This window comes from Lysinibacillus sp. NPDC096382 (genome assembly GCF_044762845.1).
GTDB lineage: Bacteria > Bacillota > Bacilli > Bacillales_A > Planococcaceae > Lysinibacillus.
Window position 1 is genome coordinate 131,736 of sequence record NZ_JBIWFC010000002.1, and the last position, 57,671, is coordinate 189,406.

The 57,671-nt window shown below is 34.6% G+C and carries 50 protein-coding genes and 2 pseudogenes (1 of these 52 only partly in view); 29 read left to right on the forward strand and 23 right to left on the reverse strand.

Going from position 1 to position 57,671, the window contains the following annotated elements; translation table 11 throughout:
• Positions 1 to 261 precede the first annotated feature (261 nt).
• The 4 genes from ACIQZA_RS04425 to ACIQZA_RS04440 all read right to left on the reverse strand — a co-directional run bounded on the left by ACIQZA_RS04425 (position 262) and on the right by ACIQZA_RS04440 (position 4,531).
• Positions 262 to 1,806: a solute symporter family protein gene (locus tag ACIQZA_RS04425; protein WP_400938668.1), complete on the reverse strand. Its 1,545-nt coding sequence runs from the start codon at positions 1,804 to 1,806 to the stop codon at positions 262 to 264.
• A gap of 8 nt (positions 1,807 to 1,814) precedes the next feature.
• Positions 1,815 to 2,153, reverse strand: a complete 339-nt coding sequence (locus tag ACIQZA_RS04430; RefSeq protein WP_400938437.1) for a DUF485 domain-containing protein — start codon at positions 2,151 to 2,153, stop codon at positions 1,815 to 1,817.
• 488 nt (positions 2,154 to 2,641) lie between these two features.
• Complete coding sequence (locus tag ACIQZA_RS04435; RefSeq protein WP_400938434.1) at positions 2,642 to 4,195, reverse strand: solute symporter family protein; 1,554 nt, start codon at positions 4,193 to 4,195, stop codon at positions 2,642 to 2,644.
• Positions 4,196 to 4,531, reverse strand: coding sequence for a DUF485 domain-containing protein (locus ACIQZA_RS04440; protein WP_400938431.1), 336 nt, complete (start codon positions 4,529 to 4,531; stop codon positions 4,196 to 4,198).
• 587 nt (positions 4,532 to 5,118) lie between these two features.
• On the opposite strand from ACIQZA_RS04440, the gene ACIQZA_RS04445 reads away from it, so the two are divergent.
• The 8 genes from ACIQZA_RS04445 (at position 5,119) to ACIQZA_RS04480 (ending at position 13,872) form a co-directional block, all read left to right on the forward strand.
• Entirely contained in the window at positions 5,119 to 5,706 is a 588-nt protein-coding gene (locus tag ACIQZA_RS04445) for an SCO family protein (RefSeq protein ID WP_400938429.1), read from the forward strand.
• Between the two features lie 325 nt (positions 5,707 to 6,031).
• Positions 6,032 to 6,490 (forward strand): 2-thiouracil desulfurase family protein, encoded by a 459-nt coding sequence (locus ACIQZA_RS04450; RefSeq protein WP_400938427.1) that lies wholly within the window; start codon positions 6,032 to 6,034, stop codon positions 6,488 to 6,490.
• Between the two features lie 274 nt (positions 6,491 to 6,764).
• A complete protein-coding gene (locus ACIQZA_RS04455) occupies positions 6,765 to 6,899 on the forward strand; it encodes a CcdC protein domain-containing protein (RefSeq protein WP_483869530.1) in 135 nt (44 codons plus the stop codon).
• A 443-nt stretch (positions 6,900 to 7,342) separates the two neighbouring features.
• Positions 7,343 to 8,047 carry an ABC transporter ATP-binding protein gene (locus tag ACIQZA_RS04460; RefSeq protein ID WP_400938424.1) on the forward strand — a complete coding sequence of 235 codons (705 nt, stop codon included), beginning with the start codon at positions 7,343 to 7,345 and terminating at the stop codon, positions 8,045 to 8,047.
• Between the two features lie 2 nt (positions 8,048 to 8,049).
• A complete protein-coding gene (locus tag ACIQZA_RS04465) occupies positions 8,050 to 10,374 on the forward strand; it encodes an ABC transporter permease (protein WP_400938422.1) in 2,325 nt (774 codons plus the stop codon).
• 404 nt (positions 10,375 to 10,778) lie between these two features.
• Entirely contained in the window at positions 10,779 to 11,738 is a 960-nt protein-coding gene (locus ACIQZA_RS04470; RefSeq protein WP_400938420.1) for a 2-hydroxyacid dehydrogenase, read from the forward strand.
• A gap of 43 nt (positions 11,739 to 11,781) precedes the next feature.
• Entirely contained in the window at positions 11,782 to 12,165 is a 384-nt protein-coding gene (locus ACIQZA_RS04475; RefSeq protein WP_402880594.1) for a cupin domain-containing protein, read from the forward strand.
• A 453-nt stretch (positions 12,166 to 12,618) separates the two neighbouring features.
• Positions 12,619 to 13,872: an MFS transporter gene (locus ACIQZA_RS04480; RefSeq protein WP_402880592.1), complete on the forward strand. Its 1,254-nt coding sequence runs from the start codon at positions 12,619 to 12,621 to the stop codon at positions 13,870 to 13,872.
• A 181-nt stretch (positions 13,873 to 14,053) separates the two neighbouring features.
• Here ACIQZA_RS04480 and ACIQZA_RS04485 read toward each other — a convergent pair whose 3' ends face one another.
• Positions 14,054 to 15,667: a PucR family transcriptional regulator gene (locus ACIQZA_RS04485; protein ID WP_402880591.1), complete on the reverse strand. Its 1,614-nt coding sequence runs from the start codon at positions 15,665 to 15,667 to the stop codon at positions 14,054 to 14,056.
• Positions 15,668 to 15,816: 149 nt separating this feature from the next.
• On the opposite strand from ACIQZA_RS04485, the gene allW reads away from it, so the two are divergent.
• From allW to ACIQZA_RS04555, 14 genes and pseudogenes are all read left to right on the forward strand, one after another.
• Positions 15,817 to 17,262 carry an allantoin permease gene (gene allW, locus ACIQZA_RS04490; RefSeq protein WP_402880589.1) on the forward strand — a complete coding sequence of 482 codons (1,446 nt, stop codon included), beginning with the start codon at positions 15,817 to 15,819 and terminating at the stop codon, positions 17,260 to 17,262.
• A gap of 15 nt (positions 17,263 to 17,277) precedes the next feature.
• Complete coding sequence (gene allB / locus ACIQZA_RS04495) at positions 17,278 to 18,657, forward strand: allantoinase AllB (RefSeq protein ID WP_402880588.1); 1,380 nt, start codon at positions 17,278 to 17,280, stop codon at positions 18,655 to 18,657.
• Positions 18,658 to 19,106: 449 nt separating this feature from the next.
• Entirely contained in the window at positions 19,107 to 20,729 is a 1,623-nt protein-coding gene (locus ACIQZA_RS04500) for a lactate permease LctP family transporter (protein WP_402880586.1), read from the forward strand.
• A gap of 367 nt (positions 20,730 to 21,096) precedes the next feature.
• Entirely contained in the window at positions 21,097 to 22,326 is a 1,230-nt protein-coding gene (gene allC, locus ACIQZA_RS04505) for an allantoate deiminase (protein WP_402880585.1), read from the forward strand.
• A 27-nt stretch (positions 22,327 to 22,353) separates the two neighbouring features.
• Positions 22,354 to 23,157 carry a (S)-ureidoglycine aminohydrolase gene (gene allE / locus ACIQZA_RS04510; protein WP_400938404.1) on the forward strand — a complete coding sequence of 268 codons (804 nt, stop codon included), beginning with the start codon at positions 22,354 to 22,356 and terminating at the stop codon, positions 23,155 to 23,157.
• Between the two features lie 131 nt (positions 23,158 to 23,288).
• On the forward strand, positions 23,289 to 24,338 hold the full coding sequence (gene allD / locus ACIQZA_RS04515; protein WP_400938402.1) for an ureidoglycolate dehydrogenase: 1,050 nt from the start codon (positions 23,289 to 23,291) through the stop codon (positions 24,336 to 24,338).
• A gap of 17 nt (positions 24,339 to 24,355) precedes the next feature.
• On the forward strand, positions 24,356 to 26,110 hold the full coding sequence (locus ACIQZA_RS04520) for an acyl-CoA synthetase FdrA (RefSeq protein ID WP_402880583.1): 1,755 nt from the start codon (positions 24,356 to 24,358) through the stop codon (positions 26,108 to 26,110).
• Positions 26,110 to 27,375, forward strand: coding sequence for a YlbE family protein (locus ACIQZA_RS04525; RefSeq protein ID WP_402880581.1), 1,266 nt, complete (start codon positions 26,110 to 26,112; stop codon positions 27,373 to 27,375). Before ACIQZA_RS04520 ends, ACIQZA_RS04525 begins: the two co-directional genes overlap by 1 nt.
• Positions 27,372 to 28,142 (forward strand): oxamate carbamoyltransferase subunit AllH family protein, encoded by a 771-nt coding sequence (locus ACIQZA_RS04530; protein WP_400938394.1) that lies wholly within the window; start codon positions 27,372 to 27,374, stop codon positions 28,140 to 28,142. The genes ACIQZA_RS04525 and ACIQZA_RS04530 overlap by 4 nt, the downstream gene beginning before the upstream one ends.
• A gap of 5 nt (positions 28,143 to 28,147) precedes the next feature.
• Positions 28,148 to 29,080 (forward strand): carbamate kinase, encoded by a 933-nt coding sequence (gene arcC, locus ACIQZA_RS04535; protein ID WP_402880579.1) that lies wholly within the window; start codon positions 28,148 to 28,150, stop codon positions 29,078 to 29,080.
• A 385-nt stretch (positions 29,081 to 29,465) separates the two neighbouring features.
• A complete protein-coding gene (locus ACIQZA_RS04540) occupies positions 29,466 to 30,164 on the forward strand; it encodes a polysaccharide deacetylase family protein (protein WP_400938389.1) in 699 nt (232 codons plus the stop codon).
• Positions 30,165 to 30,995: 831 nt separating this feature from the next.
• The gene (locus ACIQZA_RS04545) at positions 30,996 to 31,430 is read left to right on the forward strand and encodes a GNAT family N-acetyltransferase (RefSeq protein WP_402880737.1); all 435 of its coding nucleotides are present in this window, start codon (positions 30,996 to 30,998) and stop codon (positions 31,428 to 31,430) included.
• 401 nt (positions 31,431 to 31,831) lie between these two features.
• Positions 31,832 to 32,756: pseudogene (locus ACIQZA_RS04550) on the forward strand (alpha/beta hydrolase fold domain-containing protein).
• Positions 32,757 to 34,235: 1,479 nt separating this feature from the next.
• Entirely contained in the window at positions 34,236 to 34,961 is a 726-nt protein-coding gene (locus tag ACIQZA_RS04555; RefSeq protein WP_402880578.1) for a hypothetical protein, read from the forward strand.
• A 357-nt stretch (positions 34,962 to 35,318) separates the two neighbouring features.
• Here ACIQZA_RS04555 and ACIQZA_RS04560 read toward each other — a convergent pair whose 3' ends face one another.
• On the reverse strand, positions 35,319 to 36,230 hold the full coding sequence (locus ACIQZA_RS04560; protein ID WP_402880576.1) for a glycine betaine ABC transporter substrate-binding protein: 912 nt from the start codon (positions 36,228 to 36,230) through the stop codon (positions 35,319 to 35,321).
• Between the two features lie 830 nt (positions 36,231 to 37,060).
• On the opposite strand from ACIQZA_RS04560, the gene ACIQZA_RS04565 reads away from it, so the two are divergent.
• Both ACIQZA_RS04565 and ACIQZA_RS04570 read left to right on the forward strand, forming a co-directional pair.
• Positions 37,061 to 37,462 carry a hypothetical protein gene (locus tag ACIQZA_RS04565; protein ID WP_402880574.1) on the forward strand — a complete coding sequence of 134 codons (402 nt, stop codon included), beginning with the start codon at positions 37,061 to 37,063 and terminating at the stop codon, positions 37,460 to 37,462.
• Positions 37,440 to 37,916, forward strand: a complete 477-nt coding sequence (locus ACIQZA_RS04570) for a hypothetical protein (protein WP_402880572.1) — start codon at positions 37,440 to 37,442, stop codon at positions 37,914 to 37,916. The genes ACIQZA_RS04565 and ACIQZA_RS04570 overlap by 23 nt, the downstream gene beginning before the upstream one ends.
• 921 nt (positions 37,917 to 38,837) lie before the next feature.
• On the opposite strand, the gene ACIQZA_RS04575 is transcribed toward ACIQZA_RS04570, so the two are convergent.
• Positions 38,838 to 39,353 carry a hypothetical protein gene (locus ACIQZA_RS04575; RefSeq protein WP_400938369.1) on the reverse strand — a complete coding sequence of 172 codons (516 nt, stop codon included), beginning with the start codon at positions 39,351 to 39,353 and terminating at the stop codon, positions 38,838 to 38,840.
• A 332-nt stretch (positions 39,354 to 39,685) separates the two neighbouring features.
• Positions 39,686 to 40,306: a hypothetical protein gene (locus ACIQZA_RS04580; RefSeq protein ID WP_402880570.1), complete on the reverse strand. Its 621-nt coding sequence runs from the start codon at positions 40,304 to 40,306 to the stop codon at positions 39,686 to 39,688.
• A 553-nt stretch (positions 40,307 to 40,859) separates the two neighbouring features.
• Between ACIQZA_RS04580 and ACIQZA_RS04585 the strand changes: the two genes are divergently transcribed.
• The gene (locus ACIQZA_RS04585; RefSeq protein WP_400938364.1) at positions 40,860 to 41,057 is read left to right on the forward strand and encodes a hypothetical protein; all 198 of its coding nucleotides are present in this window, start codon (positions 40,860 to 40,862) and stop codon (positions 41,055 to 41,057) included.
• A gap of 112 nt (positions 41,058 to 41,169) precedes the next feature.
• On the opposite strand, the pseudogene ACIQZA_RS04590 reads toward ACIQZA_RS04585, so the two are convergent.
• The 10 genes and pseudogenes from ACIQZA_RS04590 to ACIQZA_RS04635 form a co-directional block, all read right to left on the reverse strand.
• Positions 41,170 to 41,751 (reverse strand): annotated as a pseudogene (locus ACIQZA_RS04590) (IS1595 family transposase); the annotation flags it as partial.
• Between the two features lie 413 nt (positions 41,752 to 42,164).
• Positions 42,165 to 43,520 (reverse strand): NAD(P)-binding domain-containing protein, encoded by a 1,356-nt coding sequence (locus tag ACIQZA_RS04595; RefSeq protein WP_400938361.1) that lies wholly within the window; start codon positions 43,518 to 43,520, stop codon positions 42,165 to 42,167.
• A 97-nt stretch (positions 43,521 to 43,617) separates the two neighbouring features.
• Positions 43,618 to 43,815 carry a hypothetical protein gene (locus ACIQZA_RS04600; RefSeq protein ID WP_400938359.1) on the reverse strand — a complete coding sequence of 66 codons (198 nt, stop codon included), beginning with the start codon at positions 43,813 to 43,815 and terminating at the stop codon, positions 43,618 to 43,620.
• A gap of 16 nt (positions 43,816 to 43,831) precedes the next feature.
• Entirely contained in the window at positions 43,832 to 44,635 is an 804-nt protein-coding gene (locus ACIQZA_RS04605; RefSeq protein ID WP_402880568.1) for an arsenite methyltransferase, read from the reverse strand.
• A gap of 12 nt (positions 44,636 to 44,647) precedes the next feature.
• Entirely contained in the window at positions 44,648 to 44,929 is a 282-nt protein-coding gene (locus ACIQZA_RS04610; RefSeq protein ID WP_376070251.1) for a Fe-S cluster assembly protein HesB, read from the reverse strand.
• On the reverse strand, positions 44,926 to 46,695 hold the full coding sequence (gene arsA / locus ACIQZA_RS04615) for an arsenical pump-driving ATPase (RefSeq protein WP_402880566.1): 1,770 nt from the start codon (positions 46,693 to 46,695) through the stop codon (positions 44,926 to 44,928). Before arsA ends, ACIQZA_RS04610 begins: the two co-directional genes overlap by 4 nt.
• A gap of 2 nt (positions 46,696 to 46,697) precedes the next feature.
• Positions 46,698 to 47,057: an arsenite efflux transporter metallochaperone ArsD gene (gene arsD / locus ACIQZA_RS04620; RefSeq protein WP_402880564.1), complete on the reverse strand. Its 360-nt coding sequence runs from the start codon at positions 47,055 to 47,057 to the stop codon at positions 46,698 to 46,700.
• Between the two features lies 1 nt (position 47,058).
• Positions 47,059 to 47,478 (reverse strand): arsenate reductase (thioredoxin), encoded by a 420-nt coding sequence (gene arsC, locus ACIQZA_RS04625; protein WP_402880562.1) that lies wholly within the window; start codon positions 47,476 to 47,478, stop codon positions 47,059 to 47,061.
• Positions 47,479 to 47,490: 12 nt separating this feature from the next.
• Complete coding sequence (arsB, locus tag ACIQZA_RS04630; protein WP_400938346.1) at positions 47,491 to 48,549, reverse strand: ACR3 family arsenite efflux transporter; 1,059 nt, start codon at positions 48,547 to 48,549, stop codon at positions 47,491 to 47,493.
• Positions 48,539 to 48,868, reverse strand: coding sequence for an ArsR/SmtB family transcription factor (locus ACIQZA_RS04635; RefSeq protein ID WP_402880561.1), 330 nt, complete (start codon positions 48,866 to 48,868; stop codon positions 48,539 to 48,541). Before ACIQZA_RS04635 ends, arsB begins: the two co-directional genes overlap by 11 nt.
• 603 nt (positions 48,869 to 49,471) lie before the next feature.
• Between ACIQZA_RS04635 and ACIQZA_RS04640 the strand changes: the two genes are divergently transcribed.
• Positions 49,472 to 49,720 carry a hypothetical protein gene (locus ACIQZA_RS04640; protein WP_402880559.1) on the forward strand — a complete coding sequence of 83 codons (249 nt, stop codon included), beginning with the start codon at positions 49,472 to 49,474 and terminating at the stop codon, positions 49,718 to 49,720.
• An 87-nt stretch (positions 49,721 to 49,807) separates the two neighbouring features.
• Positions 49,808 to 49,915 (forward strand): YjcZ family sporulation protein, encoded by a 108-nt coding sequence (locus tag ACIQZA_RS04645; RefSeq protein WP_400938318.1) that lies wholly within the window; start codon positions 49,808 to 49,810, stop codon positions 49,913 to 49,915.
• A 332-nt stretch (positions 49,916 to 50,247) separates the two neighbouring features.
• On the opposite strand, the gene ACIQZA_RS04650 is transcribed toward ACIQZA_RS04645, so the two are convergent.
• The 3 genes from ACIQZA_RS04650 to ACIQZA_RS04660 all read right to left on the reverse strand — a co-directional run bounded on the left by ACIQZA_RS04650 (position 50,248) and on the right by ACIQZA_RS04660 (position 53,482).
• Positions 50,248 to 51,699 carry a multicopper oxidase family protein gene (locus ACIQZA_RS04650; RefSeq protein ID WP_402880735.1) on the reverse strand — a complete coding sequence of 484 codons (1,452 nt, stop codon included), beginning with the start codon at positions 51,697 to 51,699 and terminating at the stop codon, positions 50,248 to 50,250.
• Positions 51,700 to 51,779: 80 nt separating this feature from the next.
• On the reverse strand, positions 51,780 to 52,823 hold the full coding sequence (locus ACIQZA_RS04655) for a sensor histidine kinase (protein ID WP_402880558.1): 1,044 nt from the start codon (positions 52,821 to 52,823) through the stop codon (positions 51,780 to 51,782).
• On the reverse strand, positions 52,820 to 53,482 hold the full coding sequence (locus ACIQZA_RS04660; protein ID WP_402880556.1) for a response regulator transcription factor: 663 nt from the start codon (positions 53,480 to 53,482) through the stop codon (positions 52,820 to 52,822). Before ACIQZA_RS04660 ends, ACIQZA_RS04655 begins: the two co-directional genes overlap by 4 nt.
• A gap of 1,123 nt (positions 53,483 to 54,605) precedes the next feature.
• Between ACIQZA_RS04660 and ACIQZA_RS04665 the strand changes: the two genes are divergently transcribed.
• Positions 54,606 to 54,980, forward strand: coding sequence for a tyrosine-type recombinase/integrase (locus ACIQZA_RS04665; protein WP_402880555.1), 375 nt, complete (start codon positions 54,606 to 54,608; stop codon positions 54,978 to 54,980).
• A 12-nt stretch (positions 54,981 to 54,992) separates the two neighbouring features.
• Here ACIQZA_RS04665 and bluB read toward each other — a convergent pair whose 3' ends face one another.
• On the reverse strand, positions 54,993 to 55,634 hold the full coding sequence (bluB, locus tag ACIQZA_RS04670) for a 5,6-dimethylbenzimidazole synthase (protein WP_400938306.1): 642 nt from the start codon (positions 55,632 to 55,634) through the stop codon (positions 54,993 to 54,995).
• Between the two features lie 1,370 nt (positions 55,635 to 57,004).
• Entirely contained in the window at positions 57,005 to 57,250 is a 246-nt protein-coding gene (locus tag ACIQZA_RS04675) for a cation transporter dimerization domain-containing protein (RefSeq protein ID WP_403009854.1), read from the reverse strand.
• Positions 57,251 to 57,446: 196 nt separating this feature from the next.
• Between ACIQZA_RS04675 and ACIQZA_RS04680 the strand changes: the two genes are divergently transcribed.
• A protein-coding gene (locus ACIQZA_RS04680; protein ID WP_402880552.1) for a tyrosine-type recombinase/integrase crosses the window boundary here: on the forward strand, positions 57,447 to 57,671 show its 5' portion. It continues 168 nt past the right edge of the window; only the first 225 of its 393 coding nucleotides appear in the window; it begins with the start codon at positions 57,447 to 57,449; its stop codon lies off the right edge, out of view.

The following is a 57,671-nucleotide window of genomic DNA, read 5'->3' on the forward strand; positions in this document are numbered from 1 at the left end:
TGCTGACGCTACGCTTTCGCACAGAAAACAATTGCTGCTGACGCTACGCTTTCGCACAGAAAACAATTGCTGCTGACGCTACGCTTTCGCACAGAAAACAATTGTTGCTGACGCTACGCTTTCGCACATAAAAAATTGTTGCTGACGTTTCTTTTTCGCGCAGAGCAAAGCTTCGTGGATGCGTTAGATGAACGCTTGGGCAACAAGTTAAGAAAAAGAAAGACCTCGTAAGTATTATTAACTTACAAGGTCATTGTTATATTAGTGAGATACGTCCTGTACAGAAATACCTGTGTTAGCTTTAACATCCACTTCACGATATTTCTTAGCATCTGATTCCTTAGAAAGGAATGTTCCGATGAAACCTCCAAGGAAGCCAAGTGGTACAGAAATTATTGCAGGGTTCGTTAACGAAATTAATGGATTTCCAACGAAAATTGCTTTTCCTTCAACTGGATTCCAAAGGTTTGGTGAAACTGCAACAAGAATTAAAGCAGAGATTAAACCTGTTAACATTGCTGTAATAGCACCTGCTGTATTAAAGCGTTTCCAGTAGATTGTATAGATGATTACAGGTAAATTAGCTGAACCTGCAATACAGAATGCAAGTGATACTAAGAACGCTACGTTTAATGTTTGTGCACCAAGTGCTAAAAGGATTGAAATAACAGCGATTGTGATAGAACCGATACGAGCTGCAAGTACTTGCTCTTTCTCTGTGATTTTGCCTTTTTTAATGATTTGACCATAAATATCATGCGAAAGGGCAGATGCACCAGAAAGGACAAGACCAGCTACTACCGCTAAGATTGTTGCGAAAGCTACCGCACATACGAATGAGAATAATATGTCTCCACCAAGTGCTTCCGCAAGAAGTGGAGCAGCCATGTTACCAGCAGCGTTTGCAGAAATAATTTCTTCTTTACCAACGAATTTAGCTGCACCGAAGCCTAAGAAGATTGTAAGAATGTAGAAAATACCTACAATCCAAGTAGCCCAGATTACTGAGGAACGAGCAGTTTTTGCATCTTTTACTGTAAAGAAGCGCATTAGGATATGTGGAAGTCCTGCTGTACCTAATACTAAAGCGATTAACATTGAAATAGTATCTATACCATTTTGATATTTAAGACCTGGGTTCAAATAAGCTGCACCGCTATCAGTTGCAGTTTCCATTTCTTTAAACATCGTTGCAATACTAAAGCCGAATTCTTTTAATACTAAGAATGAAATAATAACTGTTCCTAACATTAAAAGACAAGCTTTAATAATTTGTACCCAAGATGTTGCAGTCATACCACCAAATAGTACGTATGTCGTCATCATAAAGCCTACGATTAATACGGCAAGCCAATAGTCGATCCCTAAAAGTAATTGAATAAGTGCTCCTGCACCAACTAGTTGTGCAATCATGTAGAATAATACAATTGTAATAGTGCTTAAAGCTGCTGTACCACGAACTTTAGAGCTATCAAAACGCGCTGTGATCATGTCAGCTAATGTAAATTTACCAAGATTACGTAATGGCTCAGCAACGATGTATAGAACCACTAAGTAAGCTACTAAATATCCGATAGAGAAGAAGAATCCATCAAATCCAAATAATGCAACTGCTCCGGCGATCCCTAAGAAAGATGCTGCTGATAAGTAGTCACCTGCGATGGCTAGTCCATTTTGCCAGCCTGTTAACCCGCCGCCTGCAGTATAGAAATCACTTGCAGAAGATGTTCGTTTTGATGCCCACCATGTAATAACTAATGTTAAACCAACAATGGCTACGAAGAAGAATATGGCTGTAAAACTCATCCCGTTATTCATCGGCGGCCACCTCCGTTCTCGTATTCAGCGATAATCGCCTGTGCTTCTTTATCAAAACTATTCGCTTTTGCTACATATACGTGACATAAGCTCCAAGTCATGATGAATAATCCTGCTGAATATAGCCACACCCAAGTAATTTCCCCAATTGCCTTTTGGTGTAGTACTGTCGTGAACGAAGTAAGAATTGGTAGCAACATATAAGCTGCTAAGAAGATCACAGTTATTGACCAAAGAAATGATTTCTTTCTTCGAACAAGCGCTTTAAATGATTCTTGACTTGCAATTGCATCATAGTCAATCACGACGCCCTTGCTTGCTTGATTGTTCCCCATTAACATTCCCCATTTTGTGTTTATTTTTTCTGCTTAAAGACTCGAATTTGCTAGGTTAGTGAATTCACCTCTTCATTTTATGAGACAGTTCACAAAATTGCAATACTTTTCAGAAAAATTATGAAAAAATAATTTTTAGAAAAATAGTCTTAAAAGAGAATATACATAACAAGCCCTAGAAATAAAAGGATTTTGGAAAATTCTGATAAACAAGCGAAGTTAGGTCAATTCTAGATTTTCGAGTGGGAAATTAGGATAAAATTTTAAAAAAAGAATGGTTTTTTATAAAAAATAAACACTATTTACTCAGTGAAAATCAAACTTTTTTGAAAGAGAATAGTATTGTTCAATAAGTAAAATGGTAAATTTTTTATAATAAAAAGTTAAAAAACCCGACAAAAAATCGAGTTTTTTAACTTGATATTTTTATTATGAAGGATAGGACGATTGATATAGCCTTTTGCAATTATTTGGATTGCGGAAAGCAATCAATGAGAGATATCAGAGACGGATACACCTGTGTTTGCTTTCACGCGAATTTCCTTGTAAATGCGATCTGCTTCTTCCTGTGGTACTTTGCTAGAAGATAGAACAGTGCCTAAATAACCTGTGATAAAGCCAAGTGGAATTGTAATAACCGCTGGAACTGCTAACGGTACGATAGGATTACCAACAAATATTGCCGCACCTTCAACAGGACTCCATACATTTGGTCCCATAGCACCTAAAACTAAACATGATACTAAACCAGTTACCATCGCTGTTATAGCACCTGTTGAATTGAATTTTTTCCAGTAGATTGTGTACAGAATAACAGGTAAGTTTGCTGAAGCACCGATACAAAATGCGAAGGATACTAAGAACGATACATTCAAGTTTTGTGCAAATAGTGCAAGGATAATGGAAACAAAGGCAATAGAAATTGAACCAGTACGAGCTGCTACAACTTGTTGCTTTTCTGTTAATTTACCACCTTTAATGATTTCTCCATAAATATCATGGGAAATCGCAGAAGCTCCTGTTAAAACTAAACCCGAAACAACAGCTAAAATAGTTGCAAATGCTACGGCACCGATAAATGCCATTAACACATCACCGCCCAAATAATTAGCAAGAAGTGGGGCAGCCGTGTTACCAGCTTTACTTTCAGCAAGAATTTTATCGATCCCTACAAAATTTAATGCTCCGAAGCCTAAAAAAATAGTTAATGAGAAGAAAATAGCTGTAATCCAAGTCGTCCATGAAATAGAAGAGCGAGCAGTTTTGGCATCTTTAACGGTGAAGAAGCGCATTAAAATATGAGGTAACCCAGATGTTCCTAAGACAAGCGCCATCATCATCGAAATCGAATCAATTGAACTTGTATATTTCATCCCTGGTACAAGGAATTTCTCGCCATGATCCACAGCGATCGTATCAAACATTTTCATTAGAGAGAAGTCGAATTTAATTAATACTAATGTAGCTAATAAGCCTGTCCCAAATAAAAGAAGGCTAGCCTTAATAATTTGCACCCAAGAAGTAGCTGTCATGCCACCGAATAATACATAAGTCGTCATCATAACACCTACGATTAAAACCGCAATCCAATACTCTATACCAAATAATAGTTTAATAAGAGCACCAGCACCTACTAATTGTGCAATCATATAAAGGATTACGATGATAATTGTTCCTGACGCAGCTACCCCGCGAATGCGTTTTTCATTAAAACGGGCAGTAAGCATATCTGCCAAAGTATAACGACCTAAATTACGCATCGGCTCCGCAATTACATAAAGAAGAACTAAGTTAGCTACTACATAGCCTACAGAGAAGAAGAAGCCATCAAAACCAGTTAAGGCAATCGCGCCGGATACGCCAAGAAATGCAGCGGCAGATAAGTAGTCACCAGCGATTGCAAAACCATTTTGCCAACCTTTAAGACCACCGCCAGCTGTATAAAAATCTGCCGCAGAAGACGTACGTTTCGCTGCGATATATGTTACTACAAGAGTTAAACTAACGATTGCTAAAAAGAAACCAACGGATACTAAGTTCATTTATTTTCCACCTTTCGCCTGATACTCAGCTAGTACTGCTGCCGCAGCTTTATCGAATGAAGCAGCTTTTTTCACATACACTGTACAAAGAACGATTGTCATCATGAATAATCCTGCTGAATAAACCCAAACACCTGTAATATTTCCGACAATTTTTTGTTGTAGTACAGGTTGAAAAGCGAGGATTGGTAGCAAAATATAAAGTGTTAAAAATACTGCTGTAATCGAGAAAAGGAAGGTATTCTTCTTTTTCACGAACTTATTGAACGTTTCCATAGCTTCAATTGCGCTATAGTCAACTGAATCTTTATTTTTGCCTCCAGAAATGTTTACCATTATTATTCCCCCTCAAGTGATATATTTCTGTCTTAAACGACATATTTCTTTTTCTCTCGTCGTTATATTCACTTATTTTATGGGGAAGATTCTTATAATGCAATACTAAATTTCGAGTTTTTGTAATTTTTGATCATTTTCAGATTGTGGAAATAACATAGAAATAATAAGGATTTAATAGAAATAAACTGTATAAAAGAGAATGGTATTTTTTATAGAATAATATTCTTATAATAGTTTAATGATGATAATTGTGAATGTGGGAGAAAATTCGAGTGTGAAAGAGAAATTTTAAGAATTTATTATTGTGGCTCCATATGTAGGATATGCTTGAAAACTAAAAAAACTCTGTTACATAACAATTGTATGATGTCTTGGGAAATAACCAAAATAGTAAAAAACAGTTTTAAAAAATTTTAAAAGAATTGTGAATTGTCTAGAAATTATAGGATATTAATATACCAAAATCATACAATATACATTGAATGGACATAAAAAAATGAAAGGGTAAGCTCATATCTTGTATTCAGTAACTATAATTTATACAATAAAAAACGATGGTAAATTGAAGGGAAGTGAGCAAATATATGAAAAAGAACAGTGTCTTGCTCGTGTTGATACTAACATTAAGTAGCATTCTAACTGGTTGTGGAAGTTATAAATTTGAACCTGAGATGAACATAGAAGTACAGGATTTTTCGGTAACTAATCAAAGAAATGAAAAGGTTAGCCTTAATGATATTAAAGGCAAGCCTTCGTTAGCGATGTTCATCTTTACTAATTGTAATTCCATTTGTCCGCCAATGACGTATAACATGACGGAGGTGCAAAAGGCACTTCAGGATAAAGGCATGGAAGATTATCAGATTTTAGCTTTTAGCGTTGATCCTCAGGTTGATAAGCCAGAAGTTTTAAAAAATTATTTAAAAACATATTCAGTACCCGATGAAAGCAAATGGCAACTATTAACTGGCTATGATCAAAAGTTTATTGAACAGTTTGCTATGAAATCGTTTAAATCACACGTGAAAAACGATCCAAATTCTGACCAAGTTATACATACGGGAAGGTATTACTTAGTTAATGCTGATGGGATTGTTGTGAAAGATTATAATGGTACAACAGATGTACCAGTTGAGACGATTGTGGCAGATATGCAGGCGTTAACTAAATAATAAAAAATAACTCAGAGGTGGGAATGTTTTATTAATTCAGTTAATACATCAGTTTCCTATATACAATGTGTAACATGATAATAAGCTATAAAGCTGAGCTATTTTTTATTAGTTCAGCTTTTATTTATGATTAAAGATATATAATTTGGAATGCTTATAAAATAAAAGTATTGTATATGTAATTTTTTTATCTGTTATTCAACGAACGAAGCAGGTTAGTTGGAGAGTGTTGTTTAACTTGTGTTCAACAATCGGACCAGATAATGAAGTAAGAAATGATATTAATTGAAAAACATAAGGTGAAATTTAATTTGAGGTGATAGCAATGATATTAGTAAGTTCTTGCTTAGCAGGATTAAAAGTAAGATATAACGGTACGCATAGTTTAGATAATAAGATTCGTAAACTAATAGAAGACAATAAGGCGATTGCCGTATGCCCTGAATTGCTTGGTGGGTTTTCAACTCCCAGAAAACCTGCTGAAATAATAGGTGGTGATGGGGAAGATGTATTGAATGGTAAAGCCAAAGTGATTGAGATATCAGGTAAAGATGTTACGAAATTGTACATAAAAGGAGCTTACGAAACATTAAAACAGGTTATAGAGGTTGGAGCGACAATAGTCGTTCTTAAAGAATATAGTCCATCTTGTGGAAGTTCAATGATTTATAATGGCGAATTTAAAGGTAAGAAAATTATTGGAAACGGAGTTACAACTGCTTTACTTAAAAGAAATGGAATACAAGTAATATCTGAAGAGCAGTTTTCCGATAATATCCGTTGAAATTATTAAAAAGATTTTCGATTATAGAGCGCAATCCTGGAAAAGGATAAGCGCTCATTTTTGATTTTATGGTCATTTAATTGAATAACTTACTTTAAAGAAAACTGGATATTTATATTAAATACAGATGAGATTGTGAAGAGTCAAATTTAAACTAACGGAGCAGGTTAATTTATAGGGAAAATTTGGTTATAGTTGAAATTTATGCAATAATGCATTTATTAAACATAATTCGGGGGGGTTTTTTGTGCAAACTGCAATACCAACTACTTCTATGTTTCTACTTATAGGATTGTTTATTTTAGTTCGTAGAATCCGTTCTATGTACAAATCAACCAAAGGGGGAGGAAAGCGAATAATTCATCCTCTTCTATTCTTAACATCAGGATTTTCATTTCTTTGTGAATAAATATACTTATTCTAAGCCTCTAACATCTTGTCACTCATCATTTAAATCTTAGGTAACCAATAATTATATTATGTCTACTAAAAATGTATTTTTTACCAAACGTGTATATATTTAATTTTATCAGCTTATATATTATTAGAATGATTTAACTGTTTTTGGCCGAATCCGGACGAAATAATGCCGAGGCATTACTGCCGTCAATATTATGGAATCTTCTTGAAGCCGTGGATGCGTGATGTGGTTGTAATCTCCACAGAGATCGGTAGATTGAAATCCTTTTTAAGTCGATTTAAATTTCTAACATTTTGCCGTGATTAACGGCTTCTTAATAAAGCCAAGCAACAAAAAGAGACAACTAAAAGTAACTCTAAAATATACGACAAATGTTGTTTATTTTAGAGTTACTTGCCGTTGATAAAAAATTATTTGAGGAGATGAAATAAATGAAAAAGCTAATCGAATTTAAAAACGTAACGAAAGAATACAAAATAGGAGAAGTCCCAATTAAGGCCCTTAATGGTGTTGATTTTTCCATAAATGAGGGGGAATTCGTCGTTATTTTAGGGGCTAGTGGTGCGGGTAAAAGTACGATTCTGAATCTTCTTGGCGGTATGGATACGGCTACCTCAGGTCAAGTCTTTGTTGGGAATCAAGAAATAACAAGATTGAACGAAAAAAAGTTAACGGAATATCGTGGTGAGAAAGTGGGTTTCGTCTTTCAATTCTATAACTTAATTCCGAATTTAAACGCTCTTGAAAATGTTGAGTTCGCTACTGAGGTATGTAAAAACAATCTGGATGCTAAAGATATTTTACATAAAGTCGGATTAGCGGATCGTATTAAAAATTTCCCTTCCCAGCTTTCTGGAGGAGAGCAACAAAGAGTAGCTATAGCTAGAGCTGTTGCGAAAAACCCCTTACTTTTACTCTGTGATGAACCAACCGGCGCTTTGGATTATGTAACTGGCAAGTCTGTATTAAAGCTTCTGCAAGATTTAAATAGAGAAACGAAGAAATGTGTTGTTTTAGTCACACATAATTCTGCCATTGCCCCTATGGCTGACAAAATAATTAAAGTAAAAAGCGGACTGATCGAAAGTGTTACGATAAATGAGGAAAAACAAAGTGTTGAAGGGATTGAGTGGTAATCATGAAATTGCTTTTAAAATTATTGCGGGACATCAAACAGTCTATGGGGCAATTTATCGCCGTCGTGATTGTTATTGCAGTAGGTGCTTTTTTCTATGCGGGACTAGTAACCTACAGCAATAATCTTAATACGTATACGAAGGATTACTTTCAAAAACATAATTTAAGCGATTTACATGTATATTACAGTCAGCTTTCTAAAAATGATGTCACTCGGTTAAGTAAAATTGAAGGTATCAATAAAATCGAAGGACGTTATACCTTTGATGGTACGCAAACGTTTGAAGATTACAAAACGTCATTAAAAATTCATTCGATCCCAGACAACAATGAAATAAATACACCTACTATAACTGAAGGTAGTATCCCATTAAAAAAGGATGAGATTTTATTAGATTCTCACTATGCAAAAGAACATCAATATCGTGTCGGCGATCAAATCACGATAAATGCGAATGAAAGCAGCTTTAACTTTACAATTAGTGGCTTAGGTGAGAATGTTGAACACGCAAAAAAGAATGAAATTCAAGACCATAAAGCATATGGAGTCGCTTATATTGCTGAAGAAACATTACCCGAAATCTTAAATGGCTTTTACTTTAATGAAATCATCGTGGATGCTGCAGAAGGTTACGATATTGAAAAGTTAGGCAAATCAATTGAAGAACAGTCCAAGCAACTTAGCTATTTAGATCAAGTAAATAAGGAACGGACTTTGAACTATTCTAAAATCAATCAAACGATTAAAAATAATAACTTAATGAGTAAAGTTATACCTTTAGTACTTTTTTTGATTGAAGCGATTATCCTATTTCTCGCCATGTCGAGGATTATCGATTCGCAAAGGAATCAAGTTGGTATTATGAAGGCTTTAGGTGTAAAAAACAGCAACATTATGCTTCACTATATGGGATACCCTATGCTGGCAGGAATACTAGGCTCAATTATAGGTTGTGTAATTGCCGCTTTTGTATTTATTCCTTTAGTAACTACGTCTTGTGCAAGGGCCTACTCTTTGCCTGACATAAAATTCTCGCTCTCTTTATTTTCAATCATCCCACCGATTATTTTCTCTAGTGCCTTTGGTGTTCTGTCATGTTACTTAAGTGGTAGAGCTATATTAAAGGAACATGCAGCTCAGGCTATGCGTCCTAAACCGCCAAAGAAGATGAAAAAGCTCTTGATAGAAAGAATTCCAGGTCTATGGAGCCGTATTTCCTACAGTTATAAACTCATTTTGAGAAATATATTTTTAAATAAACAAAAAGCTTTAGCAAGTTCAATTGGTGTTGTTGTAAGCACCGTTTTATTGATTACTGCTTTCGGTACTCAAGCATCCTTGCTAAAAGTAGCAGATCAAATTGAAGATGTTTATGCTTATGATCTAAGAGTCGATTATACGATGGGTACAAATTTTAAGACGGTAAAACTACCTTCTGAAATTAAAACTAGTTATTTGTTAGCCACTCTTCCTATTGAAATCATAAAAGATAATGAAAAAGAAAGCGCCAATTTAGTTGTTACTGAACAAGAAAACAATCTCGTTCATTTCTTCGACGAAAATGACAATAGAATAGCTTTAGAAAATAACGGTGTACTTGTCCCCAAATCTTACGCTGACAAATATCATATTTCTAAAGGGGATCGTATCAACATAAAGTTTACAGCGCCAGAGCTAAAAGATACTTCTGTAGAAATGAAGGTTTTAAATATCTCTACACAGTATTCGAATCCATCGTTTTATAGTACACCAGAGTACTTAAAGAGCTTTAACATAGACTACAATCCAACTTCGCTTTTAGTTCAAACAAATAACGCTACAGATGCTATGAGCGCTCGTAATTTTTTTGAAAAAGATCGGAGTGTAGATACAATTGCCGATAAGAATGAATTAAAAAAATCGGCACAATATATTGTGAAGCAAAACAGTTTTGTATTTATCATGTTTATCATAAGCGCCATCATACTGTCCTTTGGCGCCATCTATACGATATCTTCCATCAACATATATGAAAGGAATCGTGAGCTGGCAACACTGAAAGTATTAGGCTATCAAAAAAATAAAATAAACAGATTAATATTTTTGGAAAACATTATCCTAACAACATTTGCGGTCATTGTAGCTTTACCAATCAGTGGCTATGTCTATAAAATTATCGTAAAGGCTCTATCAAGCACCCATCAACAAATCCCAGATAAATTAAGTATGTTAATCATCTTAGTCTCTATAATTGTCGCGTTCTTACTGACTATAGTGTCTAACTTACTTCTTAGAAGAAAAGTGACGAAAATAAATATGATTGAATCGCTAAAAAGTGTGGAATAGAGTTTTTATGGTAAAGGTGTAAAAAGTGACCTTAATTAAGGAGCATCGATTGCTTAAAAAGGTAGACAAAAAACAATGTGTGGGTAAATATACGATGATAATGTAACGAATCAGTCCGATAATTTTTGGGCTGATTTTTTAATTTGCACGAAAGCTTTTGTTAAAAATATGTAATGTCGTTTGTATTTTTGTTAAAAGTGAACAATGTTATTTAATTACTCATATCCTACAATCAGATTAAGCGTATAGCAAGAAAAATAAGAAAAAACAGGAGTGTAAATCAATGTAAATACTAGATTTTTTGTGCGAAGTATACAAAAACAAATGAAGTGTGATTCTCTCTTTCTAACTATGGACACTAGTTAATCAACAGGCGTATCGACATAATAGGAGGAATGGATTGTATGTTAGTAAAATTATTAGAACCATTAAATGTTCCAGATTCAATCATTGAAAAGTTAGCGGAACCAATCAAACAGGGCGGTCATGAATTTGTTTATTACAATGAGAAAACGTCTGATTGGGCAGAATTAGCAAGTCGTAGTGAAGGTGCAGATATTATTATGATTGCGAATAATCCTTATCCTACAGAAGTAATTGATCAAAATGACAAGTTAAAATTAATCAATGTGGCCTTTACAGGTGTTGATCATGTAGGTATCACCCAAGCTAAAAACCAAGATATTATGGTATGTAATGCAGCTGGATATGCGAATCAAGCGGTTGCGGAATTAACGATTGGCTTAGTATTAGACGTGTATCGTCGCATTACTAAGGGTGATAGGGAAATTCGTGCCGATAATTTCCCAGGGACATTCCAAGGTAGTGAAATTAAAGGTAAAACAGTTGGATTGATTGGTACAGGTAAAATTGGTTTAATGACTGCTCGATTGTTTAAAGCATTTGGTGCAAACTTAATCGCTTCAGATCAATCTAGTTTTAATCCAGAAGCTAAAGATATAGGTATCGAGTATATGGAATTAGATGAGTTATTAGCACAATCAGATATTGTGTCATTACATATTCCATTACTACCTAGCACGAAAGGCTTAATTTCTAAAGAAAAATTACATTTAATGAAGGAATCAGCCATTTTAATCAACTGTGCACGAGGCCCAATTGTTGATAATGATGCATTGGCGGATGCATTAAATGAAGGGCGAATTGCTGGAGCTGGTATCGACGTATTTGATATGGAACCGCCTATTCCTGGATACTATAAACTATTACACGCCAAAAATATAATTTTAACACCACATGTAGGTTTCTTTACGGATGAAGCGATGGAACTGCGTGCTAAAATTGCATTCGATAACACTACAGCATTTTTAGAAGGTAAACGCCAAAATATTGTTAAACGCTAAATAATGTAGGTTTTTTGGAAATTTGAAACAAGGAGAAAATACAATGACATTAAAAAAAATAGCAAGAAAAGATTTAAAAAATCGTATTTTCCATTGGCCAGATATTCAAGAGTTTAGAGAAGAAGAAGCGACAAAACATATTTTCTATGAAACACCTAATACTGTAGGAGCTGTTTGGTGTATGCATCCAGGACAAGATTTGCCAATTCACTCGCACGAGAAAGCTGATGATATTTGGATTGTTGTAGAAGGAACAGCAGATTTTTATCCAGAGTGTGGTGAAATGGTTCAAATTAAAGCTGGAGATGTTGTTGTTGCACGTGCTGGTGAAAAGCACGGAATGACTAATAATTCTGATAAAGATTTTGTGATGTTAGGGATTGCGGGTCCAACACCAATCGGCTTTATTCCGCATAATCATCATTAATTGAAATAGTACGTCTGTTGATTAGCTAGTTTTCATAGTAAAAAGAAAGATTCCTCCTTGTAAATGCAATATCTACAAGGAGGAATCTTTCGTGCCATCACTAAGTATTGTCACACCTCAGCAAAATTTTATTTTACAAAGCAGAGCTGTTGCACAGTAGATTGCGGTCGGTCTGATTACCTACAGGGTAGTCGGGCTTTTTTTTGGTTTGCTTGAGCCTTCCTTACTGTTCGAAGAGTTTCCGAAGGTACAAAAGAACTACGCAAAAATCGGCAAGTGAGAATACCATAAGTCATACTTTCATAAAAATTTCAAGCATAAGTTTTTTGTCTAAAATGTGCAATGTTGGTTCTGTTTTTGTTAAAAATGAACAATGTTATTTACGTACTCATAACCTAAAATTAAATTAAGCACTACATAAGTAAAAAAAACGAAAAATGGGAGTGTCGTATTATGGGACAAACAGTTAAAAATGACCCGAATTATTACAAAAAAATAATTGTTGCACTGTGTTTAGGTTGGGTAGTTATTTGGATTTATCGTACAATACTTACGCCAATATATCCACAAATTCAAGAATCGCTAGGGAATATAAGCGATACTCAAGTAGGACTTATTGCTTCAATTTATTTCTTTGCCTATACAGGTATGCAAATTCCATCAGGAATACTCGTTGATAAATTTGGTCAAAAACGAGTATTAATCCCTGCATTCATCATTTTCTCATTAGCAGCATTCGTCATTGGAACAAGCTCGTCAATCACGCAAGTGTACATCGGCGCCTTATTGGCAGGTCTTTCGACTGGCTCATACTATGGTGCAGCTTTCTCCTTATCAGCTAAATATATGCCAAAAGATAAGAAAAGTTTTTCTAATGCGATCATAAACAGTGGTTCAGCGTTAGGGATGGTCATTGGTCTAATAGGCTCATCTGTATTAGTAGGTGGTCTTGAAATTAAATGGAATTTCTTACTATATATTATAGCAATCCTCATTTTAGCTGTAACATTTGTGTTTGCTTTATTTGTTAAACAAGACAAAAAATTAGCTACAGAAGAAATAACAGAAGATAAGAAAACAACACAAGGTACAGATTCTAAAATCAATTTATTCTCACCAAAACAATTAGTTGTCTATTTTGTCTATTTTGCAACATGTTATGGTTATTACATGATTGTAACATGGTTACCGTCATTCCTTGTCACAGAAAAAGGATTCGAACAAGGTTCAGTAGGCTATGTAGCTGCTTTAGTCGCAATCTCAGCAGTACCGGGTGCATTAATATTTTCTAAATATATTGATAAAAATGCACATATGCGTCTGAAATTAATTTTCTTCTTGTTAATTGGTGCAGCGCTAACAATTAGTCTAACAGTATTTTCACCTAACCCAACAGTACTTTATGTTGCACTAATCTTATATGGTTTACTAGGCAAACTTGCAATTGATCCAGTATTAATCACCTATGTAACTGATTCAGTATCATCAAATACAATTGCTAAAGCATTAGGTTTCTTTAACTTCTTTGGTATGACTTCATCGGTTGTTGCGCCAACGCTTACTGGTTATATTGGTGACATTACTGGCTCGAAGGTATTAGCATTCTATATTGCAGCAATACTTCTTGCAGCAGCAGCGATATTATTTTTCATTGTAGTTATGTTAAGCGAAAAAAAACAGCCCCTAACTCCTGTAACTCAAGAATAAAGCAACGCTTCCATCAGTGGAGATTTTCTACATCTTCCACTGATGGTCTGCTTTTTTTATATATTTAAATCAAGAATATTTTCCTATTTTTAACTGTGATAGGTAATAGAATACATTTCCATTTTCTTCACTAAAAAAATCCCGCTAAAAAGCATTCAAAATAGCTTTTTAGCGGGATTTTTTAAAATGTAATTTTTTCTGATGCAAATAAAGCTAATCTAATATCCAAGGATGCTTCAGAAGCTTCGACAGACTGACCTAAAATTTCTTCGCATTTTTTAATACGATATTTTACTGTATTACGATGAATAAAGATATCTTCTGAAGTCTTTGTGAGGTCGCAATGGTTCGCCAAATATACTTTTAAAGTATGTTTTAGTTCTTTTTCCTTCGTTGTTTTCGGATAGGCTAATGAACCTAATGTGTACGTGATAAACGGTTTTAATTTGTTGGCTGGTATGAGTTGTAATAATTCTTCTACACTTTTGGATTTATAGAGTTCTATAAATCCTAGTTCACCATTTTCAAACTTATTATCAAAAGCTTCATTTGCTTCGAAATAAGATAGTGGTAACTGTGAGAATTCAGAGACTTCATTACCAATACCAAACGATAGTGAATTATTAAAAAACTTTTGATACTCTTTATTGAGATATTTGCAGTAATCTAAGTAATATTGATGTCTCGTTTGTAAAAGTATCGTAAAGCGATGCTTACCTGGAGACGTATATATACTGATAGTGGGGTCAATGTCAATCAACTTATGCGTTAGCCATTCATAAGTCATTTGATACCGCTCATTCAAATAGATATTATTTTCTACATCTTGTTCTTTATCGATCGCACAAATTATCACCTGATAGTAATTTGATGGTTGGATATGATGCTTTTTTAAAAACTCAGGGTGCTGCTTGACAGAAATAAGGTTATCAGGGTGTTCAGACATGAGTGATTCAAAAAATCGGTCCACATCCTGTTGTTCCGCTTCCTTAATTTTACTATTTTTATAGATTGCAAGACTGAGAGTATTTACTGCCTGTTCTATGGCTAGCAAACTAAATGGATAATTGAGCGTATTGACGTTTGAAACCATAAGATAATAAGGAAAATATTTAAATGCAGGAACCTCAAATATTATATGTTCTTCCTGGAAAGCTTCTCTATTATTAGGCGTAATATGCTTGGAATTTAAACATCTTTTAAAATAATTAAGATTTTTTTGAACATTTTCAGGGTGTTGATTGAAGTGATGGCTCATTGATTTAATTTGATAAAGAGGATTTAATAGCATCACTGGAACTCTGAGGAGTCTACTCATCCGTTCAATCATCATTTCCAAACTTAACCCTCTCATAAGCATTGTATTTAATTCTTGTTGGATATCTAATGCAAAATATAATTTTTCAGTTTCTTCATCTAAAATATATGACGAGATGTGATGAGTAATCGATCCTAGATTCCAACTATCAGGAATGCTAATAACTGGGAATTTTAATTCATTTGCGAATTCTATGACTTCATCATCTAATTTTTTTAAAAATCGGGAAAGCTTGATACCTATGCCTGCAACTTGTATATCATTTAATTCTCTAATGAGATCGATTAATCCAGATTGATTGTCCTGATAACACATACCAGTTGTTACGATAAATGAGTGTTGTGCAGTAAAATCTTTGATATCAGGTGTCTCTGTAATATCGACCATTTCTACCACTCTCTCTAAATTGCCTTCATCATTTAACAATGTTAAATCTGAAAATTGTTGTACAGACATTATTTCTTTTAATGTTGTCATAAGAACTCTCTCCTAATCTTTGTTTGAAAAAGCCAAAATAAAAATTAAATATGTATGATGTTACAAAGATAACCTATCACACTGATTGTATACTATTTTTGAAGGTTATTATACGTATAATCCTTTATTAATAATAAAGGAGAATCATTATGCTAAAACAAGGTCAGGATATCCAACGAAATCCTTCATTTTTTGAAAAGCGCGGTTACAACAAGGATATCATGCCAAAGTTGCTTGAACAAAGAAATTCATCCGCATTTAACTTTTTTACGCTGTGGATGGGGGCAGTGCATAACATTCCTAATTATACAGCTGTCGGTGGCTTCTTATTATTAGGCTTATCACCATTTCAAGTGATGTTATCACTTGTTATAAGCTCATTTTTAATTGCCTTCCTACTTGTTGTAAACGGTTACGCAGGCTCAAAATATGGTATCCCATTCGCCATGCACTTAAGGCATACATATGGTGATATAGGTGCTAAATTACCAGGTGTATTACGTGGTGTTGTAGCCGGCATTGCTTGGTTTGGTTTACAAACATTTGCTGGTTCACAAGCTTTATTGATTCTAATGAATAAAATTTTTCCGGGATTCAATGACATTGGAGATGGTACTACAATTTTAGGTATTACTATTCCAGGATTAATTGCTTTCTTGTTATTCTGGGTAATTAACTTTGCCATTGGTATTGGCGGCGGCGGAACCTTAAATAAATTTACTGCTATTTTAAACCCAATGATTTATATAGTTTTTGGTGGTATGGCAATCTGGGGCATTAAAGCTGGTGGTGGACTCAATAAAATTTTGAGCTATGAACTGAGTTCGGAAGGTAGTATTTTATATCAAACCATTTTAGCGTTTATCTTAGTGTTTAACTCATTACTTGGTGTTTGGGCTGCTCCAGGGGCAAGCGTTTCTGATTTTACACAAAATGCGAAATCAACAAGAACACAAATTTTCGGACAAGTTTCTGGAATTGTTGTTGCACATATTTTGTTTGCATTTTCAAGTGTAACAATTTTAATTGGTGGGTCCATTTATTTTGGTCAACAAGAGTGGAATATACTGAATATTATCAATCAATGGGATAGTGTATGGGCCATCTTCTTTGCTACAGGTGTACTTCTTATGACAACAATTTCTACAAATGCAACAAGTAATATTATTCCAGCAGCCTATCAAATAAGTGCGTTATTTCCAAAGTATATTAATTATCGGCGTGGCGTATGGATTGCATCGATTGCAAGTATTATCACTATGCCATGGAAGATGATGGAGAATAGTGATAGTATCTTCATGTTTTTAAATATGATCGGCGCCATTCTTGGTCCAGTTGCGGGTGTGATGATTGTAAAGTTCTACTTCATTTCAAAGTGTAGGATCAATATCGATGAATTATATTTTGATAGTAATAGCAACGAACGACCAAAAGTGAGAATCAATATACAAGCTTATATTGCAACAATCGTTGGAGTATTCATATCCCTATTAGGTTTTATACCGAGGTTCCACATCATTTTGGACTTTTCATGGTTTATCGGATTTTTCACAGCAGGTATTTTACTGTTATTATTAAACGTTTTAAAAAAATAGAGGAGGATGATTCTCATGCAATTCGATTTAATTATCAAAAATGGATTAGTTATTCTAGAGAATGGTGAGCAAGAAGTCGAAATAGGTATAAAAAATGGTAAAATCGCCGCAATTGGTAAAGATTTAGGTGAAGATGCACAAATTATTGATGCACAAGGCTTGATCGTATCTCCAGGCATGGTAGATGCACACGTACATATCACGGAACCAGGAGGAGGCTATCGTGATGAATGGGAAGGTTATGATACAGGTACACGGGCCTGTGCAAAAGGTGGGGTAACAACAATTATCGAAATGCCATTAAACCAAGTACCCGCAACAATTAATGGCCCATCTATTAAAGAAAAATTTAAAGCTGGAGAAGGGAAATTATCCGTAGATGTTGCCAGCTATGGTGGATTAGTGCCATTTAACTTAGACGGTGGTATTCAAGAATTAGATAACAATGGTGTCGTTGCCTATAAATGTTTTGTAGCGACTTGTGGTGACCGTTCTATAGAAGGTGATTTCATGAACGTGGATGACTATGCACTTTATGAAGGTATGAAACAAATTGCGAAGACAGGTAAAATCTTATCTATTCACGCTGAAAATGCTGAAATTACTGATAGATTAGGCGAATTAGCATATAAAAATGGCGCAACATCATTACGTGCTTATGTAGATTCACGACCTGTATTTACAGAAGTGGAACCAATTCGAAAAATAATCCTATTTGCTAAAGAAACCGGTTGTCGCGTGCACATCGTTCATGTAGCTTGTGAGGAAGGTATAGATGAAATTGTGAAAGCGCAGCAAGAAGGTGTCGATATTACATGCGAAACATGTACACACTATCTATATTTCTATAAAGAAGAATTAGATACTATCGGTCCAGTTGTAAAATGTTCGCCGCCAATCCGTGAACAATCTCGTTTGGAAGGTATGTGGAATCGTGTACTTAATGGGGATATTTCATTCGTAACATCAGATCATTCACCATGTACACCAGACTTGAAAGATAAGAACAATGCCTTTGAGGCTTGGGGGGGTATCGCAGGTGTACAAAATAACGTAGACGTATTATTCGATGAAGGTGTACAAAAACGAAACATGCCATTAGCTCAATTTGCAGCGATTATTGCTACAAACCCTGCGAGACGTTTTAATCTAGAACAAAAAGGTAGCATCACAGTAGGGAAAGATGCAGACTTCGTATTTATTAAAAAAGATGCACCTTATGAATTGAAAGCCGAGGACTTAGCATACCGACACAAAATTAGTCCTTATGTTGGGCGCAAAATCGGTGCACAGATAGTGAAAACAATCCTTCGCGGTGTTGAAATCTATGACAAAGATAAAGGAATTGAAGATGAGAAAGTAGGTCGATTTATCTCTCAAGCAATGGATAATTAGCCGTGGATTTATCCAAATAAGCGCGATATTGAATGAAGTAGACTTTCTACATCATGCCATTGGACGTGGAACAACACTTGCTACATTCTGGGAGAATACTTTTAAATCTTTTAAAAAACTATTCATGTTTATATCGATTGTGAACATGGCGCTAAAGAACTTATTCTTTAGAGTAGTAGAAAATAGGTCCTGTTTCGCTTTAAGTATACTTGTAGCGGAGCACCGTAAATAACGTAGAGGACCTTGATAATATCTTTATAAGTATATAATGTTTCTTAACCTATTATTCTGAAAAAAGGAGCGATAGCTTATGGAATTGCGATGTATGAACGAGAAGAACAGAAAAAACTCGTCTATCGTGTATAAGCATGCATGGATATCTACAATCAAGTTAGTTTAGCTCAATTCAAATTTTATAGAAATAAACTACTTAGAAAGAAGTGACAACGATGTGGTTTCAACAATACGATCCACTTGGAAACGAAATAATGAGTGGCATCATAGCCTTCCTTCCCATTCTTCTATTTCTACTAAGTTTAACAGCCTTTAAATTAAAAGGGGTTTATGCTGCAGCATTAACATTAGGCTTTACCCTTATCATTACCGTCGGATTCTTCGGAATGCCCATTACGAAAGCCTTAGGGGCAATTCTTCTCGGTACAGGCAAAGCGCTATGGCCAATCGGTTATATCGTTATTATGGCTGTTTGGTTGTACAAGATTTCAGTTAAAGCCGGAAAATTTGAAACAGTACGTGGTAGTATTGCTAGTATTACCGAGGATCAACGTCTTCAATTATTGCTAATTGGCTTTTGCTTTAATGCTTTCTTAGAAGGCGCAGCAGGATTAGGTGTCCCAATCGCTATTTGTGCAGCATTACTTGTGACTCTTGGTTTTAAACCAATTAAAGCTGCTGGACTTTGCCTAATCGCTAATGCCTCTACAGGTGCATTCGGTACAGTTGGAATTCCAGTTATTACAGGTGCTCAAGTAGGTGGTATGGAAATTTTAGATCTTTCTAGAATGACAGCATTTATGTTACCGTTGATTTCATTTCTCGTTCCGTTTATCCTCATCTTTATTCTAGATGGGTTCAAAGGAATAAAAGAAATATTCCCAGCAATTTTAATCGTCAGTGGCGCATTTTCGGGGCTTCAATTACTAACGATTACTGTTATCGGGCCGGAGCTTGCGAATATTATCCCTTCTTTAGCTAGTATGATAATTTTGGCATTATTCTTAAGAAGATGGCAGCCTAAAACGATTTATCATGAGCCTGGTGTAGAAGCAACAGGAAATTTAAAAAACTACTCTATGAAAGAAATCATGGTAGCATGGTCACCATTTTATTTACTCACTGGTGTTATAGCCATTTGGAGCCTCCCTACATTTAAAAATTTATTTGCAGCAGATGGTGCACTTGATTTTACAAACGTAGCCTTGAAAATCCCAGGATTACATGATCAAGTCATGCGTACACCGCCAATAGTAACCGAAGAAATACCTATGCCAGCAATCTTAAATCTTAACTTTGTTTCAGCAACGGGAACAGCGATTCTAGTGACAATTATTTTAACAAGTATTCTATTTCCTGTGTTAAACATAAATCAAACCGTTAATTTGCTCGGTGGTACCATTAAAGAATTGTGGTTACCAATTTTTACGATCGTTCTTGTAATGGCTTTTGCAAATCTCTCGGACTTCTCGGGACTTAGTACTTCTTTGGGACTTGCACTTGCAAAAACGGGTGACTTCTTTCCATTTGTAAGTCCAGTATTAGGATGGATTGGTGTCTTTCTCACTGGATCTGTTGTTAATAATAACGCGTTATTTGGTAGCTTACAGGTGGTTACTGGGACGCAAGTCGGTATATCACCATCTTTGTTAATGGCAGCCAATACAGCTGGAGGTAGCGTGGCAAAATTGATTTCACCACAATCTATCGCTATTGCAGCAGCAGCCGTTAATGAGACTGGGAACGAGTCAAAAATCTTCCAATATACATTACGGTACAGCTTAGGTTTGCTACTTCTCATATGTATCATGACATTTGGCTTATCATTTATCTTATAATAATTAAAAAATGAACTATACCGTATGGTAAATCAGAGTTTTTACATTGATTTACTATGCGGTATTTTTTTTAATCAAGATAAATTCGATTCCTTCGGCTATTTTTTGAATGCTGATGGAGTCGTATAAAAAAAGCTGGAACTTGCTCCGTACGTACGACTACTTAGTAGCCTATACGTAATTGATAGCTAACTGTATTCATTTTTCGTGCTCAGCGTTTACCTCTGATCTAGCTTTTGAATCTTTATCAAACATGTATTTGTTGATAGTGCATAAAAAGAGCTTCCATAATTGTTTGTTCTGTCAATGAATGGTTGTGAGTAAGGTCCTATAATAAAAGTGTATTAGAGGAAGGAGTGAAAGAGTAATGGATATTCAATTAACGTTTGAAGCTTTAGATAAGAAATTCACAGGTTTTGGTGGCTTAGAACAAGGTGGAATTACACGCCTTTTATATTCTCAAGAATGGAATGATGCAGTTCGTGAGCTGGAAAAAACATTCAAAGAAGAAGGATTAGAAGCAAGCTTTGACGACATCGGGAACTTATCTGGGCGTCTTGTTGGAAGTAAATATCCAAAAGAAACCATTTTGACAGGATCACACATCGACACAGTTGTTGAAGGTGGGCATCTGGATGGTCAATTCGGTATCTTATCTGCACTTGTTGCTGTGAAATATTTAAAAGAAAAATATGGTCAACCACTACGATCATTAGAAGTATTATCGCTTGCAGAAGAAGAAGGTAGTCGATTCCCTTACACATTTTGGGGTAGCAAAAACTTCTTTAACTTAGCTAAAAAATCGGATGTTGACACAATTGAAGATGCTGAGGGTATTAAGTTCGAAGATGCGATGTGTAAATCAGGTTTTAATTATCGGAAAACGACTGACGTTCGTAATGACATCAAAGCATTTGTTGAAATTCATATTGAACAAGGTAAAGTGTTAGAGACAGAAAATAAAACAATCGGTGTTGTCAATGGAATCGTCGGTCAAAAACGCTTCACGATCAACTTAAAAGGTGAAGCAAACCACGCTGGTACTACGCCCATGTCATTACGTCGTGATACAGTTGTTGCCTATAGTGAAATTGTCTCGGACTTAACAAAACGTGCTAGAGAAATTGGGGAACCACTTGTGTTAACGTTCGGTCATGTCACACTTGTACCGAACACAGTAAATGTAGTTCCCGGCGAAATTACGTTCTCAATCGATTGTCGTCATATTGATCAGCAACTATTAAATGATTTTGCAGCAGAAATCGAAGACAAAATTAAATTAGTCGCTGAAGCAAATAGCATGACATATGATATTAATTTATGGATGGATGAGGCACCAACATTGATGGACAAAGAAATCGTTCAAATCATTGAACAAGCAGCAAAGAATAATGTAGGTGATCAATATAAAGTGATGCCATCTGGTGCAGGACATGACTCACAAATCTTTGCACAATATGTTCCAACGGCAATGTTGTTTGTACCTTCTATTGGTGGAATTAGTCACAACATTAGTGAAGAGACGAAGATAGAAGATCTTGTTAAAGGTATTGAAGTATTAAGCGGTGTACTTTATGAACTAGCATATAAAGAATAAAAATAATGAAAAAGGAGCCAGATACTTATGGGTTACTTAAATCAAGTTCAAGGATACAGAGAAGGTTTATTAGAAACACGTTCTATCATTAAAAAAGACAATTACGCGGTAATCACACCAGACGGCCTAGTTAATAATGTTGTACCTGGCTTTAAAGATTGTGACGTAACAATCTTAGGATCCCCACGTTTAGGTGCAAGATTTGTAGATTATTTAGTAACAGTAAAAAACCAAGGCGGAAACAAAGCTGGTTTCGCTGGTGATGGTATTCAATCATTTGTATACGTTGTTTATGGCAAAATCAATGCTTTTGCAGACGGTAAAAGATACGAATTAACAGAAGGTGGGTATTTATATGTACCCCCACACTTACAGTTGACGTTTGAAAATAATAATAACGGTGAAGATAGCCGCTTATTCTTATACAAAAAACGTTATCAACCTCTTAAAGGACAACCTCTTAAAGGGTATACACCAGAAATCGTTACAGGTAATGTGAACGACATTGAACAAGAGGCATATGAAGGTATGAAAGAAGTATTAATTCAAGACTTATTACCAAAAGAAATTGGATATGACATGAACATTCATATTCTTTCGTTCAAACCAGGTGCTTCACATGGTTACATTGAAACACACGTTCAAGAACACGGCGCTTATGTTTTAAGTGGACGAGGCATGTACAACTTAGACAACGAATGGATGCCAGTTGATAAAGGTGACTATATCTTTATGGGTGCTTATGTACCGCAAGCAACCTATGCAATCGGTTTAGATGAACCATTCTCATACATTTATTCTAAAGATGCAAACAGAGATATTGATTTATAAAAGTGAGTATATTATCTCCGATAGTTATCTAAAGATAAATTAGGCATCTTAGTTACAAAAGAAATTCAAAAATACATTCTAAATCATTTAGAATCTGACACAAAATAATAATTATATGAGGAGTAAACAAGATGCGTGTATCTAGAGAAGAACTATTTAATTTAATGAAACAAAAGTTTATGAAAGCGGGATTAAATGAAGGAGCGGCACATGATGTTGCAGATGTATTAACATACGCCGATCATAGAGGCATTCACTCCCATGGTGCCGTACGTGTTGAATACTATTCTGAACGCATTGCAAAAGGTGGTATTACAGCAAATCCAAACTATACATTTGAACAAACAGGTCCAGCATCTGCGGTCTTTAATGGAGATAATGGTCCAGGTCACCAAGTTGCAAAACAAGCGATGGAAAAAGCAATTGAAATGGCAAAAAAATCGGGTATTGCCGTTGTTGGTATGAAACATATTTCGCATAGTGGTGCATTAGGTTACTTTGTTGAAATGGCGGCGGAGCAAGATATGGTTGCCTTAAGTATGTGTCAATCAGATCCAATGGTCGTGCCATTTGGAGGAACTGAGCCTTACTTTGGAACAAATCCAATTGCCTTTAGTGCACCATCCGCTGATGATCGTATCATCACATTCGATATGGCGACAACTGTCCAAGCATGGGGCAAAATCTTAGACGCAAGAAGTAAAAATGAATCAATTCCAGATACATGGGCAGTAGATGCAACTGGTGCACCAACTACGAATGCAAGAGATGTTCATGCACTCTTACCGATTTCAGGTCCAAAAGGGTATGGATTAATGATGATGGTGGATATTTTATCAGGTAGTCTTCTTGGAGTCCCACACGGTATACATGTGTCTTCCATGTATCAGGACTTAACAAAAGGGCGTGATTTAGGTCAACTTCATATCGTGATTAACCCTGCCTATTTCACAGATTTAGATGCTTTCAAACTACAAATTACAACAATGCTCAATGAATTAAAAACACAGCCAGCGGCAGAGGGTTATGGAGAGATTTATTACCCAGGTGAACGCGGTTTATTAAGAAGTGAGGAATATGATAAGGATGGTATTGAAATCGTAGACGACATTTACAACTACCTTGTGTCAGACGATGTTCATTACGATCGTTATCACGGAAAAAATAGATTTGCAGAATAATAAATTGGAGGATCATCATGTTATACACAATTATAAAAGAAAACACTTATAAAGACTCCATCGTGTTAATGCTTTTATCCAACAAGTTGTCTGCAATTGATGGTGTAAACAAAGTATCGATCATGATGGGAACACCAGCGAACAAAGACATTTTTAAATCTTCTGGCTTAGGCACGGATGAATTAGAAAAAGCAAAGCCAAATGATATCGTTATCGTTGTAGATACAGACCAAGAAGAAAAAGTAGACGAAGTGAAAGAAGAAGTAGAAATCGCTTTAAAAGGTGATTCAGATTCACAAAATACGTCTAAAGGTCAAGAAGCTCACAACTGGAAACGTACAATGGAGCTTGCGAACAATCCGAACTTAGCATTGATTTCAATTCCTGGTCAATATGCAGCGATGGAAGCGGAAAACGCATTGAACGAAGGCTTACATGTGTTCATGTTCAGTGACAATGTTTCTAAAGAAGACGAAGTGAAATTGAAACAAAAAGCGCATGAAAAAGGGTTATTAGTGATGGGTCCAGACTGTGGTACTGCACTTATTCACGGCGTACCTCTTGCCTTTACCAATAATGTAAACGAAGGCGATATTGGTATTGTTGGTGCATCAGGTACAGGGATCCAAGAAGTAACAACAATTATTGACCGTTATGGTAAAGGTGTGACAAACGCACTTGGTACAGGTGGACGTGATTTATCGACAGAAGTTGGTGCGATCACGATGTTAGATAGCATCAAAGCGTTAAACCAAGATCCGAAAGTAAAAGTCATTACCGTGATCTCTAAACCACCTGCAGAGGAAGTACAGCGCAAAGTATTAAACCTATTAAGAAATATTGACAAACCAGTTGTAACGTTATTTTTAGGTGACAAACCTTCTTACCAAGAAGAGAACATCTATCATGCTTATACACTTGAAGAAGCAGCGGTTGTAGCTGTCCAATTATCAAATGGTGACAAACCAAATTTTGAACCGACAACAGCTGATGTAAACGTAGTATTAAAAGAATCACAAGTTGGTATTAAAGGTTATTATTCAGGCGGTACATTAGCATCTGAAGCAGCGATGCTAGTGAGAGATGCTTTCAAAGATACAATGACTGAAGAGAAAAGCGTTAGCTATGTTTTAAAAACAAACAATCATGAAATCATTGATTTAGGTGATGATGTATATACAAAAGGTAAACCACACCCGATGATTGATCCTGAAAAACGTATCGAAATGCTTGAAAAATCTATGGACGACCCTGGAATAGCAGTCATTATGATTGATAACGTGATTGGTAACGGCGGTCATGAAGATATGGCTAGTGAACTAGCACCAACAATCAAGCGTATTTTGGACAGTGCACGTCAAGATGGTCGTCAACTTGCAGTACTTGCAACGGTTGTTGGTACAGCACAGGACATCCAAGGTTATGATAAACAAATTGAGATTTTAAAAGAGAGTGGTGCAATTATTTGTAAGACAAACGATCAAATGGTTCGCACAGCTATCCAACTTGTAGGCGGTACAGTGGAACAACCAATCGTTGATGTACAAAAATTTGATTATACAGAAGAAAACTTGGCAGTCGATGAGAAAATTATGTCCTTCATTAATATGAAACCAAGTGTCATCAATATTGGGCTAAAAAGCTTTACGGAAGCTCTTCAAAACAGTGGCTCTGAGTGTGTTCAATTTAACTGGCGTCCAATTGCTGGTGGCGATGAGAAGTTAATGAAAGTACTTCAATTCTTAAACTATTATGAAGGAGGTACAATCTAATGGGTTACAATACAATAAATGAAGCGAACGAAGCCGTTATCCAGAAGATCATAGCAGCAGCACCATTCTTAACGGATGTTGTACCTGCGAAATCTGTGATTCCCGAATTGGAAGATTATGTGTTATTGCACGCTGGGCCTCCCATTAAATATGAAAATATGACAGATCCTATGCAAGGTTCCTGTGTTGGAGCAATCCTTTTTGAAGGATGGGCAGAAGACGAAAAGAATGCACGTGAATTACTTGAAAGCGAAAAGATCACATTCATTCCATGTCACCATGTGAATGCTGTTGGACCAATGGGTGGTATCACTTCACCTAACATGCCAGTACTCGTTGTTGTAAACAAAGAAAGTGGTAATGAAGCGTACTGTCAAATGAACGAAGGCATTGGAGCAGTTTTACGCTTTGGCGCCTACAATGAGCAAGTCATCAATCGTTTACACTGGATGAAAGATGTGTTAGGTCCTGTATTAAGTGAAGCATTAAAAACATTTGATGAAGGCTTGAATGTCAACGTATTGATTGCAAAAGCTATTGCAATGGGTGATGAGTTCCACCAGCGTAATATTGCAGCTTCACTTGCATTTTTAAAAGAACTATCTCCAGTCATTGCATCATTAGAAGACGTTGAAAAAGAACAACGTACAGAAGTAATCCAATTTTTAGCTGACACAGACCAATTTTTCTTAAATATTGCTATGGCGACTGGTAAAGCAATGATGGATGCAGCACGTACTATCGAACACGGTACAGTTGTTACCGCAATGTGCCGTAACGGTGAAAACTTTGGTATCCGTATTGCGGGTATGGGAGACGAATGGTTTACTGGTCCTGTTAATACCCCACAAGGATTATACTTCACTGGTTATTCAGCAGAAGATGCCAACACAGATATTGGCGATTCAGCTATTACAGAAACAATCGGTGTTGGCGGTATGGCGATGATTGCGGCACCTGCAGTTACCCGCTTCGTTGGTACAGGAGGATTTAATGATGCGCTTGAAATAAGTAATCAAATGACTGAAATTTGTATCGGCGAAAACCCGAACTATGTTATTCCAACATGGGACTTCAAAGGCGCATGTTTAGGGATCGATGCACGGAAAGTTGTTGAAACAGGAATAACACCTGTCATCAATACAGGGATTGCCCACAAAATTGCGGGTTATGGACAAATTGGTGCCGGTACAGTACACCCGCCAATCGAATGTTTTGAGAAAGCCATCACAGCCTATGCTGAAAAGCTAGGTTTTAAAGGATGATTTTACAAGCAAGTGCGGTTGGTCCAATCGCACTTGAATTATTGAATGAAGGAAACACCTTTACCGTGCACAGTATTTTTGAAAAAGGTTTGAATATGGTTGATCGAAATGGTGAATTGATATTTGCTGGTACCGACGAAAATGGGACATTTCCATTCGGCATCTTGCTTGATCGTCAAACTAAACAAACGATAAAGTCCTATATAAGAGTAGGCGATACATTAACATTTCACACTAATCGACTCTTTCATAACTGTTTTGAATTGGTGTTTAATGTAAAAATACTACCGTTATATATGGATTTTGATCATGCAAATATCAATAGACTAAAAGAAAATTTCGAATACATTTCATTTACATCCTATGAATCAACAGATTTTGAACGAGCACGTGTGTTGGCTTTGATCGATAGATTACATGATCCAACCCAAAATCTTGAGAAGATATTCCGTTATTTTATTGGACGTGGACAAGGTTTAACACCAACTGGTGACGATATACTGGTCGGCATATTGTACGGGCATTTTTTAAATAATTTTATCGAACATAAACATCTTGAAACTTTAAAAGCTTTAATCAAGGAACCTTTAACGACCATTGTCAGTAAGCGCTTTTTAACATGTGCTTTAGATGGTGTATTTAGTTCGAAGATTACAGCATTACAGCATGATCCATCCTTAGAAAGCATGAAAAGTCTTATAGAAGTTGGCTCTTCATCTGGGATGGATACGTTATATGGCATTTACATGTCGTTAATTAAGGAGTGAAGGAAATGGGAAAGAGTGTAGTTATTGCATTGGGCGGTAATGCAATTTTACAGCCGCAACAAAAAGCAACTTATGATAATCAATTCAAAAATGTAGTGTCTGCAACTCGTCATATGATAGAAATGAAGGAAGAGGGGCATAAAATTGTCATTACACACGGCAATGGCCCGCAAGTGGGAAATATCATTGCCCAAAACGAAGCTGCTAAACATGTAGTCGAACCACTACCAATCCATGTTTGTAACGCAGAATCACAAGGTTTCATTGGTTATATGATGGAAACAGCTTTAAAAAACCATATTCAAGAACGAGACATTCATGCAAATGTGGTTACATTGTTAACAATGGTTGAAGTCGATAAAGAGGATCAAGCATTTGAAAATCCAACTAAACCAATTGGTGTATTTTTCTCGGAAGAAGAAGCGAAACGTTTAGAAGAACAAGGCTATACGATGTTAGAAGATGCGGGGCGTGGATACAGACGAGTTGTACCTTCACCAGAACCACAAGTGATTCATGGTATAGACGAAATAAAACGTTTAATCGATGATACGATTGTTATTTCATCTGGGGGTGGTGGTATACCTGTATATCGGGAAGATAATGGACAATTACAGGGTATTGAAGCGGTAATTGATAAAGACCGTTCAGGATTAAAGCTTGCACAACAGGTAAATGCGGAAGTTTTCATGATGCTAACAGATGTACCAAATGTATATATAAATTTTGGTAAAGAAAATGAACAAAAATTACGCCAAATTACAATAAAAGAAGCTGAACAATATGTTGCAGAAGGACAATTTCCACCAGGTAGTATGTTACCAAAGATGCAAGCAGCTATCGAATTTGCGAAATTAGGTAAAGAAGCAATTATTTGTTCGTTGGATCAAGCGGTTGCTGCATTAGAAGGAAATGCAGGCACACGTATAATACAATAAGGCTCTTGTTAGCTACATAAACAAAGAGGCAGATATAACAAGTTAAAACCTTAAAAAGCACAAGAAATCAATTTTAGCAACATTGATAACTTGCGCTTTTTTGATAGCTACGATTCTTTTTTTATCTACGTGTTTTATTCCTATTCGGCAAATACGCTCCACAGCGCTTAACAATGCTGGTATTTAAAATCGGTAGCCCTAACAAAGCTAAGTAAGAAAAGACCTAGAATAGGAAGAAGAACAGTATTCAGGTGGACTTTCTAAGTTGGATTTTGACGAGGACAAGAATACAGACTATTTTTGGCTGTTGCTTTCGATTTGGAAGGACTAACGCTAATAAAATGGTAAACTGTATTTAAAACTCCTGTATGGAAAGAGGATTGCTGTGAAAAAGAAGTTGGTATTGATTGGGATAGGGATTCTGTTCGTTTTCCTTCTCCTACTAGGCACTTATAAATTAATAAATTCTAGGACGTATCAGTTATTTGGGGGCTTAACCAAACAAGTAGAGACGAATCAAAAAGTGGTTGCTTTAACTTTTGATGATGGTCCGGCAGATAACACAAATCAAATATTGTCGCTATTAGAAGAGTACAATGCTAAAGCTACCTTTTTTCTCATAGGTACAGAAATAGAAAAATTTCCAGAGGAAGCAAGAAAAATTGCAGAAGAAGGACATCAAATTGGGAATCATACCTATTCGCATAATCGGATGATTTTCAAAACACCCGCTTACTACAAAGATGAAATAGAAAAGACCGATCAATTGATTGAAAATACAGGATACAAAGGTGAAATTGATGTTCGGCCACCTAATGGGAAAAAGTTGATAGGGTTGCCTTATTACTTAAATAAACATAAAAGAGAAACTATAACTTGGAACCTTGAGCCAGATACTTTTTACACAACGGTTTCTGACAAAGTAAAATATGTGACAGAGAATATTGAACCTGGTTCGATTATCTTGCTGCATCCAATGTATGATAAAACGGGCAAAGCGCTCCAAACAATTGAAGGTATACTACAGGAACTTTCAAAGGAGGGTTATACGTTTATCACGGTGAATGAACTTCAAGATTTATAGTATAAAAACAGAGTTAGTTTTCCTATTTCCTAGGATTAACTCTGTTTTTTTGTTACTCTTCTTTAGGAAATTTTCCTTCTTCATCCGGAAACCTAACTTTATGTTTTACACCAACAGTCTTTAAATAAAAAGATCTTCCTGTAGCGAAAGAAAAGGTGTTAGGGCATAATTGAAACAATAAATCGAGGGCTACGTTTATAAAAAAGGATAGTCAGCTTTTGGGAAGATAGTTAGAGGCGAAGAAATGCGTCTCTTTTTCATTGTAAGTTCGGCATACGTAGGAACTCTAGGGTGGAAGGTTCAGAAGCGGGAAGATAGAAGGGATGGTTAGCCGATAGCAATGGGTCTGTGGTATCGCGGAATCAGAAGGAAACTGAAGGCAAAGCACATACCTGAGGCACACAAATCTCATAGAAATCTATGGATGATAGGGGTGAGTGTCCACTTTACTTTCAACAAGAAAATTGATCTTAGCGTGAATGCAAAGCTCGTTGTCTTTTTTAAAATTTTTCAAGAAAAATGCTAATTTTACGGGGTTGAGAACATGTGTTCTAATTCCCGTGAATTGAGCTAAAGAGGGAAGTCAGTAAGTTACATACAGGAACATTAAGAGATAAATCAACTACAAATAAAAGAAGGCTGTTTTTTGCTTTTCAACTCCCTTTGCGCTTCATTGATGGCTAACGGAGCTGTTTATAAAAGAAACTAGCAAAAAGTTTTATAAATGCTAAAATACCTGCAACAGGTACTATTCATCGAATTTACATCAGGAAAATAATATAGAAAGCAGTAAACAAAACTTGAGGAGGTATTGTAGTGAACCGATACAAAATGATTATTACTCAGTATAATCCCAAATACGCTGAACAAACAGTGGATATGTGGCGAGATAGTAAGGAACAGGCTATTGGTCAGAAAGAAATTCACAACTTTGAAAGTCACGTTTATTTTTTAAACCATATATTATCTGAACAGTTTCAAATAGATTTAGCGTTAATTGATGAAAAAGTAGTTGGAATGATTGCCTATAATGAAAGGGAAATAAACCAACTATATATTCATATAGATTATCAAGGAATCGGTATAGGTCATACATTACTAGATAAAGTAAAAGCACAATCAAGCGGGAGATTAACATTACACACTTTTGAAGTAAATGTAAATGCACAACGATTTTATGAAAAACAAGGATTTGCAATCATAGGTAGAGGACACGAAAATGAAGAAAATTTAGCTGATATTCAATATGAACGGAAATCCACATAATGCAAATGTAAACGATGATTGTAAATGAATGGCAGTCTAGGTAAAAATTTGATCATCCATTTATTTTTTAGAAAACAGCCTAAAAGAAACATGGCTATCAGGTGCAAAATGGAAAAATTCAGGGAATACATTTGTTATAATAGTTGAAATGGAGGCTCATGCTCACTTTTTTACGAGATGGAAAAAGGATTTTAAAATTTTTTATTTTGACCTTGAAGCATAGTTCAACCTGTATCCTGTAAACGATGCAGTATAGATCAAAAACGCCTCCGTTCCATTAAGACATTCTATCCAACTTGTTAAAAACTTTTGATAAAGAGATACATGGCTATCTCCAATCATACCGTGTTATGAAACAACAAGATGAACAAGAAAAATGTTTAAAGGAGAGAAAATAAAAAATGAGTGTAGAAATTTATACCGGAGAACGTTCTGAAGAAAGTGTTCAATTTGAAAAATTGTTAACTTCCGAAAGTAATAAAAAGAGTTTTTCTAGTATTGAAAACACCGAACAGTTTGTTAAGCAAATGGGAACTGAAAATATAAAACCATATGTTATTGGGGATGATGTTAAGGAGCAATCATTCGAGGGCATGCAAGTTTTCACATTAAATGAACAAGAGTCCCTGAAGCAAAAAGTTATTCTATATACATGGTGGTGCTTGGACGAATCAACCTTTAAATTTTCACTGGTGGTTCTTGGATAAAATAGCGCAATCTTTAAATGCGAAAATAATTACTCCTATTTACCCTAAAGTACCTCATTTTAACTATAAAGATACTTATTCAAAAATCCTAAACCTTTATAAAGAAATACTTGAAACTGTTGAAAGTACCAAGCAATTGACCATCATGGGAGATTCGGCAGGCGGCAATATAGCACTTGGGCTGGCTCATCTTTTAAAAATGAACCATTTGCCGCAACCAAAAGATATTATTTTATTGTCTGCATGTGTTGATATGAGTTTTGAAAATCCTCATATAACTGAATATGAAGAAAAGGATCCGATGTTAGCTAGGGAAGGAATGGAAGTCATTACAAATCTTTGGGCAGCTGATAAAAATTTAAAAGACTCGTTGATCAGTCCAATATATGGTGACTTTAAAGGACTTGGGAAGATTACTCATTTTATTGGAACACATGAATGTTTATATCCAGATGCAATAAGACTTGATGAGAAGCTAACAGAACAGGGAATTGAAATCGATACTTTTGTTTATCCTAAAATGAATCATGTGTTTGTTGTTATGCCAATCCCTGAAGCGGAGAATGCACAACAGAAAATTATTTCTATAATTAGTGCATTGAAAGAAATGGAGAGTTAACTGTACATGAAGCGGCCACCAGGAGGGAAAACTCCGTTTAAAACAGGAACTAGAAATTCTAAAAAAAGGCTATTATTATATTCACGCAAATATAGAAGATAAGAGCTAATCGACCACATTACGAAAGAAAGCGAGCATCAACCTGCGATGTGTGCAATTTTAAGGTGTCTGAAAGTACGTATTCGTATTATCAATCAATTCATAAAAGCTGAACAGCTATCATGTCTATCATGTCGCCGAATAAAGGCTATTCACACGCATTTGTGTCATTCGTAAGGAAAATGATGGCTATTATAGTGACCAAAAGTTTTTCGGTAGTTTGATTGCATTTTATGCATTATGAAAAAAGGACATTCGTTCAAACATACAAAAATACAGTCAGACGCCAAAATATAGTAATCAGTGAAAGCGTGTGAAAATAAAAAATTTATGGCTGATATTACGTATTTTCACACGCTTTAGGATGATTAGTGATATTGGGTGTCGGCATAAGATTAAACATATTTAGTTTCAAATAACGTTTGACTTGATCAAGACTCATAGTACAAACGGATTTAAATTTTTATATACACAAATCAAGTTTTTGCGAGCTCTTAAAGAAATACGATTTTACACTTTTGTAGCCTGTAAAAGGACACCAAAGTCTAAACTACATAAAACCAATAAAATAAACATATTTGATGATTTAGTTTAGACTTTACTGTCCAGAAAATTAGACAGCAAAGTCTAAACTTTTTATTTTTGAAGACATCTAAATATAAACTACTCGTATTTTCGGACATTAAAGTTTAAACTATTTATAATATTGAAAATATTATAAATTACGAATGAGTTGTTCATGTGTATAATCCTCTTGTAACGAATATTTCCAATAAGTATGGAAATATTCGTTGGAAATCAAAAAGCCTTAAAATAGATAGAGAAGTATTTCTTTATAGCGATTTGGAATATGATAATTGGTTGACAGTGGAATGTAATCCATCTATCATCAACTTTTGCGAACAACCATTTCTAATTAAAATTCCCTACAATAATACTATCAGAACTTCTATACCGGATATGTGGATTCTTTATGATAATGGTGATGAAGAAATAGTCGAAGTAAATACTCTAATGATTTAACTAAGAATAAAGTAAAAGAGCAAATAGAGATTCAACAAATATGGGCTACAAAAAAATGTATTAGACATAGAATTGTAACTGAAAGAGAAGTTCGTGAAAACCGTTTGCTTTTATCAAACTATAAGTCTCTATTAAGCATTTTAAAAAATGTTGATATAAAGGAACTCGTTGCATTAGATGATTACCTAGATATTATAAAAGCTAAAGAACGACTAGAAGTTTCGGAATTTTCAGATTTGCTAAAGGTAGATAAAACTGTTGTCTTAAAAAACATCGCTTTTTTATTGTATAGGGGACAAATAAACTCAAACCTAGATACATGTTATTTTGGAACTAAATTGGAGGTGTCACAAATCAATGGGGAAATACTCTAATATATATCAAAGCATAAGTAAATCAGATATTTTAGAGTGGCCAAGTGTACTAGAAGATAGCCTTACTGCTAAACAGAAAGAAATCTACATTAATCGAAAACAGGCTGTTGTTGCGTATATTGAACGTAACGAGACGATTGATAATATTTGTTCAAGGTATGGAATTAAAAAATCTGAAGTCTATAGATTACTAAAGAGATGTTTAGAAACACATACAGATGGTCGATTATTCGGTTTCAGAGCACTAATTCCGTACATGAGAGTTCAATCAACTATTAATGCACCTTTCGAGCAATTATTAGAAGAATACCCTAGTCTTAAAGACCAAATTGAAAAAGATTTCTTAAATGCATATAAAAATGGTGAGGTTAGGGAAAGAAATTTAAGCACTAAAACTATTCATCAAAGGTTTATGAGAAATTGTATCAAACTAGGTATTGAACTTAATCAGTATCCATTAAATACACAAACGAAAGCTTATAAATCTGTTGAACGCTATTTAAAATCTCTGTCGAATAAGCATTTTGTTGCTGTAGCAGCTCGTTCCGGTGAAGAATCAAAAATGTTAGCTAAAAATACTGGTGCAAATTTCACAGAATTTCAAACACAAACGCCAATTCGTCCTTTTGAAAAGGTAGAATTTGATGGACGTAAAATAGATGTTAGTGGGGAATCAGAGCACATAGTCTTCGAGATCAAAAATCCATAAATAAATTGCATAAATCTAACATTATTCAGATACCTCATAATGAAGACCCTATTGATATTTATCATCAATATCTAAGCTCAAAAGCGAAATCCAAAGACGGTCGTAATAAGTTAATTGGATTTGAAAAGAATCAAGAGAGTAAGAAATTACGTTACAAACAAAACGATGAAATTGTATATGTGAAATAGATATCTGTCAATATAATAGATGTAACAAAAGATTTTATTAAAAATAAACATATGTTAAAGTATCTTTAAAAGTGAAAATGCCTCGATGAGATAAACATCGAGGCATTTTTAGGGCTAAATATGTGAAAGGCTGTTTGAAGGTCAAAATTATTCAGTAGTTAACTTTTTATTACTTCTTAGGCTGTAAATCCTCAATTGAGTCAATGTCCATATATGCAGGAACTACAAATCCATTTTTTGTACCTTTTAAGTTCTCACCTAAATCAATTAAGTCATCCTTATATTTTTCATAAAAAGAGCTATGTGTTGTTGGTAACCAAGCAGCTACTGTTGCATCAGCTACGCCTGTAGCGATAGCTTGAAACATAATTGCAGGATCTACAGGTGTGATTGTGACAGTGTATCCGAGTTCTTCAAATACAGCCTGTAATACACTACTCGAAGCTCTTTCTGAATCCCAAGGTGTTGAAGCTAATTCAATTTCTTTTCCGCTTACTTTTTTCGTATCTTTTGTCCACTCATTTACTTTGTCTTGGTTTTCTTCTATCCATTTGTCTGCTGCATCTTCAAATGAACTCGTTTGTGCTTCAAACATTACAGCTTCCATATCTTCTGGTTCCCAATAAAATCTATCCAAAATTGTATACGCATCCGGTAAGTCTTTTTCCAAGCCCTTACGCGCAAGTGTATTGATATTTTCCGATCCACCTAATGTCCCTTGAGGATCTTCTAAAAATTTCAAATCATAAGATGAAAACATCCAATGTGGTGTCCATCCGGTAATAATAATTGGATCTTCATTTCGAATAGCCTGCTCTAATGAACCTAACATCCCAGGTGTAGAACTTTGTTCAAGCTCCCAGCCTTTTAAGTTTTCATATTTCTCTATAGTATTTTCCGCCAGACCAGTCAACCCAGCTCCTGGTTCTATTCCTATAATCTTATAGTCCACTTGCTTCCCTATGCTTGGCGTAGTTCCTATTGAATTGCCATTGTCTTTTTTACTATCTCCATCTCCACAGCCTGTTAAAAGTAACGAAATAGCTAACCCTAAAGTGAGTCCTACAGATTTCAATTTCATCTTTTTTCATCCCCCTAGTTTGAAAACTTAGAGTTTTAGCGACTTCCTAAGAAACCCTTTATTAAAAATTTTTCACTCTACTACCAAAAGTAACAACTTGATTTTAACAACAGGTTGTTACTTTTGTCAAACCACTCAATCTTTTAAATACCCATTTTTGCACGTTTACTAACATAATTCTTCACAAAAAAAAGCCTTTGAACGGCTCTCAGTTCTTTATTTTAAAAAAATAAAAATAGCCTATCCATAAGGTTATTTTTCCGTGAGACATTTCCATAATTTGTTTAATAAATAGAATGAATATATTAAAATGAAGGTAAAAGATGATATTGTTTACTAATTCCTAATAAAACGTAATTATTGGTTTGGGGATAAAAAATTGAACAGAAATTCAATAGCAAATATATTTTTTTTACAGGAAGCATTTTGCTCATATTAAAATTACTATTTGTAATAGGGTATTTAAATGAGGTTCGAGTAAACTACGATACATATGTTCCTTTAGATGTAATTTTTAGGAGCACTAGATTAAACAGTAGGAGGTATAACTAAAATTAGTTTTTAAATATTATTCGAAAAGATTTACATTTTTAAATAATATACCGATGAAAATATTATAATAGAAGTCAGACACTTTTTATTGAAAAGAAATCAAATCTACAATAATTATAATTAATTAAGTTAGACAAATTTGATAGTCTCTAAATTAGACAAGATTAATTTGATAAATTAGCCTAAAAGTATAATTGATATAGGATTAACATAGATAATTTCTGAGTTTAAAAGGTAATCTAGGAGGACGATGTGCTTGTGGTCGGCGGTTACGATACATGTTTACAATTGAACATCAGATAACTCATAATAAGATTCAATATGGAAAGGATCACTTGAGTGCATTTTTAAATATTGAAGTGAATGAAATAGATGCAGTTATTAATGAATTATATAAAATTGATTATGAATTAGATGAACTCTTATGGAAAACTGAGAATAACGAGTACTACTATGAATACTATGAAAGACTCCCTGATAAAACAGTAGTTTCTGAAAGCATTATAAAACATATCGAAATGAATGTTCCGTTTTTAGATCGACAAATAAATAGGTTAAATAAACATTTTGAAAAACAAATAGAAGCATTAGAGGAAGAGCAACGAAAAATTCAGCGTGAAGTTGAACTTGAAAAGCGTCAGGAAACAAGAAGACAAATTGAAGAATTACTTAAAGATTGATGATATGTTGGAAGCTGAGAGAAAGGCTCAACGCGAAGCTGAGTATAAAAGACAACAACAGGAAAATGAGCGCATTGAAAGATTGTTGCAAGAAAAAAGGGAGAAGGATGCCAAACTAATTGACACAGTAAAAGCACAACTCAGCTATGGTGCGACATTTAATGATATAGCATATTCGCTTGAATTGAATGGTCAGCATAGCGCGGTGGCAATTAGTCATATTATGGCTGATGATTTTGGTTTTGATAAAAGATTTTCTATAGGTGTAATGAAGAGACCTTATATTTATATGGATGTTTTATTGTCTTTAAAGAAACAAGTCGATAACGGAAATTTAATCATGGATGAATCATCGAACATAGAGGATTGTATTTTCTGTGTTAATCCATATCATGCAGAAGATAGTTGTAATAAAACTGATGAAGTGCAACAACAAACTCTTTTACTGTTTTAATTCGCAAGCTTGGAATTTACAGTGACTATCAAATTATTATTTTAAAGATACAATACAATAGTTAAGTTAAAAAATCATGGAAAATAGTTTTAAATTTCAGGATGAAAAGAATTTAGGAAGTGGGAATTTAGTAATAAAAACAGTATTTCTACATATAAATGTTTGTTATCCAAAACTAATCTGAAATAAAATGGTAAAATAAGTATGAAAAAACATCTAATTATTATTGTAATTAAGTGAGAAACGTCCAAGAAAATTTCGATATAAAATAAAAAAATAAAAGAATCCATTTTAATCAATCATGTTTTTTATGGATTCTTTTTATTTTTTTATAGTAGAAACATTTGAGTGAATCCTATGAGGAATAAAAAAGAAGACATCAAAGTCTAAACTTTTTTGATAATGAAGTAAAGTTTAGACTTTGATGTCCATGTACATAGCCGTTTCGTCTCAATGTTATTAGTATACTTTTCATTGATACGCAACTTCCTATAATTTATATTATGTAAACTAAAATTATTTGGCGTGGAGGAGGGCTTAGATACGTCAACTACCCATAATATCTGTTGTACATTTACAAGAACTTCAGGTCTTTTGGGATAAGAACTTCGGGTCTTTTCTTGTTGTAAAAGGACCCGACAGCATAGATATTTTGTTAATTATGTCTTATATACAGGTGCCATTCTCTATATGTACATGGACAAGAACTTCCGGACACTTTTAATAAGGCTGTTTTCTCAAAGATTGTTGCTTCTATAAGGAAAAGGATTCAACACAACAGAAAACCAGAGTTAATCTACAAATTAGGCACTTGTAAAGTAAACTCTGGCTTTTATTTTTTGCAAACCCTAGAAAGAATGTTTGTTTCGAATGTCTTTGCATCAAGTTCTAACTCCACTTAATATTGATATGCCATCTCATTTAATCTTTAAAAAAAGTAGGAAGCCCAACTTCTCTTAATAGGTCATTAAAGTTATATTTATGTTCTTTAAGGCCTGAGTCAGTTAGCATCTGTCTAAGAACCAAGTACAATTGCATTTCAACAAAATTTAATTGTTCTGTATTATCTAACTGAATTAAATAACTTATTATTGCATTGTATAAAATTGGGAACTCTTGTTTAATTGCATCTCTATTATCGATAAACGCTCTAACATAATCTTCAAAATTATAAGTCCTGTCTTTAGATGAATTGTAGCTCTTTTCTTTTTTTTGATCTTTAATTGGGCGAAAGATAATACTTGACCCTATTACCCAATTACCCAGACCAGCTGCAAAAATTAGAAGCGAATACTTTCTGACTTCGATATCTGGATGTGAAAAGTATCTATAATATTCATCATAATTATCCTCATCCCAATATTTTGCAGTATCAAAAAATCCAATTTCAATTCCTTCTAAAATACTCTTTGCCTTGTCAACTAAAGTCCTTTTCATATATAATTCCTCATTTCTATCGTCATTGCAAACCTCTAAATAATTAATAATCTATTCTGATATGTAAAGTATAAATGAGTCACCATCAGCTGTAAGAATCCCAGAACTAATATTAGGAAACTCATTAATTATGGTTTTCCAAGCCAAAGTATAAAAATGGGATAGCATACCCAAAGGATACTTGATATTAACCTGGCCGAAAATACACAGAGCCCTTGGAAACTCTTACTAGAGTTAATAAGGGCTCAAAGGTGATGTCTTGTGACATTATTTCAACAATCTTAGTTAAATCTTGATATATAGATTAGTTTATATATAAAATTTCAAGTATTTTATCGTGCTTGATTTGGTACAAATACAGGGTATGCAGATATTACAACCCAATCGTACTTACCATAGCCTGCCCAATCGCTGCCTTTATGAAGTACTACAAGAACATTATTACTTTCCAGACTAATATACGTTTGTTTAGTTTTTCTATTCGGATTACTTGTAGGTTTTAAAACTGTTGTACCATCTACAACTTGCATTACTAAATCCATCATTCCTAACGCGCTATAAGAACCCCAGAATTGACTAGCATTACCTATAGTTAAATCATCCATACCAGTAACTTGCATATGCCTATCCTTTATATGACAGTATCCAAAAGTAGGTGAGTCTCCATAAAGTAAAATTTTTGAACCTGAAGCTGATGTTTTCTCATAACTTTTGTAACCACAACTAATAGCCCTAGAATTAATTGGATTCTCAAAATAGTTTGGATTTTCATCCAAATTTATAATTGTACTAGGATCTAACTGGGGATACTGGATGTCTTCATAAAGAATACTATCATTAACAGTCTCTTCATTCAGGGTATCAGCAAAAACCTGCTCACCCCCTATAAATTGTGAGGCAATCGCTGAAATAGATACTATCAAAATTAAAAATATTTTTTTTAGCTTTATCATTAAATAACCCTCCTGTTTTTAAAACTGATATACAAATGATAAACATAATCTTAAATAAGCTTTCAACACTCAATACGAATACTTAAAATCCACTATGTATTAGAAGTGAGTATGAACGGAAAAAAACTACATTGTTTTTGTAAAATTAACAATATTTTGAAGCGCTTTATAATAAAGATATTACATAAATATAATTATATCAACTTCATTTTTATGTAGTTTAGAATTATTTACCAAATTCTGATTTTCTTATTATTTTTTAGCTGTTTTCTAAAGGCAACATAAAGACAGATTAATTCTACAAAATGTGTAGGGAATGTACTTTATCTTTTAGTTTTGATATTTCGCAAACCGAATTTTTAACTAAAGCATTCAGATGGTTTAAATATGATTTCTCATAAATTCTTGGATAATTCGTAATAAGTAGTGGATTACCTTATTTATTATTTTACTCATATTGTGCAGTAAATGAATCAATCCATATTTTCAAATATTACCTAATCATGTTATCCTTATAAAAGTTATTAACCTAAATATTAGGAGTTGTTATGAAATGAAAACACATTCTAAAATTGGATATATCATATATGTTTTAGGCATCTTTTCGCTTTCAATCGGATTATCGAGATTAACTGGTACCCTAGAATACAATTCATTTATTTCAAATAAATCTATTGCAATAATATTCTTTGCTATAGGGCTTTCTGTTATTTTCATTTCATTCTTTGTAAAACCCCTAAAAGATAAATAACTCTACTGCACATTTTCTTTCAGATATTCATTCATCATAGCGATGAAACCTCTGAAATCTGCTTAAAAAGCATCTGAATAAAGATGCTTTTTAAGCAGATTTCAGAGGTTTCAACTGTAAAATAGTTAGATTTTTGACAAGCTGAAATAAGCATTTGCTCTACGCGATTTTCAAATGCCAAGTTTTTATGTATCTCAAGCCAACGATACCAGTAGAGGTAACTATCCAAATAATACGTACCAACACCTTGAAAACGTTCCATCCACCCTTTCAAACGGCGATGGAAGTTATTAACGTGTTGTATGTGGAATATCCCCTTTTTTACTCGTTGATTTTGATTAAGATTAATTGTTTCGTGTTTAAGATTTTTTGCTGCTGCAAATTTTTTATAATTGGTAGCTGTATCCGTGCATAACAAAGAAGAATGGGCTATATAACCCCCGATAACCATATCAATTTCTTCTGCTTTTACACGACCTCTCCCCGCCATCCTCGCAATAATATTGTTATTTCGATCTTGTGCTACAACTACAGCAATTTTTTGATTTGAAATGCCTCGTTTTTCATCCTTTTCTCCTCGTTTTTTTGGTTTGCGATGTGTAAATCTACGACCTTTTAAAGATTCACGAAAGAAAGTCTCATCACTTTCAATGATGCCAGATAATTGGTTGAAGCCGTGACCATTTGTTTCGAAGGTTGCCATCCCTGTTTCGATTCCTTCTTTATAAATCTTTAATACCTCTGCTAAATCTTTTTGCTCCATATTATCAATGAATACTGCGTCCATTCATTTCCCCCCTTATTATGTTCAAAAAGGACTGCTAGCTTTCGCTAACAGTCAAGTAATTAAACGTTATAGATTTTCCACATCGGACTTACCTCATTTTATATTTGTACTAGTTATGCTTCTTTTTTCTTATTCCGAATGACATATATAATAAATGCTATAGGTCCAGTTAAAAAAACACCAATTAACCATATTAGAAAATGTTGCTTACTAATTTTATTTTTCAGATATTCAAGTGTAAAATATGAAAGTATTAAAATAATTAACAAATATATTCCCACTATAAATAGCTGATCAAACAAACATATCCCCCATTCCAATTAACAACATGTATTTGATAGGCTAGAAAGATTACTACTGCATACTCCTGTTTCTGGTAGATCTAATTCCACACGTTGCGAAGCTTCCTCATCACCTGCTAAATAAGCTGTTATTGATCGGACTTGTTCATAACCTGTTGCCATTAAAAATGTTGGTGCGCGTCCATAACTTTTTGCGCCGACAATATAGAAACCTTCTTCTGGCTGTCTTAATATTTCTTCTCCATGTGCTCGTACTGTTCCACAGCTATGCACGTTAGGGTCAATTAGTGGTGTTAATGCTTCCAAACTCTCTGTTACATTATCAATGGAAAGACGTAGTTCGCTGTTTATTGAAAAATCTGGTCTACTTCCTGCATTTACAATGAGTTCATCGAATCCTTTTAATACCGTTTGTTCTCCATTTAAGGAACCAACAATATTTATTTTTTCACCTTTCTTCACCATTGAAATATAGAATGGTGTAATCACTTCAATCTTACCTGCATCTACTAATTCACGAATACGTATACCTAGAGCACCACGTGCTTTCAAGGCATCTTTTTCTTCCCCACCATATACTTCTTCAGCAGATTTCTTGCGCATAATCCAAACAAGTTTCGTTGAAGGACTCTCTTTTTGTAATTCAGCCAAAGATAATAAGGTATTGATAGCTGAATGACCGCCGCCAATAACAGCAATTTTCTTATTTGCATATCTTGAAGTGTTCATTTTTATATCTGGAATTCCATACTCAATGTGTTCAGCTAATACTTTTTCAGTTTGTAGCCAAACACCTGTAGAGTTTGCTGGGTTTGGGTTCCCCCATGTACCTGTTGCATCAATAACATCTTTAGCCTCAATGACATGTGTGTCGTTTTCCGTTTCAATATATACCTTATAGGACTGATTTAAGCGATTTTTTGATTTCATCTTATCATTAAATTGACGTGAAACTCCCACTACTTTTGAGTTTAATTGAATGAAAGGCTTTATTTGTGCTAACTCTGCTAAAGGCTTTAAATAGAGATCAATTAACTCATGCCCAGTCGGTAATGTTTCTAAGTTAGGTTCTTGCCAATTCGATTCCTCAAGTAAAGCTTTGGCAGCTTTATTGATGTTATATCGCCATGGAGAAAATAATGTAACATGACCCCAAGTGCGAATATTATGAGCTACTTCATTCCCAGCCTCTAGTAAAATAAAGGACTGATTTTGTTCTACTAAATGAGCAGCTGCAGCTAAACCGACTGGACCAGCACCAATTATTACGATAGGTAAATTCTTATTTAAAATATTAAAAGTTTCTTGTACCTCGATATCTTTAACAGTAGTACAGCAAGAACCATTTTGTTTAATTATGTTAAGTGTTTTCATAAAAAATCCTTCTCCTCTATAAATATTTAATATAAGCATTTTCTTATATATAGTTTATTTTTTACGTCTAGCATTAAGCTAGACGTAAATTCAATCATTATTTCTTAATTTCAATTATGGCTTTCTCGAATTGGCACCATGTTGAAGGTTCGTAGCGCTCAATATCTCCTTTAAAGAAGAAATCAAGGGCATATGATTCAGCTTGGGGTAATGTATATTCTCTACTCTTCATAATTAGAGTTAAATAAGAAATGAAATATTCTTTTGTTAACACACTTGCATGATTAACAGTCATCGTTGTTCTCTTCCTTTTATTTAACAGCTTGAATAATAGCTGAGACAATATAGTTTTCTAAATCATAATTAGGTTCCCATTCACGGATAAATTCTTTTGACTCGTCTTTTGATACGATTGAGATATTTGTAAAGCCAGCATCCTTTAAAAATTCTTCATATTCTTCAATCGAAACAGCACCAGAAATACAACCAGAATATAAATTCATATCTGTTAAATAACTCTCTGGCAAGGCTGCCTTTAAAACAACATCTGAAATCGCTAAACGTCCACCCGTTTTTAAAATACGGTAGGCTTCTTTGAATACTTGTTGTTTGTTTGGCGAAAGATTAATCACACAATTTGAAATGATAATATCAGCTGTATGATCCGCAACAGGCATGTGTTCAATTTCACCTAATCGAAACTCTACATTTTCAAAACCTGGCTTTTCTGCGTTACGACGTGCCTTAGAAATCATTTCAGGTGTCATATCAATGCCAATTACCTGACCTTCTTTCCCCACCTTTGGTGCAGCTAAGAAGCAATCGAAACCACCGCCAGAACCTAAATCGACAACAATTTCTCCAGGCTTCAAATCTGCGATTGCTTGTGGATTACCACAACTAAGTCCCATATTTGCTCCATCGGGAATAGAAGCGAGTTCTTCTTTTGTATAGCCCATTTTTTGCGAAATTTCTTCGATGGAAATATTTTGATTATCATTCGGATTGCAGCAGCTAGAAGCTGGAGTACAGCATCCTTGTGTGCTATTTAATTTCAAGGCTACTTTCCCGTAATTTTCGCGTACATTAGCACGAATATCATCTTCTCTTTTCATTTCTGCAACTCCTTAACAAGACTTTGGTGAATATCCTACTAACACTAAACCTAGTTCACCATTCTCTTCTTCTGCATGAATTGTGACTTCTGTTAATTGAGGTGCGATATCTGGATGAATGGCAACTTCGATACCTTCGATTGTCTCTACAGCATCTTCATTCGTTGGTGCTTCTAAGCCCACACCTAAATTAACTCCACAGCAACCTGGAATGCCAAAGAAACGAAGTGTTTTCACCTCAGAATCAGCTAATACCTGCTCTAAATAATTTTTACCTTCTGGACTCATTTTCATTTGATTTTCTCTCCTTTAAGTTCATGTAAGCCTTTTGTTCCAACTGGTGGTGTTTTTACCCATGGTATGGCCACGAATTGATTATTACTAATGGATTTGATTTCTTCTAACCATTTTGTTTCAGCTTGTTGCTTTTGTATTAAAGTTGGACTAGTTGTTTCAATAGATGAAAATGTTTGATTGACAACCCACCAATCAACAGACAAACCAGCTCGCTGTAAATCATTTTGTAAACGTGTTGCTTCAAAAACAGGTGTTGCTTCAGGAAGTGTTACAATGGCTACACTTGTATAACTAGCATCACGTAAACGTGGTAACAGATTTGAAACAGCTGGAGGGATTTCACCTTGCGAACGGCTTATTTCACGATGATAAGCTTCTGTCGCATCTAGTAACAACAACGTATGACCTGTTGGAGCCGTATCAATAATAATTACTTCATTTTGATGATTTTCTACAACATTGGCAAATGCTCGAAATACTGCAATTTCCTCTGTACAAGGTGAAGCCAAGTCTTCTTTTACAAATGCTAAGCCTTCTTCATTCATCGTTTCGCTCGCTTTTGCAAGCACCTCTGCCTCATAATTTGCAACTTCTACTTTCGGATCAATACGATTTACCGTTACATTTTTAACTTTGTCATCACCGAATGTCCAATTTAGATGTGCTGCTGGATCTGTCGTAGTTAAATGCACATGCATGCCCTCTTCTGCTAATCGTAGGGCAATATACGAAGCAATTGTTGTTTTACCAACCCCACCTTTGCCCATTGTAAAAATAAGCTTCGGTTTTTGTTCTAAGTAATGAGCAATCATTCCCTCTACTTCTGGTATTGTCGTACCTTTTTCTGATTCATTTTCATGTATGATAACCGTATCTGTCATCCATGCTTGCATTCGCTCAATATTTGATAATGAGTATGGTACAAAAGGTAAATAGTATTGTTCAAATTGTTTTAACTCTTTAGGAATTAACCCTAATGCTTCTGTTTGGCGTGCTATGAATTCCTTCTCTATTTCATCATTAGAATTAAGCTCTTTCATATAGCCATTAACTAGTAAGATCTGATTTTGAATACCGATTTCAAACAGTTCATGAGAAGCACGTGCAGCCTCTTTTAAAGGGTTTCCGTCTGGACGTGTCACAAGCATTAATGTCGTTTGATTGGCGCTTTTTAAACGTTCTACAGCCTCTTTGTAGATTTCACGTTGTGGTTCTAATCCTTTTAATGGACCTAAGCAAGATGTACCAGTAGTGTTATCATCTAAGAACGTAGACCACGCTGAAGGTAGTTGTAATAGACGTAATGTATGCCCTGTTGGAGCTGTGTCAAACACGATTGTATCGAAATTTTCAATCACTGAACGATCCGTTAACAGTGTTGCAAATTCGTTAAATGCTGCAATCTCAACTGTACATGCACCTGAAAGTTGTTCCTCCATGTTTTGAAGAACTACATCAGGCAGTTTCCCTCGGTATGGGCCAACCATCTGCTCTTTGTAATGTTGAGCCGCCTGTTCAGGATCTAGATTTAATGCGAATAAATTGTCTATCCCTTTAATTTTTGTAGGCGTATTAGAAAGTGTTTGACCGAATATATCCTGTAAGTTGGATGCTGGGTCCGTACTAATTAACAGCACCTTTTTTCCCTCAACCGCAATAGCTATTGATAAACTACAAGCAACGGATGTTTTTCCAACGCCCCCTTTCCCTGTAAAAAAGAGGAAAGGGGTGTCCGGAAATTGACTTCTTGTAAAGCGTTCCATTTTTACGCATCTCCTTTTATTGAGAAGCGTACTTTTGGTTTTTGTAATAGTTCTTCTTCTGAAAGTCCCGACCACTGTGAAAATTGCTCATTAGTAGGGTATTTCCCTTTACAAAGTAATTGTCCATCTACAAACGTTGCAGGCAGGGCATCCATACCTTCTGACATTAGAAGCTGATTGATTGCTTCATTTTCCACAAAAGCATTCGGCTCGCTTGTAAGATTAAAACGTTCAGCTTCTATATCTGTTTTCTTTAAATTATTCATTACGAATGACATGCGTAAAAGCTCTGGGTCTATAGATGGTCCACATAAGCCCGTAGAACAGCACATTGCTGGCTCATAAATATGAATTTTTTTCATTTTATTTCAACTCCTCAGCTACAAATTGTTCAATACGTTTTCCAATAGCATCACGTACGTTTTGGAAAACTTCCCACTTCTCTTCTTCTGTACCTGACGCCTTTGCTGGATCTTCAAATCCCCAATGCTCACGACGTACATGAGATGGCGTCATCGGACATTTATCTGCTGCATCTCCACAAAGAGTAACAACTAGTGTTGCATTATTTAATGTCTCGATATCAATTAGGTCCGACGTATGATTCGAAATATCAATTTCTACCTCTGTCATAGCTTTGATAGCATTCGGATTTACTCCATGTGCTTCAATACGAGCACTTTTGACTGCCCAGTCTGTAGGCAATAAATTTCTTGCCCACCCCTCAGCCATTTGACTACGGCAAGAGTTCCCTGTACATAAGAAATAAAGTGTATTTGTCATAGTAAGTGCTCCTTATAATTTAATGGTTTTAAAATATTTTTTCTGCCAGCGTAAGGCAACCCATACAAGTCCAATGAGTACAGGTACTTCGACAAGAGGACCGATAACAGCCGCAAATGCCACTCCACTATGAAGGCCAAAAACACCTACAGCTACAGCAATTGCTAACTCAAAGTTGTTACTAGCAGCTGTAAACGAAAGAGCTGCTGTGACAGGATAAGATGCACCTGCTTTACGAGAAGAAAAGAATGAAACAGCAAACATCACAACAAAGTAAATGAATAATGGGATAGCGATTCGTACCACATCGAGTGGTAGTTCGACTAATTTTTCGCCCTTTAATGCAAACATCATCACAATTGTAAATAGAAGTGCAATTAAAGTAAGTGGTGAAATCTTTGGTAAGAACTTTTCTTCATACCACTCTTTTCCTTTTGTTTTAATGCCTATCAATCTCGTTAGGAATCCGGCAGCGAATGGTATTCCTAAGTAAATAAGAACACTTTTTGTAATTTCCCACATGGAAATGGACACATTAAAATTCTCTAAACCAAACCAACCAGGTAAGACATTTAAGAAAAAGTAAGCAAAAATCGAATATGTTAAGATCTGAAAAATGGAGTTAAATGCAACTAGACCAGCAACATATTCTCGATCCCCACGAGCTAAATCATTCCACACGATTACCATTGCAATACATCGAGCTAAACCAATCATAATCAGACCCGCCATATACTCTGGATAATCTCGCAAGAAGATAATGGCTAAAAAGAACATTAAGAACGGACCCAGTAACCAGTTTTGGAAAAGTGACAGTAAAAGAACTTTCCAATCCTTAAACACACGCCACATTTCCTCATATTTTACTTTTGCCAACGGTGGATACATCATTACAATTAGCCCTATGGCAATAGGTATCGATGTTGTACCAACCGACATTGATTCTAATGCTTCACCAATGTTGGGCATTTTTATACTCAATAAAACGCCGATACCCATCGCAACAAATATCCAAAGGGTGAGGTAGCGATCTAGAAAAGAGAGCTGTTTAGTTAAGGATTCATTCTTCATTTACATTTCCCCCTACGTGGCAACAGTCGGTGCTACAATCACATCCAGTCACAGGCTGAATCTGATCTAAAATACCCTTCATCAAAGGCGTTTGATCCTCCACTAAACGATAATGTTTCCAAGTTCCTACTTTTCGCTCTGTAATAATACCTGCCTCCTTTAATTTTCGAAGATGTTGACTAACTGCTGGTTGTGAAATGCCTAAAACATCCACAAAATCACATACACATACCTCCCCATTTTTCATACATGCAAGTAATTTAATGCGATTCAAGTCAGCTGCTGCTTTTAATTGTTTTTCAATTAGTGTATTTTCCATTTATATGCTCCCTTTATATAATCATTTACTTATATATGATTTAAAATAAAATCACCTAACCAATTACAGGTGATTAAATTTATATATAACTATACACTTATATTATGCTTGTTAAATAATAAATGCAATAGATTTTCCACTCATTCAAAAATCTATTTTCGTCATAGGAATTGGAATACGTATATTCTAAGAATGAACACTTGAATAAATGAATATAATGAACACTTGAATAAATGAATATATAGATATCAAAAAAATAGAAGTACATCGTTATGTCCAAAATTCCCACGTAAAAATGTCTGCTTTACCCCATAAGCAGACATTTTTTTATTAATTATACTTTGTTTGAGATATGTAGATCTTTATCTTCTAAATGACTGTTTGAAATGGTTTGAAGCAGCTCCTTAAGGTCGCAATAAATAATCTATCCACAGCTCTGCTTACACCATCATATTTTATATCACACCGAAATTGAATACATTTTATTTTACATAACAGTACTTTAAATCTTCCTTTTTAAAGATCCCAAATTTGTGTCTTAGTCTAAGCCACTTCATTGATTGAACATAGCCTATACTATATCAATTGAAGGGAGTTAAAAAAATGGTAAATCCAATGCGTTTTCCAATGCGTTTTAATGAAGGACGCCGATTTTCCCCAGGTATGAGCCCATTCTTCCCGGTCGGGAGACCATTTTCCCCAGGTATGAGCCCATTCTTCCCGGTCGGGAGACCATTTTCCCCAGGTATGAGCCCATTCTTCCCGGTTGGGAGACCATTTTTTCCAGGTATGAGCCCGTTTTTCCCGGTTGAGCGACCATTTTTTCCAGGTATGAGCCCGTTTTTCCCTTGACTTGGAAATAAAATGTTCCCTGTTCTAGCTAAAAACCAGCGGTTCCTTTTAACAACAATTCATATTTTAGAAAGGAGGTAAATTACTATGTCCGAAAATTATGGTAGTGGTACTGGTTCAGCATTTGCGCTAATTGTTGTTCTATTCATTCTTCTGATTATTGTCGGGGCTGCTTTCATGCATACAGGTTATTAATACCTAATACCGCCTATAATGCTCATAACTGTTGTAAGGGAATACTAATTTAACCTTACACCTTTAACTCTTACTTAGGGTCACTATCCTCCGGTGATCCTTTAAATATTTCTTCTTTCAATGTTATACTTACATATTAAAAAGCCACAACAAGTTACATGTGACTTTAACATATGGTTTCTCTTATTATCTTTAATTGCTCGAAGCTCTAACTTTTAAATACAATCCTAATCTATCCTGCGATCTTGACAAGAACTAAAAAAGCAAAATCCTGTATTAAAAAATTAACACAGGATTTTAATCAAATTTTTATTTCAATCCACAATCATACTTTAATCAACCTTAATTCGCGCCATCATACCATTATCTTCATGCTCTAATATATGGCAATGTATCATATAGACACCATTATGTTTAAATTGTACAGCTATTCTTACTGTCTCATCTGGTTTTATGGCGATACTGTCCTTCCATCCTTGTTCATTTTCAGGTGGCTCTTTCCCATCTCGAGATATTATTTTAAATTGCGCTCCATGAATATGGAACGGATGAATCATTCCACCCATCATATCCGGTTTATTATAAATTTCCCATACCTCGGTAACTTCTTGTTTTTGAGTAAAATCAATTCGTTCTGGATCAAATTTCTTTCCGTTTATCGTCACCATGTTCATCATCCCAAAGAGTTCCAATTTCTTTGTGATAGGCAAAGTCAGTTCTTTATCCGCCAATGAAAAATCATTTAATTTTTCCGGAACCTTACTGTTCACCCCATTTTGATCAGTAACTTCAAATGGCAATAGGACAGTTCCATCCTCATTTATTAATGCTAAGTTATTGACTTTTTTAATCTGCGAAAAATTAACAACTATTTCTGCTCTCTCGGAAGGTGTCAGTGTAATTTCTTTCAAAGTCACTGGTTCATTCAAAAAGCCACCATCAGTCGCAATTTGAAGAAAAGAATCCCCTGAATTCAATTTAAAGGTGTAATTCCTCGCATTAGATCCATTTAATAAGCGAAGACGCACTTTCTCTTTGTTTACAGTCAATTTGGGATTAAGTGTTCCATTTATCAGTAATGTATCTCCGATTGTTCCGTCTTCATTCTTTACAGCGTTATAATTCAATTGTTTCTTGTCATCAAAAGATTTATCTTGAAATACCAATGGAAAATCGTTCTCCCCATAATCATTTGGCAATCCAAGACCTTTTGAATGATTATCTTCGATATAAATCAAGCCTGCAAGCCCGTTATATACCTGTTCTGACGTTTTCCCGTGAGGATGGGGATGGAACCATAATGTAGACGCTTCTTGTGTCACTTCAAATTCAATCTCTTTCTCTTCTCCAGGTTTAAGTATGTCATACGGTCCTCCGTCTACGTCCGAAGACACTTCTAACCCATGCCAGTGAAAGGTTGTTGGTTCATCCAGTTCATTTATCGTTCTAATTTTAACTTTGTCTCCTTTTTCAAAACGAAGCATTGGGCCTAAAAACGATCCATTATATCCATTCGTTTTTGTTTCGATACCATCGAAAATTTCCGTATTCCCTTTTTGTGCTTTAACAGTATATACGATACCCTTCTCGTTATCACGTTCGAGTACAGCAGGAATTTTCAATTCATTTCCCCCTGTTGAATCGTTTAATCTTACCACATTGCTATGACTCTCATGTCCCTTCATCTTGTCATGATCCATTTCATGATTCATAGTGGAATGATCCATGCCTTTCATATCGTTGCTCTTTTCTTGGCTACAAGCTCCAATTATACCTAGACCCATAATAATACTTGCTAGTGCGATTTTCTTCATAATATCAACCATTCCTTTCACCCACAGCATACAGAATAGTTGTGTAGAATTTATGTAGAAAGGGGTATTTGTATACGAAATGTTGTACCTATATTTTTTTCGCTTTTGACGGAAATTTTACCTCCATGCGCCTCCACTAGCTTTTTAGTAATTGTCATACCGATCCCATTGCCAGTATATTGATTTTTTTCCCGATAATTTCGTTCAAAGACTTTTTGACTCGTCTCTTCATCCATACCGATTCCATTATCATGTACAATAATAATAAAGTGGCTATTATTTTTTAATAATTTAATGAATATAGAACCTTCTTTTTGAACATGGTACATAGCATTTTTGATAATATTGTGTAGAATTTGATTCAATCTTAGGGCGTCTACCTTGGCATGGATTTCTTTGTCTAAATCCAAGTCTACCTGTATTTCTTTTTCAAGTAATTCACTTGCCAACCCAATAACAGATTTCTCGATTAGATTAGCAATCGGTTGTTCTTTCATAATTACCTTAAATGTAGGGTTGTTAATATCATTTAATGTATCTAATTCGCCAACAAGGATTATAAGCCGATCAATTTCTTCAACACATGCTTGTAAACGGTCTGGGGTAGCTGCCCAAACTCCATCTTCGAATGCACTTAAATAGCTTTTTATTGAGGCTAGAGGATTACGAATTTCATGTGCGAGGTCTTGAGTCATTTCTTTACGGCGCAATTCATAGGCGCCTAATGTTTCATCCAGTCTTATCAACGACTGACCTAATTGACCAATTTGATCATTAATGGTATAGCTCATATTTAAGTGGCGGTCACCACGCACAAGTCTTAACGCAAAGTGGTTTAATTCTTGAATTGGTCTACTTATTGTTCTTGCAATTAAAAAACTAGAGATCAATATGACAATAAGTAATAAACCTAATGACCACAATGCTGTTTCTCTTAATGCCATGTCATAATGGTGAATGACTTCCTTGGAGTCTGTAATATGAAGCATCATTAAATGCTCATGACTTTTATAAAGTAATATCGCTGTTATAAATAGGAGCATACATAATGAAAAGACGGCAATAATTAAGGTGATTTTTGTATTAAACTTCATTCCTGTTTAACCTTCTCATTTATTTTGTATCCCAATCCAAATACAGTTTGGATATAATCCTCCTTCATTTTTTTACGAATATTTTTAATATGTTGATCCACAATACGTGGATTTATATCTGAATCAAATCCAAATATTTTTTGAATAATATCATCTCTACCGAATACCTTTTTTGGGTTTTCAGCTAATAATAGTAAAATGCTAAATTCGTGTGGTGTAAAATGAGTGTTTTGGTGATTTATTAATACTTTTCTTTCATCTTTATAAATTTCTAATTGTCCTAAAGTAATAACTTGCTTTTTGTGTGAATCGGGTAATAGCCTTTCTGCTCTAACTAATATTTCTTTAGGGTGGAATGGTTTAACTACATAATCGTCTGCACCGATTTCAAATCCTTTTATTTTATCATCAATAGAAATTTTTGCCGTTAGCATAATCACGGGAATAACATAATTTGATTTTACATATCGGCAAATATCTCCCCCTGCCATATCTGGTAACATTAAATCTAAAATAATCATATCAAGAGGTACTTGGTCTATTATTTGTATTGCGGATTCTCCAGTATGCGCGATATATGTATAATCTCCGTTTATTTCAAAATAAGATGACAATACATTTGTAATCTTTACTTCATCATCAATAATTAAAACTCGCATTCCTCAATTCACCAACTTTCTATAAGAAGTTCAATAATAATTATAAATAAATTCTCTTACTCATGCTAACCAATCTATCCAGATTGTGAAATAGAATGACCTCAATTAAAATTGTCAATCTTACTTTATAGCTGATGATTCTCACAAATGTTTATAATTAACGAATTTTTACAATGAAAATAATAACGCTGTGAGAGCGATCGAGATTCAGTAACACGTACCGTTGCTCATCTCGATCGCTCTCACAGCGCACAATAAAAGCTTTCTACATTTTCTGATTTGACATAATTTAGGGTGGACACCTCTATGGTTTTCTACAACTATAGAATTCAGCTTTTCCTTACTTCTTCAATATTTGTATGTATTAAATATCATAATAGCAATATTTAATACTAAGCGTATTTCGGTTTTACTTTAGTCTTCTATTAGATTTTTTCAAGATCATAACCAGCTCTTTTTTTCAAAATACTTATTATCGAAATTTAGAGTGTCAAATTTAAAGATATGACTTTTTACTTCTTCCAAGCCTTCAGTAATCTTCTCTAAAGTCTGAATGGTAATCTTCCTATTCTTCTTTGAACCCCAGCCAAATGCGAAGTTTGCAGTCAGCATTTTTCAGCTAATTTGTTTTTTCAATTTCCATATTTATTTGATGTTGCTACCAACTAATTTGATTAAAATATCCACAAAATCTTTTCATGTTAATAAAAAAGCTGATAAGGAGAAATACTCCATATCAACTTTTTATCCTTTGTTAAGATATAGTATCAATCAGCTTATTTGTTCACTCTTATGAATAGTTTTTATGAATATTGGACAAATCTACATTAAACGATAATTAGCATTATTTAAACGAATAATCCCCTTTTGAACGATAAATTATGGGAAGCATCCGATAATTAGAAAGTTGTGACCAAGGTATTTATATTATGTAAACTAAAATTATTTGGCGTGGAGGAGGGCCTTGATTCATCAACTACCCATAATATCTGTACTTTTCCACTTACAATTGTGAAGTTCCTAATAATTTTCATTTGAACGATAACTCTCCTTTTTTACGATAATGGGATGATTTTGTACAGATAATAATTATTGTTTAATACGATATCTGGAGGTTTTATACTTGCAACTACATGCTGCCATTGATGAATTTATTTTGTATATCGAGATTGAAAAAAATTACTCAGTTAATACAGTCACTAGTTATGAATACGATTTACAACTCTTCTTGACCTTTTTATCGGATCATAGCTGTTCAACCTGTTTAAATGAGATCACCAAGACCCAAGTACGCCGCTTTATCCAATATTTATTAGGATCATTAAAACAAAAACCTCGTTCGGTGAACCGAAAAATTTCTTCCTTAAAATCATACACAAAATATTGTTTAAAGGAACAATACCTTGCTAATGATTTTACGCACGGGATTGAATCGCCAAAGACCGATGAAAGAGTTGCTTATACAATTCAATATTATTCAATTAACGCACCTTTATAGATTAATAAGTCTTTAGTTTTGTCCCCATTTATTTTCGAAAATAAGATGTTCTAAAGAACGTCTTTTTTCCCAATTAGCTAACTCTAAAATGGGCTTTTCTGGGTAATTTTCAGTATAACCGATTGATATAAGAGCAATGGGATCGATGTGTGGTGGTATTTCTAAAATGTCTCTAATATCATTCTTTTTATAAAAACTTACCCACCCCATCGCAAGTCCTTCAGCACAAGCTGCTAACCACATATTTTGAATAGCACAGGCTGTTGATAATATATCTGTTTCAGGAATTGAATTTCGTCCTAATACATGGGAACCTCCTCTTGTAGGGTCACATGTAACACAAATAGTTATAGGAGCTTCTTTTAAACCCTCAATTTTTAAATCAAGGAATTTCATTTGTTTTTCCCCATCATAATGAATAGCTAATGCTCGGCTTTCTTTTTCAGCTGCCCAAGCCAATTTTTCTTTAATTTCATCAGTGGAAATCAAAATAAAGTTCCAAGGTTGCATAAATCCTACTGAAGGTGCATGATGAGCTGCATTTAATATTCTATGTATAATGTTTTCAGGGATAGGAGTTGACAAAAAACTTCGAATATCTCTCCTATTATAAATAACTTTATAAATAGACTCTCTTTCTTCATTAGAAAACATAAATTTCTCCCCTTTTCTTTACAAAAATGTTTATTTTTAATATTAACTAATTTTTCATTATTCTGCCAAGTAAGTTGAAGTAAAAATGCACCAAAAAGCGTGGTTTGGATATGTTTGTCCTTATCGTTGTATCCGCATAAATCTGGCTCCACCTCTTCTTACTTCGGATTAACATTCGTCAAATCGATTACCACATTTCCGTTCAGTTTCATATATAGATAATGGTACCATTAATAATAGACCGGTTTAAAGACACCTTTTGCAGATTTCACAATTGCCTTTGGCTTCTGAATCGATAGTCCTTCTAATAGCCAACGAAGCTCTTGCTGAGAGAGAGTTCATACTTCAGTGTGTTATCAATTTAATGTATAAAAATGAACAAAGGATATAATTCATTAAATATCTCTAATGGGATAGGAATAATTGATTGGGATGAATTATTTATTTTACGGATTTGGCTTAATTCAGATGTAACGAAGTTTATTCATGGAAAAAAATGTAACAGTTTTTCAATTACATCTAACGCCGAATCTAAATTTTCATCAAAATGAGCTTTTTATACTAGAAATTCAGATTCCATCTATAATACCTCTTCTTTCCTTACATATCGTTAGGGCATTCTGAATAGTAATTAGTTGCATAAAATTAAAATATTTTTATTATTCTATTTTAATCTAGGTCTGGCTACAAAGCCACAATCTATCGCTATTTGAAACAAGAGCAAACACATCACCTAATAAGGTTGTGCTTGCTCTTGTTTATTCATATTTGCCTTAACGTTGTAAATCCACATTTTTCTAAAGGGACCCCGCTTAAATCTAAATGCTTCACCAATATTTTAAAACAGATTTATCAATTGTTCTATATATTATGTAACTTAATTAAGAAGAGTCGAACATACAAATTTGCACGTTCGACTCTTCAGATTTCCTCGTTCTAATATCAAGAATATATGTATTTATTCTTCAACCAACATGTATCTTGATTCTGTAACAACCAGCTAAATTTGTCACTCTTATGAATATTTTTTATGAATATTGGACAAATCTACATTAAACGATAATTAGCATTTTTAAAACGAATAATCCCCTTTTGAACGATAAATTATAGGAAACTTCCGATAACTAGAAAGTTGTGACCATTGTATTCATATTGCTTAACCCATTTAAGGATTGCTTTATTATCAGTCTCCATAGATTTAGCTATATCATAGGAACTTTCCTTTCCATTTAAGTCGCTCAACAGCTTGTAATTTATCTTTGGCAGTATATTTTTTGACCATACAAAAACTGCACCTCCAATTGTTAGATGTGTCTAACAATTGGGGCGCAATTCACATTTAAAGTGAGGTTTTTATAGGTTACTTTTGATTAGCTTCTAGATAGTAAGGATTTACGTGAATAAGGACGTCCCCTACATCTGGGTATTATTGTTAAATCATGATTAAGTGATAGACGAAGGTCTAGAATCTTATAGTGACCGTGTTCTCTTGCGCGAATTTTGTCTATTCGTTGCACTTGATTAAATTCATGAATAGTAGCTTCATACTCGTCTAGAAGTTCCTGATCCACACTTTTTTCCATTAAAACATCAACAGAAGGTTTAACTAAGTCCATTGCAATTCTAAAAATAAAATAAGCTACTAGAGTACTTGCAATTCACAAAATATTGTTTAAAGGAACAATATTTTGTGAATGATTTTACGTACGGGATTGAATCGCCAAAAACCGATAATAAACTTCCTGGCTATATGACATAACGGATCTAAAGCAGCTATTTGACTATTTAGAACGCGCCGAATCACGTTTTTCTATGCGAGATGAGATAATGTTTAAATTGTTAGCAACAACAGGTCTGAGGCGATCTGAACTCGTTTCATTAACCTGGGAACAAGCCGATTTTGTAAATGAAACAATTCGAATAGAGGGAAAAGGGAAAAAAGAACGGATATTGCCCCTTCATCCACACTTAATGCCGCTTCTGGCATCTTATAAAGCTTCTTTAAGATCATATCAAGAACCTGTTTTTTTAAATAAA

Excerpts from the sequence above, each read along its gene's own strand:
- ACIQZA_RS04660 (WP_402880556.1), bottom strand. The coding sequence starts at position 53,482 with ATGCGAGTTTTAATTATTGATGATGAAGTAAAGATTACAAATGTATTG.
- ACIQZA_RS04480 (WP_402880592.1), top strand. The coding sequence starts at position 12,619 with ATGGGACAAACAGTTAAAAATGACCCGAATTATTACAAAAAAATAATT.
- ACIQZA_RS04475 (WP_402880594.1), top strand. The coding sequence starts at position 11,782 with ATGACATTAAAAAAAATAGCAAGAAAAGATTTAAAAAATCGTATTTTC.
- ACIQZA_RS04425 (WP_400938668.1), bottom strand. The coding sequence starts at position 1,806 with ATGAGTTTTACAGCCATATTCTTCTTCGTAGCCATTGTTGGTTTAACA.
- ACIQZA_RS04595 (WP_400938361.1), bottom strand. The coding sequence starts at position 43,520 with ATGAAAACACTTAACATAATTAAACAAAATGGTTCTTGCTGTACTACT.
- arsB (WP_400938346.1), bottom strand. The coding sequence starts at position 48,549 with ATGAAGAATGAATCCTTAACTAAACAGCTCTCTTTTCTAGATCGCTAC.
- ACIQZA_RS04525 (WP_402880581.1), top strand. The coding sequence starts at position 26,110 with ATGGGTTACAATACAATAAATGAAGCGAACGAAGCCGTTATCCAGAAG.
- ACIQZA_RS04465 (WP_400938422.1), top strand. The coding sequence starts at position 8,050 with ATGAAATTGCTTTTAAAATTATTGCGGGACATCAAACAGTCTATGGGG.
- allW (WP_402880589.1), top strand. The coding sequence starts at position 15,817 with ATGCTAAAACAAGGTCAGGATATCCAACGAAATCCTTCATTTTTTGAA.
- ACIQZA_RS04530 (WP_400938394.1), top strand. The coding sequence starts at position 27,372 with ATGATTTTACAAGCAAGTGCGGTTGGTCCAATCGCACTTGAATTATTG.
- ACIQZA_RS04560 (WP_402880576.1), bottom strand. The coding sequence starts at position 36,230 with ATGAAATTGAAATCTGTAGGACTCACTTTAGGGTTAGCTATTTCGTTA.
- ACIQZA_RS04555 (WP_402880578.1), top strand. The coding sequence starts at position 34,236 with ATGGGGAAATACTCTAATATATATCAAAGCATAAGTAAATCAGATATT.
- ACIQZA_RS04650 (WP_402880735.1), bottom strand. The coding sequence starts at position 51,699 with ATGGGTCTAGGTATAATTGGAGCTTGTAGCCAAGAAAAGAGCAACGAT.
- ACIQZA_RS04610 (WP_376070251.1), bottom strand. The coding sequence starts at position 44,929 with ATGAAAATGAGTCCAGAAGGTAAAAATTATTTAGAGCAGGTATTAGCT.
- ACIQZA_RS04440 (WP_400938431.1), bottom strand. The coding sequence starts at position 4,531 with ATGGTAAACATTTCTGGAGGCAAAAATAAAGATTCAGTTGACTATAGC.
- allC (WP_402880585.1), top strand. The coding sequence starts at position 21,097 with ATGGATATTCAATTAACGTTTGAAGCTTTAGATAAGAAATTCACAGGT.
- ACIQZA_RS04585 (WP_400938364.1), top strand. The coding sequence starts at position 40,860 with ATGAAAACACATTCTAAAATTGGATATATCATATATGTTTTAGGCATC.
- arsA (WP_402880566.1), bottom strand. The coding sequence starts at position 46,695 with ATGGAACGCTTTACAAGAAGTCAATTTCCGGACACCCCTTTCCTCTTT.
- ACIQZA_RS04580 (WP_402880570.1), bottom strand. The coding sequence starts at position 40,306 with ATGATAAAGCTAAAAAAAATATTTTTAATTTTGATAGTATCTATTTCA.
- ACIQZA_RS04450 (WP_400938427.1), top strand. The coding sequence starts at position 6,032 with ATGATATTAGTAAGTTCTTGCTTAGCAGGATTAAAAGTAAGATATAAC.
- ACIQZA_RS04635 (WP_402880561.1), bottom strand. The coding sequence starts at position 48,868 with ATGGAAAATACACTAATTGAAAAACAATTAAAAGCAGCAGCTGACTTG.
- ACIQZA_RS04435 (WP_400938434.1), bottom strand. The coding sequence starts at position 4,195 with ATGAACTTAGTATCCGTTGGTTTCTTTTTAGCAATCGTTAGTTTAACT.
- ACIQZA_RS04460 (WP_400938424.1), top strand. The coding sequence starts at position 7,343 with ATGAAAAAGCTAATCGAATTTAAAAACGTAACGAAAGAATACAAAATA.
- ACIQZA_RS04470 (WP_400938420.1), top strand. The coding sequence starts at position 10,779 with ATGTTAGTAAAATTATTAGAACCATTAAATGTTCCAGATTCAATCATT.
- bluB (WP_400938306.1), bottom strand. The coding sequence starts at position 55,634 with ATGTTTTCTAATGAAGAAAGAGAGTCTATTTATAAAGTTATTTATAAT.
- ACIQZA_RS04520 (WP_402880583.1), top strand. The coding sequence starts at position 24,356 with ATGTTATACACAATTATAAAAGAAAACACTTATAAAGACTCCATCGTG.
- ACIQZA_RS04430 (WP_400938437.1), bottom strand. The coding sequence starts at position 2,153 with ATGGGGAACAATCAAGCAAGCAAGGGCGTCGTGATTGACTATGATGCA.
- ACIQZA_RS04545 (WP_402880737.1), top strand. The coding sequence starts at position 30,996 with ATGATTATTACTCAGTATAATCCCAAATACGCTGAACAAACAGTGGAT.
- allB (WP_402880588.1), top strand. The coding sequence starts at position 17,278 with ATGCAATTCGATTTAATTATCAAAAATGGATTAGTTATTCTAGAGAAT.
- allD (WP_400938402.1), top strand. The coding sequence starts at position 23,289 with ATGCGTGTATCTAGAGAAGAACTATTTAATTTAATGAAACAAAAGTTT.
- ACIQZA_RS04645 (WP_400938318.1), top strand. The coding sequence starts at position 49,808 with ATGTCCGAAAATTATGGTAGTGGTACTGGTTCAGCATTTGCGCTAATT.
- ACIQZA_RS04500 (WP_402880586.1), top strand. The coding sequence starts at position 19,107 with ATGTGGTTTCAACAATACGATCCACTTGGAAACGAAATAATGAGTGGC.
- ACIQZA_RS04640 (WP_402880559.1), top strand. The coding sequence starts at position 49,472 with ATGGTAAATCCAATGCGTTTTCCAATGCGTTTTAATGAAGGACGCCGA.
- arsD (WP_402880564.1), bottom strand. The coding sequence starts at position 47,057 with ATGAAAAAAATTCATATTTATGAGCCAGCAATGTGCTGTTCTACGGGC.
- arsC (WP_402880562.1), bottom strand. The coding sequence starts at position 47,478 with ATGACAAATACACTTTATTTCTTATGTACAGGGAACTCTTGCCGTAGT.
- ACIQZA_RS04445 (WP_400938429.1), top strand. The coding sequence starts at position 5,119 with ATGAAAAAGAACAGTGTCTTGCTCGTGTTGATACTAACATTAAGTAGC.
- ACIQZA_RS04655 (WP_402880558.1), bottom strand. The coding sequence starts at position 52,823 with ATGAAGTTTAATACAAAAATCACCTTAATTATTGCCGTCTTTTCATTA.
- ACIQZA_RS04605 (WP_402880568.1), bottom strand. The coding sequence starts at position 44,635 with ATGAAAAGAGAAGATGATATTCGTGCTAATGTACGCGAAAATTACGGG.
- ACIQZA_RS04485 (WP_402880591.1), bottom strand. The coding sequence starts at position 15,667 with ATGACAACATTAAAAGAAATAATGTCTGTACAACAATTTTCAGATTTA.
- allE (WP_400938404.1), top strand. The coding sequence starts at position 22,354 with ATGGGTTACTTAAATCAAGTTCAAGGATACAGAGAAGGTTTATTAGAA.
- arcC (WP_402880579.1), top strand. The coding sequence starts at position 28,148 with ATGGGAAAGAGTGTAGTTATTGCATTGGGCGGTAATGCAATTTTACAG.
- ACIQZA_RS04675 (WP_403009854.1), bottom strand. The coding sequence starts at position 57,250 with ATGGACTTAGTTAAACCTTCTGTTGATGTTTTAATGGAAAAAAGTGTG.
- ACIQZA_RS04455 (WP_483869530.1), top strand. The coding sequence starts at position 6,765 with ATGTTTCTACTTATAGGATTGTTTATTTTAGTTCGTAGAATCCGTTCT.
- ACIQZA_RS04600 (WP_400938359.1), bottom strand. The coding sequence starts at position 43,815 with ATGACTGTTAATCATGCAAGTGTGTTAACAAAAGAATATTTCATTTCT.
- ACIQZA_RS04565 (WP_402880574.1), top strand. The coding sequence starts at position 37,061 with ATGTTTACAATTGAACATCAGATAACTCATAATAAGATTCAATATGGA.
- ACIQZA_RS04575 (WP_400938369.1), bottom strand. The coding sequence starts at position 39,353 with ATGAAAAGGACTTTAGTTGACAAGGCAAAGAGTATTTTAGAAGGAATT.